The organism is Photobacterium jeanii (assembly GCF_001650345.1).
Taxonomy (GTDB): domain Bacteria; phylum Pseudomonadota; class Gammaproteobacteria; order Enterobacterales; family Vibrionaceae; genus Photobacterium; species Photobacterium jeanii.
In genome coordinates, this window is the sequence record NZ_LVHF01000029.1 from 115,344 (window position 1) to 173,014 (window position 57,671).

The window sequence follows — 57,671 nt, forward strand, 5'->3', positions numbered from 1 at the left end:
TAGTGAATTATCTACATTTCGTTAACTTTGGTGGACTATGCAAAAAACATCTTATCTCTTCGCCGGAGTGTGCTTATTAAGTGCATCTCTGACTGTTTCTGCACACGAATCTATGCCAAGCTCCTCGGATTTATCCTTGCCAAAGATAATGAATGGCGAAAAAGCGCTAAAAGATCTTCTCCCATGGCAGGTCATGGTTTATGGAAAAAAAGAAGGGACACTTTGTGGTGGCTCCGTCATTGCTGATAAGTGGATCGTCACAGCCGGGCACTGTGTCACTGATTTTACCGAAGCTGGTAATAAAGCCCCTCTTCTATCCCCCGGTGACTTAGTCTTCGCAGGTACAACTAACCCTCACACCGCATTAGGCTATTTAGACGAGCGAAAAGCGGTCAAAATTAAGCAGTTGATCGTTCATGATAAATACTTTGCTATAAGCTTTGAAAACGATATCGCGCTAATTGAAGTCGACAGCTCTCTCTACGCTAAAGGCAGTAAGCGCATTGTTTTAGCCAATACAAAAGAAATGCAAGCTGATATCGACCGCAGTTTTAAACAGCATTATGTCGCGAACCAAAATTCGAAAGCGACGGTCATTGCATCCGGTTGGGGATTATACGGTAGTAAAACGGGCATGCCGGATGATCTTCAAGTTGTAAAACTTGCAGGTATTCCTGATGATCAATGCAAAGCGAATAAATACCCTGCCGAGCATTTTGTATGTGCAGATTCAAACCGCATCGACGTAAAAAAAGATGTTTGTCGCGGTGATTCTGGTGGTCCGTTGATCTGGCAAGATCCGAGTCATACTGCAGATAGTGATAAAGGGCTACGCTTGATCGGTGCCACCAGCAATGGTCCACTTTGCAGTGAAAAGCACCACGACCGTGCGATAGGTAACGGGTTATATACTCAAATCAGCCACCATTACCAATGGATCAAAGATCAAACCCAATTAGATTTTGAGAAATTGCCACTGCCAGCGTACCAATACGATCCGTTTAAGGTGGTAAAAGACACTCCGTCAGTTAAGCCTGATCCGAAAAAGCCAGATCCAGAAGGAAATGGTGGCTCTATTGCTTTCTTTTCTTCACTGCTATTGGCCATCGCAGCATGGCGTCGTCGTAACTTCTAGCCAAGCAACATCACTAGAGCTGGCTAACCCTAGCTCTAGTGCTTACCTAGCGGTCAAAATTGATACAACTAACCTATCCCATCCCGTCACCTACTCATCATTCTTGATAAAGATCACATCTAGATGAGATAAATTATCAATAGCACAAATCTGCCTGTATAGTGTCTCGCTTATCATAAAAACACCGTGCATTTAGGTGATAACATAATGAAAAAGACTCTATTAGCGACACTTTGCTTATTCAGTTCTGGCTTAATCGCTTCAACAAGCGTCATGGCCGCGCAAGAACCTACAGTTTCACCACGAGTAATGAACGGTGAAACAGCTACAGCAGGACTATTACCTTGGCAGGTAATGGTTTTTGGCAACAGTGGCACCCTCTGTGGTGGTTCAATTATTTCTGACCATTGGATTGTAACGGCTGCACACTGTACCTTCAGAATTGATGAAGACACAGGTAAGAAAATTACCATGCTGCAAGCGGGTGATTACATTTTTGCTGGCACTACCAACCCACATACGAGTGGAGGTTACTTAGATGGTAGCAAAGCGACTAAAATTGCTCAGGTCATTACCCACCAAGGTTATGATCCTACTGTTCGAGCAACTCGCTTTGATAACGATATTGCGCTTATTCGCGTCGATGAATCTTTATTTGCTCGTGGCGGAAAAGCTATTCGCATCGCGACAATCGCTGAACAGCAAGCGGCTGATCGTCAATTTGAAAACTCTTACGTTGAAGGTCAAGACTCTCCAGCAACACTCATTGCTTCGGGCTGGGGTCACTTAGGTACTGAAGATAAAACATCGAATGATCTTCAAGTTGTAAAACTTGCCGGTATTCCAGATAGCAAATGTAAAGTATCGCAAAAATTCAACGGCAATTACTTCGTTTGTGCTGATTCTAACAGAGCATCTGTTGCCAAAGATGTCTGTCGTGGTGACTCAGGTGGTCCATTGGTATGGCAGAACCCAAGCAACGCGAAAGATAACGATAAAGGTCTTCGCTTAGTTGGCGCGACCAGTAATGGTCCATACTGTAGTTTCAAATCACAAGGCTATGCGAGCGGCAATGGTCTTTATACTCAAGTGCCCCACTACCGTGATTGGATTGAAACAAACTCAGGTCTAGCACTAGATACGCAGCCAAAAGCAAGCTATGCAAAAGACCCATTTGAAATCGTGAAAAATACACCACCAGCAAAACCTAAACAACCAAGTTCAAACTCAGACTCTGGTTCAGGTGGCGGCGGTTCAATGCCACTATTTGGTCTCGCGGCTCTAGGCTTAATTGGTCTACTACGTCGTAAAAAATAACCTTATTTATACTCATGTAGGTATATACCCGCATAAAAAAACCAGCCTCATTTGGCTGGTTTTTTATTAGCGACGAAGCCATTCAAACACTATTCGCGCATATAACTGCTATTGTAGTGTCGAACGTCCGGTACAATGTTGTGCTTATTCAATAAGCGGTACATTGTGGCACGAGAAACACCGAGGTCTTTCGCCGCCGATGCCACCTGCCCTCTATGGGTTTCTAGCACAGCGACTAACACATCTTTCTCCGCTTCATCTTTAATGTTACGCAAGCTCTGCTTGAGATTCGCTTTACTTGGTAAATCAAAGTGCTCAGCTCTTACCTCATTACCTTCCGCTAACAAGGCAGCACGTTTAACCTGATTGATCAGTTCGCGCACGTTACCCGGCCAACTATATCGGAGTAATAGCTGTTTCGAATCTTCCGAGAAAGACGATGCCATAGTGCTATATTCTTTCGCAAATTTAGCCAAGAATTTTTCAGCCAACATAAAAATGTCCGATCCACGCTCGCGTAGCGTTGGTACCTTAATGTGGAACACATTTAAGCGGTAAAAAAGCTCTTTGCTAAACTCCCCGTTCAACACTGCGTTTTCAAGATCTGAACTTGAAGAAGCTACTATCCTGACATCACAATGTGAATCGTCTTCTAACGAATCATTCGCTGGAGCTTGAAGATAATTAAGCAGCTCGTCTTGTAACTCTTTTGACAACTCCTCTACATTATCCAGCAAAATTGTTCCGGTTGAGATAGCGTCATCAGTTTCTTCTGCTCTCCCTTCGGAAGCACCATGCAAGAAAGCAACACGCTCATCGTTCTTAGACAACGACCCACAATTGACGGTAATGAAAGCATCGTTTTTACGCTTCGAGAGGTTATGAATTGATTTAGCAATCAATTCTTTACCTGTACCATTTTCACCGGTAAGAAAAACGTTAACCTCAGTGGACGCCACACGGCGTACCATGTCGCGTAACTGCTTGATCGACTTAGACTCACCAAACAGCCCCATATCGTGCTGAGAAGTAATTTCCACCCAAGAACTGGCTTCAATTTCAAGCATCCCTAATTGGTGCCCAACCGTTTCAAGTAAGTGATTAGTAGGGATTGGAACAGAGAAGTAATCAACACAGAAGTTATTGATAAATTGGCAGATGGCATCCGTTTGTAACTGCTCTTTTTTAATCACGGCAATCCATTTGACGTGTTTGGTTTTATTTGCCCTCAAAGCAATGCTATTTAAGCTAAAATCATTATTGCTTAAATCAACGATACAAATACATGGGCTGTACTCTTCCAAGATTGAGTCAGCGGTCCGTAGGTCGTAACAACAATGTGTTTTCCAACCCGATTGTTCTAACAGCGCAATCCAAGGTTCGTAGTTACATCCAATTGCAACTAAACGACCATTTGATTTATTTTGACATTGAGCCACCATCGAAGTCACCTTCTTATCAATGTGCATTTTTTATAATGTATACCTAGAACTTCATTCATTTAGGCATACAAAAAATATAGGCGACATTCGATAATTTTGCAGGGTATCAGATATAAGAATTGTCTTAAAGGGTTCAAAAATTACAATTCCAAATCCTTATATCAGATAAGTTCATTTCTTTTTCAAGAAGTTAGTAATATTTATATCACCAGCAAAACATTAAGATTAAAGTCTCAATATCATAACCAATGACAAAAAAACACAACAAAAAAGGCACAGTATGAACACTGTGCCTTTAAAGTTAACTGAAATGCTATTTATCTTACTTTAGCTATTCATTAATAGCTGTGACTCAAAATTGCGTTCTCAAGTCGATTAATATTGCCTTGCTGTTTTAAGAAACCTTCTACATCGGCTTCTATATTAAGCTCAGTTTGAATTTTGATATTGGCGCCATCAACCGTATTTTGAATAATATTAGCAATACTGCCCTCTTGGAAAGTCAATCCAGGATTTACTGTATTTTCACCCGTACCAGGGGCTTCATTCTGTACTATTTTTATCGGGTCTTCGACTTCCGCGCTCTCTACGGAAGTAAGTACACCATTGTCGATAGTTAAATTAGCAATTTGCGAGGTATAAACTTTACTACCATTTAACGCTGTTGATATCGTCAGACCTATATTAATTATGGTGTCGTTAATTGATATAAACCCGCCTCGTACCGATGACATTTCTTGTTCGCTCATAGCCACAAGGCTGTGCTTCTTATCATCTAACGACAAAAAGCCGATAGATGCACTGGCGACAAAGGTAATGCCTCCAATGGCAGATAATAAGGATAACCGTGATAGTTTTTTCATACTAGCCTCTAATAATCGTTTGCCCCTGGTAAGGTAATACTGAAGGTTGCAAGCGAATCACGCGATATTGCATCCGCTGTTGGCGATGCCGCATACACACTGTAATTTTCTTTTTTTATAAACCCATTTCTTGCGACATCTACATGACTTTTAACTAGCAAGACAAGGCCTTTGTAATACTCTTCAAATTCTTTAATATCCATCACGACTGTCCCACGTGATGGGTCACCCAAAATAACCTGTTTTGAGTTAATGCCTTTAATGACGACAAAATGCATATAGCCATCAAAATTAACAATTGTTATAGCTGGTATTCCGAGTTTTTTGATTTTATCTAATGGTAATTTATAACCATTAGCTTCTAAGCCAATTGATTGAATATATTTCTTCATATCGAGTAAAGAAAAGCCTTGTTTCTCAATCTTTTCTTTATCGCCATGCTCAAACATATAATCAAACACTTCATTTTCAGGGATTTCGATACCGTAATGAAAAGTCATTAATGATGCGACGGCTGCTGCACCACAACTAAAATCATATTGCTGCCTTAATACATCACCAAAAAGTTGTTCTTGATAACTTTTCACTTTAACACTGTACCCTCCTCGGCTAGGAAAATAGTCTAATGCTAAAGCCGAGAAGCAGGTTGTTAAACCAAATAACATCGCTATCGATTTATTCATAACAACGGCTTCCAACTATTATCAATCACAACTTCATCACGATAGTAGACAAGAAAAGATGGGCCTATTACTAGGCCCATTCTTAATCTTATTGCGAGCCAACCAACGCTGCATTGGTACTTGTAGTTTGTTGTACTAAAGAGTTATTACCAACGTTTTGACCAGCGATGCTAATACCCGATGCACCACCAAACGAATCATTCATAGCATTCATTTGCTCAACTTTCACAACTGAATCACTACCTTCGCTGCTGCCACCTCGGCCACGGTAACCGCGATCACCATGATCACTACAACATGCACCACCGTAAGTAACAGATGCCCCCATCACATCACCATTTAGCTTACTTTCCGCTAAGTAATGATCGATATCGATGTCAATATCAACATCTTTAGATGCATCCCACTGGCTGTTGTCATAGTATTTGTGTGCGTTATAGCTGTTATTAGTTTTCTTCACGCTCTCGTCGTTACCAATATCAGACATATAAAGTAAGTCGTTGTCTTGATTACCACTGTAATCAATGTCTTTTGATGCTGAATAATCTTCTGAGTAAGATTTATCTACATCAAGATTACCAGAACCTTCAACACCAATGTATTTAGATTTAGATTTTTCCACGTCGTAGTCTGCATCATGATTAAAAGAATCTTGAATTAGAACATCAACATTATCTGTATTTTGGTTATTTTCGTTTGCAAAGGCAAAAGGTGATGCCATTACAACTGCTACTACTACTGCGATATTAGTTTTACGCATGATATTACTCCAAATATGTTGTGTGCATTGTTGTTATTATTTACACCACATTAATTGCTGATTATCAGCTTTATTATCTTTAAGCCATTTAACAATGACTGAAGTAATGTTGTTAGTCCCTGCGAAAGGCGCCACTCAATAAGTATTGAGCAAACGGGCTGGCATAATTAAACACCAGCACATAGATAAACTAACAGTTACTTCAATGTCAGGTTTACTACGGTTGCATTTTGAATCAATACATTGTTACCCGTATTTTGCACTACACTAAATACCCCTGATGAATCGGCAAATGAGCCTGCATCTATCACATTATCACCCGTGGTATTATGGTAAGCACTATTACCTGCAACATCGCCGTTCATCTCTGAATGAGCCTGCATATTATCAATTTGGATCTCGTAATTGGTGCCACGAGATTGCCCCATCAAATCTTCAGATATCATTTCAGAGCTTGTTAGAATATCCAACTCATCTGCAACTGCCCCTGTGGAAATAAAAACAGCAGCTATCAGCGTTAAATATTTCATAACATCCTCCTGAGAGTTACAAGTGACAACAGGTAACTCTCAGCCTGTTGTGTCCGGCAAGGTCAACTAGTATAAAATGGCGTTAGTACTAGCACTTTGTTGAACCAAAGAGTTGTTACCCGCATTCTGACCCGCCATGTTGATACCTGACGCACCAGCAAATGAATTGTTCATTTCATTCGATTGAGTAACCATTACTTCACTCATGCCTGCACCACCGCCGCTACCGTAGCGACCACGGCTGTCACCGTAACCACTGTCACAACAACCGCCACCGTATTTCACTGAACTTTGCGCAACAGAGCCATCAAGTTCTGCTTTTGATACAAAGTGATTTGTATCCATATCGATATGCCAGTCTTGACTGTAATCATGGGTACTATTATCTTCCCAGTGCTTACTATTATCACTGTTATCAGTGTAACGATGACTACGGTCATTATTTAAGTTATGCATGAGTAATGCGTCATTGTCTTGGTTGTAACTGTCATTCACTGAATATGACTTATCCCAAGATTTGTCCACATCATAATTATAATCAGTGTTAAATGAGTCAGTAACTTTTAAGTCTTTATCGTAAGTAGAAGTGTAAGTAACATGTTTATGTTTATTACCACTATTATCTACGGTAAGAATTTTATTACCTACATCTGTGTTATTCGTTACATCGTCGCCAGCTACTGGGCCACCATCATAACCGCCGCCACCTTGGTAACCATCGTAACCGCCTTGGGTACCGTAATCATCAGCTAGAGCTAATGGCGAACTAACAAGTACTGCTACTAGAAGTGCGAGATTAGTTTTACGCATGGTATTACTCCAAATATGTTGTCTTGTTATTTTTCTATTACTCGCAAAACCGCTGCGAGATACATTAAATTTAGCTAGCACCAAGTTTTAGCTTGTATTAATTTTAATAAGATTGGTTTCAGCCAAATAAACAACAACTTAAGTTAAACATTATTTTTATTTAATTTCACCCGTAGCACTTCAGTTAAATAATATTAATTACAACGCAAATTATTAGTTTTGAGATGGTCTTATAAGCATCTCAGGAATAAGACAAGAATTGCGTTGTCTCAATAGATGTTATTGCCCTTTCTACTACGCTTTTTTTATGGTCAAAGACGTTTAACTCTCCGACCTTTTTGGGATTAATTTGCGTTAAAGTGAGGAAGTTGTGAAAACATTCAAATATAAAAGCTTGGTAGCACTCCTAACGCTCTGTTCTAGTGCTGTTTTTGCCGAGGAATCCTCTGCAGACCAAACCGAAGATTCAAATGAAAAACCTAAAAGAGTACAAACCGTCGCCGATATTTTTGAACAACCAGGTGTGCTAACGCCGCGTGGTTCTTTTGTGTTAGATACTTCATTTTCTTACACACAAAACTCTTCAAACTCAGTATCAGTTGTCGGTTACACCGTGCTCCCTTCTTTAATCGTGGGGTTAATTGAGGCCAGTGATGTTGACCGAACAACACTCACAGTTGGTTTTACTGGGCGCTACGGTATTACCAATCGTTTTGAAGTAGAGGCACGTGTCCCCTTGGTGTACCGTGCTGACTCAATTTCGAAACGAAAAGCACAAACAGGGGCTAATAATAATGAGCTTATTGATATTGATGGCAACGGCTTAGGCGATGTCGAAGCGGCGTTTAAGTACCAGTTTAATATGGAGACGGCACCTTACTGGATTGGTAGTTTGCGGTTTAAAAGTACTACGGGTAAATCCCCATACGATGTAAATATCGACTCGAAAACCAACGAGTTTGAGACCCTGCCAACGGGCTCTGGTTTCCCGAGCATCGAACCGGGGATCACCATGATCTTACCGATCGACCCAGCGGTAATTTACGCCAGCACCAGCTACATCTGGAATATCAAGGATGACGTTGACGTAGAAGGTGTATCACAAACCATCGATCTTGGTGACACTATCTCGTTCAGTGCCGGTATGGGTTTTGCGGTTAACCCTAAGTTTTCATTCAGTATGGGGCTTAGCCACAAAACCATATTGAAGTCGAAAATAAATGGGCAAACGCCAGATAACGCGAAGTTACTACAACTTGATTCACTCTCCTTTGGTGCTAACTACGCTATCAGTCGCGATACCACAATTAATATTGGTGCTACTGCGGGTTTAACCGCCGATGCACCTGACTTCCAGTTATCGGTGCGAGTTCCTATCACCTTAAAATAACCATCAATACTCTCATTGTGCCAGATGCTCATCTGGCGCAATTTTATTCTACCTAGCCTGATTTCCTTGTCTTTTACTTTCAATCCCTTGTCGAGATGCACTATCCTATAGCCAACTCCATCGCCCATAACAGGAATAGCTATGGCAACCCCATTAGATCAAGCGCAAATCGACACCATCAATCAATACGATACTGAGCAACGTTACAAATACCTACTTAAAGAAGTCGTCACTAATCGTGAAATCTGGATCCTTACCGATGAACACGGCTGCGTAATGCTAAACAGTGAAGATGAAGACTGCGTTCCAGTTTGGCCGAACCAAGAGTTTGCAGAAGCTTGGGCTACCGGTGATTGGGATAATTGTAAAGCAGAAGCGATTTCATTGAACAAATGGCATAGCCGCTGGACTTACGGCCTAGAAGACGACGAACTAGCCATTGCTATCTTCCCAAATCAGGACGAAGAAGGCCTAGTCGTATTCCCTGATGAGTTCGATTTTGAGCTAAAACAGCAAGCACGTAAAACCAAGTAAGAGTTTTGCAAGCAAACACTAAGTACATACAACAAAGGGGCGCAATGCCCCTTTGTTATATTTGGATTCAATTTGGTCTCAACCGACATCCCAAAACCAACAACTACTTTAATGGCTTCTTGCAGTGCCCACACGTAGTTGGTGGCTTCATAAAGAATGGCGCACGGCTCGCGCTACCACAGCTATCGCAGAATTTGGTTGAACGGATCGTTAAGACAGTTAGTGGCACCATAAACACCAATAACCCAATCATTAATGGCAATGGCGGCTGCATGTACACAATGAAACCTGCAAGTACCGTATTACTGAAAATGGTGTACTTTGGCCATAATTGACGCTTACGCTCTGCATCTTTTCCTCGTTGGAACAGCATCATGCTACCAACAGATAAACCCAGCCAAATCACGGCTAAAATAATCAATAAATTTTGCTGCACTATCTACCATCCAATTCTTGTACTGATACCAATCACTTATCGAAATTGGCTACCTCTAGTGTACCTTATTCCCCCTCATCTATTCACTTAACTTATTTAAAGCCATAGCCCAAATCGAGGTAAAAATTGCAAGCACTTGTATCCGTTAGCTTTACCAACCAAACCATTAATTGATTAAATACCAGCCACCTTTTGCTATTGAAACAAATGAAGATCAGCGTGAGATCACAAAAGGCAACACCAGTTAATCTTGTTATGTTTTCTGCCCTTGTATTCCCACCATTCACCCCATATATATGTGTTGTAGCAAGGTGAAAGCAGGCATGCATCGCTACTATTTTTTACGGGAAAAGTGAGCGAGTTCAAACCCTTAAAACGCTGACATAAACCTGACAGAGATATTCATTTTATGTTCAGCTAGGGTTGCTAACATTAGCCCCGTAAAGCAAAAGAAGGAACGCAGTACAACAAGGCGATTAACAAACAACCTACGACACACTTTATGTGCCGATGAAAATCAGGTCACACCGTTTTTAGTAAGTTGTTGATTGCTTATCTGACAGTTAGCTGCTGTCACATAAGCCATCACTGGAGTTGTTGAATGGATATTAAATCTGTTATTCGTGCTTGTTGTGTATTGCTGTGTGTTGTGGGTCGCGGCTCAGTTGCTGCTCCACTACCAAATTTCACCGATACAGAGCTAGAGCCATCTTCCAAGGAAACGGTACAAAGCAAGAAGTCGTTTCAACGCAGTTTGAGCGGACTTTACGGCATTGAAAGCTGGCAAGACAGTAACATTGCCCAGCCGTACTCAGACTTTGGTTCGCTATACACTGCTGCGACTCATGCACAAACAGAATTAGACACGCTGATCAAAGAAATTAGTTTGATCAGCCACACACAAGCCGTTATGCCTGGTGTCAAAAGCCAGCAACGCGCAGAGAAAAAAATTACAACTGAGCTACAAGGTGACGTTACCAAAATTACCGACCTCGCTCGTGGTTCCATTGTTGCTGATGATATCGGCAATCTTGTTCAAGCTTTCGAGCTGATGAACAAAGAAGTCACTGTTGTTGCGGTAAAAAACCGCTTTAAATCACCAACCCCATCAGGCTACCGTGATTTAAAAATGCTTGTACGTTTACCTAAAAGTAATGTGATTGCAGAAGTACAGCTTCACTTACAAGGTATCTCAGATATCAAAAACGGTGCTGAACATGAGATTTATGAGCAAATCCAAAAAATTGAACGTGTTGGTCTAGCTCAAAAACGCGAATTGTCAGAGTTTGAAACGGCGAAAATCAAACAACTACGTTCTGAATCTTTAGCCCTTTACCAGAACGCATGGCAACAATACCTACAGCCTGAGACTATCGCAGTCTAACAATGCTCTCTCGCGGTAAGGTTATACCGTTAATATAAAGCTCATACTAAAAGGTCGCTCAGCGACCTTTTTTGATCCCCGCGATTTTCTTCGTACTATCAAGCACTCCCCTATGAGTAGCGTAAGCGTGACCAGCTTACCGTTGAAACTTAGTCGCGAAAACGTAACGAAATGTAGCGAAAGTGCGACAAGTCACACCTTATTGACTACGCTATTAGTACTGTAGCCTAGGTGTCACGATTACCAAAAGAAACCTGAGTACCAATACATGCAATACAAATCGGGATAATACTGGGTTATTTATTTTCGCAGCGTTAGGAATGCCTTATGAGCCATGCTTATCAGCCTATCGACTGTGCATTACACGATTGCTTTGAGCTCGCTTGTCTCCACCACTATCAAGTCAAACTGGAGCTTCGTGATCAAAGCACCATAGAGGGTGAATGCATAACTACAGAAACCCACCCAGACAAATCAGAGTGGTTAGTATGTAAAACACAATATCAATATTTGAAAATTCGGCTAGATCAGATCCGAAAAATGGTCACAAAATCAGCTAACTCATTGTTTAGTGAAGTAAACCTATAAAGCATGCTTCGGCATGCTTTTTATTCCGCCTCTTTCCCATAAGTTGTAATCTACTTGAACTCACCCTAAAAGGCATGTAGCTTTACGTTGAATCAAAATTACAACCGAATTCACTATGCCTATTTTCTCCGAAAGATTCTTGATGCTATCACTCGTTTTAATCCAGTTTATTCACGTATTCAGCCCTGAACGACTGATCGGTTTTCCTTTTAATTTCATCTCGTACAGCAGCAAATTCGAAAGCTATTACTTTCAGCCTGAGCGTTTGCTGTTATCTGCTATATTTTGCATGGTATGTATCGCTTGTTGGTTCACTGCTGATCAATACCATCAGCGGCGTAGTAACAAAAACAGTGAGCACACAAACGAATAAAGCATTAAAAGTTAACCATATAAGGCAAACATAATGGCGGGGATCACTTCACTTACACAACTTCTCAAATCCATGTCTCCCGCGATTAATGATGGAGAGTTTGTCTTTTGTACTATGCAAGGCAAATTAGCTGACTACCTTCACCTCAATCCGCTAGCAAGCTTCAATGAAAGTGAAGGTTTAACACTCATATTAGAAAAAGAGATTGCAAGCCAAGAAGGCTTCTTTTTTGAAGGCAGTTATAAGCAAATCACACTCACTGTGCACTCTAGCTTAGAAGCCGTAGGACTTACCGCAGCTGTTGCTAATGCCTTAGCAGATCAGGGGATAAGTGCCAATGTGGTTGCCGCCTACTTCCATGATCATATCTTCGTTCAAGCCGACAAAGCACAAGCTGCATTAGAAGCCTTGAAAACATTGAGTCAAGATCAGCAATAAAGTACCTAGGCTTGCTCGCCATAATCACGCAATACACGGATCACTGCCGATAATTCAGGGTTATTGGCTTTACTTGCCGCGTATGTAAGACCAAGACGGCGGAACATACGTGGGCCGACAAGCGGTATGCTGACCAACTGCTTAGACTGCTCTAATACGCCAGTCGGTAAAAATGAAATCCCGACACCTGCCTGTACTAAGTGCATCACTTGCATTTTATGCTCAGCCCGCGCTACCAAATTCAAAGATAACCCATCACACGCTAATAAGCTGATCGTCTGCTGATGCGCTTCACAAGGTGGACATTCAATAAAATCAAACTGATGCAACTCACTTGGCTTAATTTCATCACGCTGCGCTAACGGGTGAGACTTTGGCATGCACAACACATAATCTTCTTCCCACAGTGGAAGGAAAATTTCGTCTTCTGCTTTTAAAATATCAAGCGTTAACGTGGCATCAATCGAAGGATCGCCAACATCCACCAACTCTAAACGCAACTCAGGGCAATGCTTACTTAAATGAGCAAGCACATTTGCTAGCTCGCTTTGACTTAAATCGGGAAAATTCGCAATTCTGATCGGTGTCGCTTGACGACGCTGACTGAACAACGAAGGTAAGGCATTAATTTCATTCAATAAATGCACAGCCTTCGGATAAAGATGATGCGACTCTTCTGTAAGCGTCACCCCTTTCTTATGACGTTCGAACAAAGTCACTGCCAATTCATCTTCAAGCTGACGGATCGCATTTGAAATCGACGGCTGAGAGACATAACAGCGATTCGCTGCTGCCGTAATATTCTGCTCTTCGTAAACCGCAACAAAAAAGCGGAGTAAGCGTAAATCCATAAAGATACCTAACGTTGGAATGACTTGTTGATTGCTCCCACTTATCTAGCCTATTGCCTAGACTAACAAATGGAACGACCATCACTATAAGTTAACGCTATCGTTCTTCGCAAGGAAACTAGCTAACCATAGCTTTTACTTATCATAACTCTTAGTAATTGATATTTCTCAAATTAGAACGAACCACTTATATTATGTCTTACCAAATGAGCAAACGCATTTTAAGCGGTTGTTATTTCAGTTATTTTTAAAGAGATTATCATTATGTCTAAGCCATTAGTTGTGATTACAGGTGCAAGTTCAGGTATTGGTGAAGCGACTGCGCGTCATCTTTCAGAGCAAGGTTATGCCCTTTTACTATTAGCGCGACGTATTGAACGTCTTGAAGCGCTACAACTTCCAAATACGCTTTGCCGTAAAGTTGACGTAACCGATGTAGTGAGCTTCAAAGCAGCGATTGAAGAAGCAGAAGCGCAGTTTGGTAAAGTAGACTGCCTGATTAACAACGCTGGTGTCATGCTACTAGGCTTGGCTCATGAGCAAGATCCTGCTGAATGGCAAAATATGGTTAACGTCAACGTGCTTGGCCTAATGAACGGTATTCACTGTGTACTTGCTGATATGAAGGCACGTAAAGGCGGTACTATCATCAACATCAGCTCGATTGCAGGTCGTAAAACTTTCCCTAACCACGCTGCATACTGTGGTACTAAGTTTGCGGTACACGCAATGAGCGAAAACATTCGTGAAGAAGTTGCTAACGACGATGTTCGTGTTATTACCATCGCACCAGGTGCTGTAGAAACCGAGCTACTAAGCCACACAACGAACGACGACATCAAAGCGGGTTACGAAGACTGGAAGCAAGATATGGGCGGCATTCTGTCTGCACAAGATATTGCTAACGCAATTAGCTACGCATACAACCAACCTCAAAATGTGTGTATTCGTGAAGTGGTTCTAGCTGCTACTCGTCAGCAACCTTAATCGCAAATCTACGCCAAATAAACAAAAACGCCCCTTCACATGAAGGGGCGTTTTTTTACAGCGCATAAATGTTAAAGAATGATATGGAACTATTAATTCACGATTTCAACTCGACTACTACGTCCAGAGTCAGAAACACTGCGAACTTTCACATTTGCCGCATGGCTGACATCAACTGGTTCATAATAAGGGAGCCAGCTAGCGCCATCGTTAAGCGAATACTGGTTAGTTAAGCCAGGGAAACGCGTATTGATTTTCAACTTACCTGCCTCAATAACCGCACCCGGTAATGGGATACGGTAGTTCACCCCATGTAATGGTGGCAATTGATCATATACATCCACAGGCTGAATATATTCCAACTTAGCGAGGGCATGCTGACCAAGCGCATTAGAGAAAACATCCCATGCGTGATCCATCGGTGTTTTACCTGTAGCATCTGCCGCTTGCTCGATCGGCATATCCTGCACCCAAGCACGTTCTGCGACACCTAAAACTTTAGGGAAAACAAGGTATTCCATAATTTTTGGTGATTTCGAGTTTTCAGCAAAAAGCTGCCCCTGCAAACCAACCACATTTTTCTTCCCTTCTTCGGTCAGGCTCACCCAGTTAGGGTTCCACTCAACAGGATTACCCAACTTATCTATGGTGCCATTAGCGTAGATATTAAATGGGCGATACTCGAAGGTTTTCTTGGTATCTGTATATCCAGCCCAATGGTAACCCACTTCATCAGGGTGCTTATTGTAGGCTAAGTCGAAATACATGTTCGTGGCATGTGAAAGCACCACCTGGTATCCCTTATTAGCAAACACATAAGATTGGTGCTCGTTACCCCAGCCCCAAACGTTATTCCAAAATATTGGGTACAAGTCACCATAATCCACATTACCCGTGCCATTATGGGTTAATACATCGCCCCAACTTGCCATTTGGAAGCCGTTGTTACGAATGATATCTGCCCAACGGGTAAAGAAATAATCAAATAGCTCTGCATCTGATTTACCTGCTGTCACAGGATTCTCTTTTACCGCTGGTGACTTCGCCCACCATTCATTTGGACCAAGGTGAGGAAGTTCATCACCACCACCATGTAAACGCGTCAGTTTTGCATTAGGCACCGCATCGTACATGGCTTTCGTTTCACTGATCACCTTGTTTAAGAATGCAAATGTGCCATCAAGTGCTGGGTTAACAATGTTATCAGTGTAAAACTGCGGCGTGTAATATTTAGATTCATCCAAAGGATCAATCAAGCGATAGCGGTTAGCTTCAACAAGATCGGTATCTTTGTACTTGTTGTAGCGGTATTCCATCGCTTTAATCGCTGCGCGCGCATGCGCTGGGAAATCGTACTCAAGGATCACATCAATATGACGATCGCCTGCATATTTCAAGATATCTTTAAAATCTTGAACCGTATAATAGCCCCACCCCTGACCTAGGAAGTTTTGCTGTGCAATTTCAAAACCTTGGTATATTGGCGCAACACCATTATTCGCATCAACTTCGTTTACAGGTTTCCCCTTGATACCATCCCCTTCTTTGAAACCATTGCTAGACCCCATAAAGGTGTGCAGCATATGACTCTCATCCAGATCATAACCACGCTTAGCGCCAAATTCAGTCAACTCTGGAATACCCGGAATTTCTAATCGCCACCCTTCATCATTTGCCACGTTCATTTCAAACTTGTTGATCTTGTAATATGCCAACAAATCAATCAGTTTGAAGATCGTTTCTTTACTTTGGAAATTACGCGCAACATCAAGCATCATGCCGCGATATTCAAAACGTGGTGCATCTGCCGCTGTCATTGCAGGTAATACCGCGTGTGACAATTTATTGGTGCTAACCGAAGCACGGTAAACATCATTTGGGATCAACTGACGCAGTGTTTGAATACCATAGAACACACCACTGGCATCTTTCCCTTCGATTGTAACCCCAGCAAAAGGATCAATCGCAATGGTGTAGCCTTCGTTATCGGGTTGACTATCGCCATCGACATCAAGGTTTGGATTTATTTTCAGCTCTATCAAACCCGATGGTACTGCATCGGCTTGGTTGATAGGAAAGCGACCTTGGATCAGATCTTGGAGCGCACTTTGCAAGTATTTCGCTTCTTTATCTAACGATGTTGGCGCTTTAATAGAGGCATTTGAGCCTAATAGCGTGAGAAATGCCCCTTGCTGAAGCTGCGCATCATGAAGCTGAGGCACTACCTGATTGGCAACATCAACGTTGGCTTTGAGCGTAGTATTTTCAGCAAAACGCAGCGCGGGTGTTTGAACAGGCATAATGTCATGAATGCTTTGGCGCGTTTGTTTTGGATCGTTTGGATCCATGCTCACATTCACTCTCACCGCATGAGGGTCACCGCCATTAAACGCAATATGGAAACCCGATGGTGAGTCATTTTTTAGCATCTGCCAATACTGAGCTGTAATTTTGATTTCCCGAGATTCACCCGGATGGATCGGCGCAAAACTCGCAGCTGGTTTTAATACAAAATAATCACCACTTTTTGCGTCATCAGCGTTAGTCAAAATTAAACCTTGCTCGGCAATTTGTTGACGAGCCTTAATGCCATCAGGGCTATCATCAGGCAATACAGAGGCTGGCGGCCTTACTGAGTTAAAATACAGTGCCCAATCTTGCGCACCCAAAGGCTCTGCGCCGTTATTTGTTATTGTTAGACTGCCAAGAAAAATGTTCTCGCCAATATCGTGGTCAATAACCTTCCACAATAAATCAAGCTCTTGGGCTTGAGGGTGGAAGCTTTCAGCCAACACAGGCGTAGAAAATGAAAGATGTGAAATCAGTGCAACAGTTAATAACTTCAGTGGAACTTTAAGCTTACTCATAGTGAAATCAACTCCATGATTAGGGTCTGATCAGCCAAAGTACAGGCGTAAAAAAGGCGCACTAAGACATGCGCCTTAAATGAGAATGTGTAATCTCAATTCATAAGTAGAAGCAAAAACTAACGGCGATTCGCCATACGTTTGTATTGATGGCGACGACCACGTAAGGTCACACCTAAACGCATGAGGTTTTCAGGTGGTGCGATACCTGCGTTGCCCCCATCACCGATATGAACAATGTCAGCTCCTGCTGCTTTACAGTCCATAGCGAGGCGCTCGATGTAGGTTTCACACGCACCTTCTTGTGATGTACCGATAGCCAGCATGCCAAGCATGTTTGTTTCATGAACAGCCGACATCATTTCACGCGCCAGCTCAGGATATACACCCGGTGTAGTGTATGGCGCAGGGAACATCATGATATCTGCACCTGCTTCAGCAAAGTGCGGCACGATACCTAAGTTGTAATCGTTACCCACACCACCAGCGTGCATCTTGCCAGCGATAACCATAATGTCTTTAGACACATTACGAACCAAAGAAATCGCATCCAAAATGGTTTCTTGTGACACACAGTTACCAGGGTTACCTGTGAGCATGACGTAATCTAAACCAAGCTCAATCGCTTGCTCGACAGTTTCTTTAGTAACAGTACGACCCACTTCAAGATGCTTAACGCCAGCAGGAATTGGCTCAAGATTGCAACCAATCAAACGTCCTGTTGCCGCTTTTACTTCGGCTACTGTCATGTTGTGTTCTGGATCATCCCCTAACACTCTGATTTTAGGGTTCATCACATCAAAGCAGTTTAAGGTGATCATATCTGCGCCAAACGCCGCTAAGATTTCAGCACCCGAGACTACATCAATCGGCGGATCTATAGAGACCACGTTTTCCGCCATGATAGTGCGACCTTCAGAGTTACGAATGCTAGTCACTAGCTGTTCGCGGTCGGCAAGGCGAAAATCTTCCGCTGTGTAATCAAATATTCGCTTCTGCATATTCTTCTTTCCTTAACACTTTATGATGAATTCCTACAATCTCTTCCGCTAACTCGCGGCATAGCATGGTGGTCATAATGTGATCCTGAATATGAGTCAGGATCAGAGTCATCTTGACCTTACCCGCCCCCTCATCGAAACCAATCAATGAGGTTTGCGTTTTATGAACCGTGATCAGTGCATTATCTGCTTCTTTTAATAGCGCCTGTGCCGCTTGAGCTCGACCTTCCCGCGCTTCTTTCATCGCCTGCATACACGCAGCTCGCGCTTCGCCAACCTGACACAACAGCGTCATCAAAAACTCTTCAGTGATATCTTCACTACAGTTAATTTCAAAGCTCATTTAGTTCGCCTCTGCTACACGTGGTTTTGCTTTTGATTCCGCTTCCGCTGTTGCTTCAGCCGTTGCTTGCTCTTCTTTAAGCAGTTGTTTCTCATGTACTTTCAAGAATGGGTAGAACACCAACATACTCACAACAACACTACTTATTACGACCAGAGCCGCGGTACCTGAATTGGTTGCGATGATGGCGCCAATTGGAGCAGGCATAGTCCAAGGTGGAATTGCGATAATTTTGGCAACAAATCCAGTTTTGAATGCTAACCAAACAATCGAAGTATTAATGGTTGGAGCAAGTAGCCAAGGAATGAAATAGATTGGGTTCATAACAATCGGCGTACCGAAAATTACAGGCTCATTAATGTTGAATGTGCCCGGTATGATCGACATCTTACCAATAGTTTTTAATTGCGTTGCTTTAGAGCGCATAAGTAAAACCACTAAGCCCCAAGTACCACCAGCACCACCAACAAAGATAAAGAAGTCCATTACTGGGTTGATAAAGATAGCCGGTAGCGGTTGACCTGCAGCCAATGCATCTTGGTTTAAACCTAAGTTAATTAACAGCATAGGACCGATAATACCGCCAACCACTGAGCCGCCATGAATACCACTGAACCACAATAGTTGAACCATCAACACAGCAATCAAACAGGCAATATAAGTATCAGACGCCATGACTAAAGGTTGGAACAGTTTCATAATGGCACTTGGAATTTGTAGTTCATAATTTCCAAGCGTGACGTTAATCGCCATCACAATAACTGAAATGAAAACAATTGGAATAAGTAGATCGAACGATGCCGAAATTTTAGGTGGCACTGCATCTGGCATTTTAATACGAATATTGTATTTAATTAGCAGACGCTGCATTTCAGGCACTAATAAACCACACAAAATAGCAGTAAAGGCACCCGTACCACCTAAAAATGAGCCCGGTAATACGCTACCAATATCAGTATCTACCATAGGGGCAACGGATAGCAAAAATGCAAATATTGCCAACATACCCGAGTTCATTGCGCGTAATTTGTAGGACTCCGCTAAACTAAACGCAATCCCAAATGTAGCATATAGCGCAAATATCCCCATACTTAGTTGGAAGGGTGCCATTATATTTTTCTTACCGATGATATTAATTAACCCATGCCAGCCATCGAAAAAGAAATTACCTTCAGATGGAGGGAAAGCTAATACCAATAATAATGAACCAACGATCAAAAAAGGCATGGTCGCCACAAAACCATCTTTAATAGCATTTACGTGTCGCTGAGCAGAGACTTTACCAGCGACGGGGGCGACGACATTTTCTACAAAATTTAAGACCTTATCAAAAAAAGACATATCTAACCCTCCATGGTTAGCTGTGACTCGTGCAGCGCTATAGCTTGTTCAAGGACGACATCACCTTTCATCATGCCGTAGTTCATCATATCGATTAGGCCACAAGCCTTTCCTTGGGCTTCTGCAGCTTGTTTAAATTCTTCAAATTTAAATTTAACTTGAGGGGCAACTAAACATACATCACTCCATTTTAAACAATCTTCAAATTCCGCAATGGAGTGCGCGGATATTTCACACTCAATTCCTTTATCTTTGGCTGCTTGTTCCATTTTATTAACGAGCATGCTGGTAGACATACCAGCTGCACAGCAAAGAAATATCTTCATACTTGCCTCTCCTAAGCTATTATTGATGAATTAACCAATACGATAAATGCATTAATTTATTAAAGTTAATCCACATGGCAGGAGTTATATTAATATTCGCAAACATTATAAATCTGTTATGCAAGTCTAATTTTTAATCAATGCGAATTAAGTTAAATTACTGACAAACCACATAAATTAATTTAGATGGTATTAATAAACCAAAACTATTCGCAAGTTATTATTTTAAATAATAAAACTCAAGAGATGATAAAAGAGTAAATATCAATCAGTGGTTATTATTAACAATTAAGTCAAATACTTCTATTTATGGCGTCATTCCTTAAATTCAAACATTTAATGTCAGAGTTAAACCTCTTTATTTTACGATAAAAAATAATTAGTCCGTAAATATAAATCTAATAATTAAGAAAACATTACCTTTTCAAATTAAGCAATTAGATGCTACTAACTTAACCATCAATTCTATAATAACATTACTAATAATTGCTTTTATTCTAAGTCACGATGCCTAGTTTGATGATGAACACAGACTCATCCTTTATGTTCGATAATTTTTAGTGAGGAATTTGTCCACTTTCTTATTCCGCTACGTAACAGTGATAGACGTCAAATAATGAGAAAATTGCATATGATTACTGGACTCTACTTATTTCAAAACGACCTTCGTCTTGATGATAATCCTGCACTTAAACTTGCTTGCGAAGAGGTTGACCAACTTATCTGTTTGTATTGCCTGCCCATTCAAGGTCCCAACAGGCTTCCGTATACCGTTAGTCAATTTGGTGAGCACAGAATGCGCTTTCTCCTGCAATCATTAGACGCGCTTAAGCAGTCTCTTGCGAACAAAGGACAAGAGTTGGTTATCACCTTGCTTCATCCACTAGATGCAATTCCGACTTTAATTTCACGTTACAACGTAACCGCTCTATATCGTAGTCAGCATGCTGGTTATAACGAGAATCGCATATGGTCGTACCTTGAAACGCACTACCCTTTCTTAACCTTTACCACGACCAGCAGCCATACCTTATTTGAAACTAGTGAACTCCCTTTTGCTCTGTCAGATCTTCCAACAACTTTTTCGCAGTTTCGTAAACATATAGAAAAGCACCCCATTCAATCTTGCTTACCAAGTATTACAGCATTACCACAGCCGCCAAAAGCCTTACCCGTATGTGCAGAACTGCCTACAGTGACAACTATCACTCCCCCCGTTTCCCCCAACTCCATACATCACAATTTCATGGGGGGGGAGTCAAAAGCGTTGCAACATTTAGAACATTACTTTGCCACTCAAGCCCCCAGCCACTATAAAGAAACCAGAAATGCATTAGATGACTGGCAAAGTTCAACCAAGTTCTCACCTTGGCTAGCCCTTGGTTGCCTTTCTCCACGTCGCATCATTGAAAGGCTGCAACGCTATCACCAAGAAGTCGAACAAAACTCATCGACCGAATGGATATTATTTGAGCTGTTATGGCGAGAATACTTCCAATGGTATGCCCACAGCCATCAAGGAAAGTTGTTTTTATTTCAAGGTATTAAATCATGTTCACCCAATACGAGCTTTTATGCTGAGCGCTATCAGCGTTGGTGCGCAGGCAACACCCCATTTCCGATTGTAAATGCCTGTATGAAACAGCTAAATCAAACTGGCTATATGTCAAATCGCGGACGCCAACTTGTTGCTAGTTGTTTTGTGCACGAATTAAATCTCGATTGGCGCTATGGTGCAGCGTACTTTGAACAACATTTGCTGGACTATGATGTCGCATCGAATTGGGGAAATTGGCAATATCTAGCAGGCGTAGGCGCAGACCCAAGAGGTCACAGAAAATTTGATTTAGCTAAACAAACAACCATTTATGATCCCGACCACCACTTTATTCGTAAATGGAAAGGCAATGAGCACGATGGAAAAATTGATACAGTCGATGCCGCTGATTGGCCCATTCGTGATTAAGCTATATCTTTCGGCATAACGCATTTAGTGAGGGAGACCGCCTTGGAAAATCAACCCAAAAAGTACACCAAGCTACGTTTGATCCTCGGAGATCAACTTAATGCCTCACACTCTTGGTATCACGACATTCATTCTCAAACTGATACCCTTTATGTAATTGCAGAGCTACATCAAGAAGCCGCTTACGTTAGCCATCACATTCAAAAGGTTTGCGCCTTTTTTGCGGCAATGGAGCAGTTTGCACACGCTCTGCAACAAGCCGGACTCCATGTACTTCATCTTACACTTGATGACACTGTCCACTACCCTGATCTGCCAAGCTTAATATCAGCGCTTATCGAAGAATACGGTATTCAACATTTCGAATTTCAACGACCTGACGAATATCGCCTCTATGAACAACTCCATACCCTTACTCTCCCGCAAGAGGTAAGTTGTCGCGAATACGATAGCGAGCACTTCTTGTTGCCATTTTCGGAAATAGCCGACGCTTTTCCTGCTAACAAACACCTGGTAATGGAGCACTTTTACCGCCGGATGCGTAAACGCTTCGATATTCTTATGGACGGTGAAAAGCCATTAGGCGGGAAATGGAATTACGACAAACAAAACCGCAATAAACTCAAAGCGAAGGACTTAGCTGAGATCCCACAACCTCTTATTTTTGCTAACCCAGTGACAGATATTGTTAAGCGCTTAGCAAGACACAAAGTAAACACCATTGGTCAGCTTGAAAATCAGTATTCGCAATCGCACGAACACATTCTATGGCCAGTGAATCGCCGACAAGCCATTGAGTTATTAGACCATTTTTGCCGTATTTGTTTGCCACTATTTGGTCGATTTCAAGATGCGATGACAGATAACAGTCCTCATCATTGGAGTCTTTATCATTCACGAATCTCATTCGCGCTCAACGCCAAATTGCTCAATCCCATGCAGGTTATCCACACTGCAATCGAACACTATCAAGCAAATCAGTCAGACATTGATTTAGCGCAGATCGAAGGCTTTGTTCGTCAAATCCTTGGCTGGCGTGAATTTATCCGTGGTATTTATTGGGGCAATATGCCTCACTACGCGAAAACCAATGGCCTTGGCGCCAACAGAAAACTCCCTGATTATTTTTGGACAGGGAATACAAATATGGCGTGTTTAAAATCCGCAATTGATCAGTCGTTAGAATATGCATACGCTCACCACATTCAACGCCTAATGGTGACTGGTAACTTCTGTTTACTCACAGAGATCGCTCCCGAGCAAGTTGATGAGTGGTACTTAGGGATTTATATCGATGCCATTGAATGGGTAGAAATGCCGAATACACGTGGAATGGCGCTGTATGCTGACAACGGAATTTTAGCAACTAAGCCTTATGCTGCCAGCGGTAACTATATTAACAAGATGAGCGATCACTGTACTGGTTGTCATTACGATGTAAAACAGAAGATTGGTGACAACGCTTGCCCTCTTAACAGCCTTTATTGGCGTTTTCTTGATAAACACCAAAGTCAACTTGCAAAAAATCCACGCACACGAATGATTTATCGTAGCTGGGATCAACTCTCAAATGAGCAACAACAGGAAGTGCTCGACCAAGCCAATATCTATTTAAACAACATTGAATCATTGTGATTCATAACGTTAACTGCGGCTGAATAAAATCGATAAAGGCGCTGATCCGCTTTGCGACATTCGATGATCGGTAATAAACCGCGTTCACTTGTTCACGCCCAGTATTCGTCAAACGATGATGTTCGAACACACTAACTAAATGACCAGCCGCTATATCTTGCTTCACCATGAAACCAGACAAACAAGCGATACCATTCCCCGCCAAAGCCAACTGTCGTACAGTTTCACCATTACTGGCGCTAAGACTTGGTTGAATAACGCCACTATTGGCGAGAGGCCATTGATTCAAAATTTTCGGCGCCGTAAAACCAATCAAACGATGTTGCGACAGCAAATGGGGAATATCCGCCTCTGCACTTTCAAATGCCACCCCGCATGTTTCAATATACGACGGCGCTGCCACCAAAAATAACTCGCTTCGTCCTAACGATCGTGCATGTAGCGTTGAATCTTCTAGCTTGCCGATCCGAATAGCGACATCGGTTCGTTTTTCCAGTAAATCAACAAAACCTTCATTGGATGTCAGCTCTAACTCGATATCTGGATAAGCCACTTGAAACGGCTTTACCAAAGGCACTAACTGATGAAAAATAAACGGGCTTGCAGCATCAACCCTTAACTTGCCTTGTGGCAGTTCACCTCGATTGATCAACTCTTCTTCTGCGCGCAGCACTTGGTTCAGACCCAAACGCACTGTTTCTACAAACGCTCGCCCTTCTTCCGTCAGCTCTACTCGTCGTGTCGTTCGATTTAAAATAGAAACACCAAGTTGTTGCTCAACTTTACTTACTGCACGAGATACACGTGCGACTTGCAAATCCAACACCTCGGCCGCAGCAGAAAAACCACCATGGTCGACCACAGCCAGTAAGATCATTAAATCATCAGAACGAGTCAGCATACTTTCATGCCCTTTATTACGAGTCGAGTTATTGACCAGTAGTATTATTGCACAAATAACAAATATCATTTGTTGTTATCACTGTTTTTAACAACAAAGATTCCTCTGATAATCCTCTCATCGAATAGGGCTCACCGCCCAATCACTATCTGTATTGAACAACAAAGATCTGAGGAATTATGCCTTTAGCCCTTCTCGCCCTAACCTTAAGTGCCTTTGCCATTGGCACGACTGAGTTCGTTATTGTCGGCTTACTACCCACAATGGCGACTGATTTAAACGTTACTATTCCATCAGCTGGCTTATTAGTGAGCTTATACGCACTTGGGGTTGCTGTAGGTGCACCTGTCCTAACAGCACTTACCGGAAATTGGCCTCGTAAACGTGTATTGCTCGCTGTAATGTCACTTTTTGTTTTAGGTAACCTCCTTGCCTGGCAAGCACCAAACTATGCAACACTAGTAACTGCACGCGTGCTTACAGGTTTAGCTCATGGGGTATTTTTCTCTATTGGCTCTACCATCGCTACGGGTTTAGTCGCCAAAGAAAAAGCCGCCAGTGCCATTGCCATTATGTTTACAGGCTTAACCGTCGCATTAGTAACAGGAGTTCCTCTAGGTACCTATTTAGGACAAACCTTTAGCTGGCAAACTACGTTTTTAGTTGTCGCGTTACTTGGCTTAATTGCGTTAATCGGTAGTGCGTTACTCGTGCCTGCAAATCTTAAACAATCACCAGCAACAAAGCTGACGACCCAACTCAAAGTATTGGCCCAGCCACGACTATTACTGGTATTTGCCATCACAGCTCTCGGCTATGGCGGCACCTTTACAGCATTCACCTTTTTAGCGCCGATCCTAGAGCAGATCTCAGGCTTCGATGCTCATGCTGTAGGTTTGATCATGCTGGTATACGGAGTATCCGTTGCGGTGGGTAATATCTGGGGAGGAAAAATGGCAGATCGTTTTGGTCCAGTAAAAGCGCTCACCATCATTTTCATCGGCTTAGCTGTAGTGCTATTCACCTTTAGTATGACGGCCTACAACCCAATCGCCGCAGTGGCCACCATTTTAGTATGGGGTGCATTCGCCTTTGGTAATGTACCGGGACTACAAGTTTATGTCGTTAAGTTAGCGGAGAAGTATACTCCTGATGCCGTCGATGTTGCCTCTGGCTTTAACATTGCAGCCTTCAATATTGGTATTGCCCTTGGCTCTTGGGGCGGCGGAATGATTGTCGCGAAAGCCGAACTAATGGATACCCCATGGGTTGGAGGTTTAGTGGTCTTAGCAGCACTAGCACTTACACGCTATAGCGGTGTACTGGATAAACGCTTGGAACTAAGCCCGGCAACCAAAACCAACGAAAATGTAGAAAACCAAATGATGGTTTGATCCACGTTGCTTTAATTCACATCGATTTACTCCTCTAACAAAAGCGCCCCTCTACACAGAAGGGGCGTTTTTATCACAACTTTTCAGTGGGTTCTCTGCTAACGTTTATGGCCAGCCTCAAGCACTTTTCACTCGCGCAACGATATCATCCAAGGTTTTCATCACACTGACGACCAAGGCATCATTAAGAGCATCTGGATGAGGTTCACCAAACTGACCGATATCATTATCAAAATACAAACCGTGCGCATTAGCAAACTCGTCCGACAATGCTGCACGATACAAGATATCAGCACCAACTTTCAAATCACCGCCAGCGACTCCAAACGCATCTTTCACCATTTTACTGCCAAGCATTGAAGCAGGATTCACCGATACCACCATAGGACCAATCCCCTTCAGAGCCGAGCCTTGGCTACGCGACAACATCGTTAGCGCCAATTTGCTCTGCGCATAAGCATCACCGTCACGCATTGGATTATTAATAATGCTTTCACCACCCGCTAACGCTGCAATATCGACACTGGCTTGTGCCGCTGAAGACAAATTCACAACTCGACTGTTAGCATCCAGTAACGGTAGTAACTCAAGCGTAAGTAAATATGGGGCAACCGTATTCACCGCAAAACGCACATCCAAGTGATCATCAGTGAACACCGCTGAGGTATTAAACACCCCTGCATTATTAATAACGGCATCCAAGTGTTGGTGAGTCACTTTAACCTGATCGGCAAGTGCAACAACATCAGCTAAATGAGAAAGATCAGCGATATAAGTTTCAATTATCGCCTCTGCATTAAGCTCAGCCAGTGTTTGCGCTACATCCGCTAACTTAGTCGGATTACGTCCATGCAACAGCACATGATGACCATCAGCCACCAACATTTTGGCAGTTTCTAACCCAATCCCATCCGTTGCACCGGTTAGTAAGATTGTCTTTTTCATCATTATTCCTTTTCTTTGCGAATACTTAACAAGTCACTACCCGCTACTGACAAACTTTTTGTTACTACATAAACACTAACGCAAAACTGAGGTATGGCAATCTTTGCCCATCACACCTCTCTTTACTTAATACACAAAAGCCCACTCGGGCGTGGGCTTTATTCAATAAATAAGAGTCTATGTTTCAAACTGTATTTACAGCTGCTTCAACGGTCGAACAACTGACTCTAAACCTTCGATGCGGAGTTCGAGTGCTAATGCCATAAGTGTGCCTAGCTCCCCTTTTGGGAAACCTTTCTTTTGGAACCACAGCAAGTATTCATCTGGTAAGTCAATAAGCGCTCGACCGCTGTACTTGCCAAATGGCATTGGCATATTCGCAAGCTTGATTAAATCTTCTTTTTGAAACATGTATTCATCCCAAGTTTTTCTAACGAAGATAGTAACTCAAGCTTTGGCGTTGTTAAATTATTTCTCGTTGGCAATCGCGACATCCGAATTATTAAAATACAGTTGCACGTTAACTGGTACGCTCTGCACTATAGTATCGAGCTTAGCAACTTTCCTAAGAGCCTCAACGCCTTCATTTAGTTTGAATTTAGCAGCATCGATCACCACAGGTTGTAAGGTGCTCGCTAAAATGTCACCACCTTCTAACTTAGTCACTTGAAGTTGAGTTTCTAATTGCTGCTCCTGACCGTGAAGTTCGAGCGTAAACTGAACGGGCACAGCCTTAGTTTGCCCTATCTCGAGCGTCTCAAGGGCTTCCAAATCCAAATCAGCGTTCAACAATGCCGATGGAAACAAGTCGGTGTTAAACAGCATTGAGCGCATGCGTTCATCACGAATATCGATGTTAGTCGCCACACTCGCTAGGCTTATCACAACATGCGCCTTGCCTTTATCCGACAAGGTTCCCTCTAACTGTTTAAAGTGATGAGTTTCAATAACGCTGGCATTTTTGATAGAAAGGAAGTTAATCAAAGATTGGTCGTTATCCAGCATCCAATCTGCTGATGCAAACGGTGCTTGCACAAAAGCCATTGCCACCAGCAAGGTTTTTAAGTTACGCATCTCATGATCCTTTGATGTTGATTAGATGGGTAAACTATAGAAGAAATCCTGATGCATGATGTTCAAGCACTAAGACAGCGCATTATTGGCAGGTGATAAATATAAAAAAGCCATCACACCTATTGATGCAATGGCTTTACTAAGGCTGGAGATAACGTCGTGGGTGACTGGCTTAACTCGCTTTTTGTAAAGGTGTTGGCAGTAGCTCTTCTACAATTTTCTTCAGAAGGAAAGTTTCGCGCTCAATCGACATGCCTTTCTTTTCGCTGTTAGCAATGGTGTCTTCGTTATGAGCAATCGCTTCGTGGATGTTCATCCATACTGGCTTCATACCATTCTTTACTTCGTAATCTTCAAACTTGGTTTCGCCTAGCTCAGCATCAATAGTACAGACATAACAGTACGACTCCATATGAACAATATCATGCTCTGGTTTGTACCAAGGGCGGTATTCTTCATACATGCCAAACTCGCGAATATCACGAATATTTTGCGCACCAGTTTCTTCTTCCAGCTCTCGGATCAAACCTTCAATCAGGTCTTCACCTTCATCAACACCACCACCCGGTAAGGTGTAATCATGGTAGCGGGCGGTGTAAAGCATAAGGATGTTTTCACCATCAAGAATGATCCCGCGAGCTGCGCGACGATGGAAGATCGACCCGTTTAAATCTGTGAGTTCAGGATGGGTGGATGATTTTAGTAGTCGCATGGTAAAGCACTCTTGGAAAAAACAAAGGCGACATTTTAATGATTTTTCACTTTGTTTCCAGAATTACCCCAAACCTCTTTACTCACCAGACCGCATAATACTACGTCGATCCACGTCAATTTAAGAGATATTCCACCGCTTATCAGGTGTTGTTTAAATTTAAATCTTGTTAAATCCATTAACAACTGTAATAGATGGTACGATATTCACCATTTGCATAAAAACATTAATCTTAACCATCAATATAATTTAAAATCAGCCCCTTATAGTTATAACTCAAAGGGGCAATTTTGCACCTTTATGCATCCTGTTCAATTTAAATCCCTAAACAGACTTCAAAATATATAAAAAAAACAACAATCTCTGTTTGTATTTATCAGTAAACCATATAAGATGTTAAACATATAGGAGAGCATTATGAAACCACATGAAACTCTTGCAGGTCTAACTGTAACTTTTTCTCACTTTCTACAAAACAAGGTTCAGGCTGAAGTTGTTCGTCGTCATCCTGAGCTTAATGTTGAGCGACTAGCACTACTTATTGAACTTGATCACGAAGACGGTCAACGTCCAAGTGTTCTTGCTCGCCGTATGGGTCGTTCAAAAGGTACTATCAGTAGTATCCTTCGCCACTCTGCGAAACACGGCCTAGTTGCTACTACACCAGATGAAGACAACAAAAACGCTAAGCGTATCTTCATCACTCAGAAAGGTAAGCTAATTCACGACGAGCTTTCTGTAGTACTAACTGAAATGCTTGAAGACAGCGTTCAAGATATCCCTGCTGAGCAGCAGGATGTAATGAAAAAAGCTTTCGCTACATGTATTAAGCGCCTTCACCCTATCTGGAGTGAAGATGAGTGGAAAGACTAAGCAAACGCACTTAGTTTACAAACTCAAAATTCAAACTGCGCAAACCAACATATATAGAAAAGGCTTCAATTATGAAGCCTTTTTTGTGTTTGCTATTTCGCCAATCTCCCCATGGGAGATCACCAACTAAAGAGATCATGCAAGAAGCTTTGCACCTTCTTAACGCAAGTCAATTTTAAGTTGCCCTGTGGGTCCCATGCTGGCAATTGATGCTGTCCTAAACAGGCTTGCTGATATGTTTGATTAGCGCTCTGCTGGTAGTCAAACATGCTAATTTGCGCAGGCTGTTTAAGTATTAATGGTTCAGGATCGCGCCTTAACACGTAGTCAGCATATAAGCGCAATGCGCCAGACGAGCCAGTCAAAGACGATGATGCGTTATCATCTCGCCCTACCCATACAGTAACGACTTCACGGCCATCAACGCCAACATACCAGCTATCTCGTCCTTTATCAGATGTACCTGTTTTACCCGCTAATCGCGAAGAAGGTAACTGTTGGTTCAAGTATCGTGCTGTGCCTTCCGTGACTGTCTTTTGTAAACCATACATAGTTAGCCACGCTGCTTGCACAGGCACCGCTTGCGACGATACAGGCAACTGCTGAAATATAACCTCACCTTCGCCATTAACTACCGCACTTAACGCTTTCAAAGGCGCTTTACGACCGCCACTAGCAATAGTCTGGTACATTTGCGTGACTTCAAATGGAGTCAAGGTAAACGCCCCTAGCAGCATTGAAGGCAAAGGTGGAATTTCTTGGCGGTCTACACCTAATTTCTCCATTGTCGCAATCACATCGTCCAGCCCTACAGCCATGCCAAGGTTAACCGTGGGAATGTTATAAGACTTCGCTAGAGCCTGATACAAAGGTACTGCCCCACGATATTGACGATCGTAATTGCGAGGTTTCCACTCTTCCCCTTTATCGCCTTTCAGCACTAACGGTTTATCTGCCAAGGTTGTTGCTAATGAAAAGCGCGTCGGTTGCGCTAACGCTGCAAGATAAATCGCCGGCTTTACCACAGAGCCAATTTGGCGTTTTGCATCGATTGCACGGTTAAATCCAGCAAAGCCAGGCTTGCTACCGCCAACCATAGCGCGAATTTCACCCGTCATACGGTCGGCAATCACCACTGCCGTTTCTAATGACTTACCTGCTTTTTTATCCAATTTCGGCATCATTTCACGAACGGCTTGTTCTGCTTTTTGCTGCGACAATGGATCTAGCGTCGTGAATAGGCGTAGCCCTTTACCCGATTCAAACTTCTCGCCAACTTCTTCGGTAAGCTCTCGGCGAAGTTGATCAAAATACGCGGGTTGACGCTGTGAAAGCTGTCCTTTGGCTTGCAAATCTAATGGGCGAGAAATCGCAATTTTGTAATCTTTCTCATCAATCAACTGATTCTCAACCATGAGTTGAAGCACCAAGTCACGGCGCCCTTTCGCGCGTTCAGGATAACGCCAAGGGTTATAATACGACGGCCCTTTTACTAAGCCCGCGAGTAACGCTAATTGATCGACACGCAATTCTGAAAGTGGTCGACCAAAGTAATACCGCGCCCCTAGCGCAAAACCGTGCACGGCCTGACGACCACTTTGCGCCAAGTAAACTTGATTAAGGTAAGCATCAAGGATCTGATCTTTATCGAACTGGTAGTCAATCAAGAGCGCCATATAGGCTTCTTTAATTTTCCGCCACAAGCTACGTTCGCTGCTGAGAAACATATTCTTAGCAAGTTGCTGTGTAAGCGTGCTGCCCCCTTGCACTGTACGACCTGCCTTTAAATTAGCAACGAATGCACGCGCAATCGCGACCACTGACACTCCATCGTGCTCGTAAAAATGGCGGTCTTCCGTTACTAACAGTGCATCAACCAACGCTTGAGGCATTTTATCTTTCGGAAGGTAAATACGTTGCTCAGTCGTTTTTGCCTCTAGCATACCAAGCATTTTAGGCTCAATACGTAAAATACCCAGCTCACGCTGTTGCGGTTTACCGTCTCGCGTTACCCATTCATGGATACTTTTCACTGAAGAATAATCGAACCTCACCACTACATGGCGTTCGGTTTCTTGTCCTTCTTTAAAGGTGAACGGGCGACGCACAAACTCTAGCTGCAAACGAGATGCTTTATACTCCCCTGAACGTGCAGGGGCTTTCACAGCTTGATAACCCAAGGTTTCTAGCTCTTTCAGCGCCTCGTCGTAACGAATTTTAGCGCCCGGCTGTAATACCAATTCACGGGCATAAACCACAGACGGTAGCTGCCAAAGCTGACCCGTAAACCTTTCTTCCACCTTTTGCTGTAAGTGAACGCCAAGCGCGACCATCGCCAATACTCCAACGACCACGACACCAGCAACAATCCGCCCGTAGCGACGGCAAGGCTTTGCTGATGAAGGATTTTGGGGGGATGGCGACTGAGGCGTAGAGGATGTTGGTTGATCAGACATGTGCGTTCACTGTAATCAAAAAACAGCGACTATAGGCAAACCGTGTTTGTTTGATGTCATCTGACTGTCAGAAACGCATAGAGGTGGAAATTAAGGAGAAAATCCCTCAAAATACGCGCCCTTTCGGTACCTAAACAGAGACGTATTATGGAACGTGACTACAAATTTGATTGCTTGGTAACTATGCCACGCCACGAGCTGGAAGAATTCAGCATGCGTGTACTTAGCCGTATGGTACCTGAAGATATGATGCAAGAGCTGTTCACGTTCGAACAAGAAGAAGTAGACAGCGAAGATCGTCTTAAATCAGCACAATTTGATGCCATGCTACGCATGACAGCGATTGCTCTCGGCGAAGTAAAAGGTGCATTTGAAGCTTCTGATAATGCTAAGCAAAACACCGAGCGTATGACTCGCCTATTGTTATGGCACTTCTATGCGATGTCTTTCAATCTTGAAGAAGCAGTAACACTAGAACAGCATTGTGAAGAAGTGGAAAAGATCCTAGCTAATGCGCCAGAAAATGCATTTGGTTGGATTTCAGTGCTAACAGAATTGCTGCACGCTTACGCAAACTTAAGTGAAAAGAAGTAATAGACGCCATTAGCTAACCGCTTTTCACTATCGAGCCCCATGATATTTCACCTTACTATCGTGAAAATCATGGGGATACCATCATCTTGAATAAGTAAACACTAAGTAAAGCGGATTAAAACAACTACTTAGCCCAACGTTCCTCACGCCACACTTGCTGTTGCTCATCATCAAGAAATGTCCACGCCACTACGCGCGTTAACTTCTGCCCTTGCGCCATCTCAATAGTGCGAACATCTTTCGCTTTAGCCTTTTTCAGCGCTTGGTAAATGCCTGCTAAGTTGTCTTTCTTTGAAACCAGAGTAGTAAACCAGAACACTTGTTCTGCATGAGCCACGCTCTGTTTAATCATTCGTTCGATAAACGCCGCTTCACCACCATCACACCATAGTTCCGCTTTCTGACCACCAAAGTTCAGCGCTGATTTATCTTCTTTTCCGATACTTCCAGCTTTGCTTTGAGCTTGTTTACTAAAGCTCGCTTTACCCGTTTTTTTCGCCGAGTTTGCGGCTAAATTGCGAACTTTACGCTCAGTGCCTGATTGCGCTTCTTCCAGTGAAGCATGAAACGGTGGATTACACATGGTGAAATCAAACACATCGTCAGGGTTGATCATACCTGTAAAGACATGAGCCTCATTTCGCTGTAATCGACACTTAATCGCTTGTTTCACTGCTTTATTGCTTTCAACAATAAATTTGGCTGATTTGATCGACAGCGGATCGACATCAGCACCAACAAAACGCCAGCCATAAGCACGGTGACCAACAATCGGGTACACACAGTTAGCGCCAACCCCAATATCTAGCCCTGTAACCGTTTTGCCTGTTGGGATCTCGCCTTCATTACTTTCCGCTAATAGATCTGCCAGATAGTGAATGTAATCAGCACGCCCCGGAATTGGCGGGCATAAGAAGCCAGCAGGAATATCCCAGTAATCAATTTGGTAAAAGTGGCGTAGCAACGCCTTATTTAACGCTTTCACCGCATTAGGATCAGAAAAGTTCACCGAAAGATCGCCATATCGATTTTCCGCCACAAACTCTTTTAGCTCTGGGCAAGAGGCTATTAAGGCTGGAAAGTCATAACGCTGACGATGCGGGTTTCTAGGGTGCAAACCTTTACTCTTGGGAGCGGTTTGTTTTTTCTTCTGTGCCATGATGATCTCGTTTATAAGACGCGATAGGTAAATTTCTGTATCTATATTGTACCTTGCGCCCCCCTTAAACGTTAGAAAGCAGCTGTAATTAATAAAAGAGTGAACAAAAACTCAGCAAATCATAACGTTAACTAAAACACAGAATCCTTAAATCGACCCATAGAAATTAACATTTTTATAGCAAAGTCATCATGTTGCGATTAGTATCATACATAGGGCGTATTAATGTCGGCTTTTTTTACGGTTCAAGTCATACAAAGGATTGTTGTTATGCGTTGGACACTCTTGCTGCTAATGAGCATGTCATTTAGCTTATTTGCTAAAACACCTCCTTCCATCGTGTTTTACTACAACGATGTCGATTCCGTTCGTGAGTTAATCAACTACGACCGCGTTGTTGTGAACGCCAATCTCATTACTGACAAGCAAATCAATACCTTACATCAAGCAGATTCACTCGTTTTCGCCTACATCAGTGTCGGCGAATATGACGGTGAAATGCTGCCTTCTGAATTAAAAAAAGCCTCTCCAATCAAGAATGAAAATTGGCAAAGCCATGCTATGCGATTGACCGCACCTGAATGGCAAAAATATCTGCTTCAAGAAGCTAAGAAAATGACAGAACGAGGCTTTGATGGTCTATTTCTAGATACTCTTGATAGCTACTATTTGTTTGCCAAAGAAGTTACCGAGCAGAAAAAGCAGCAACAAGCGCTCAGCCAAATCATTACGCAGTTTCACAATTTACCCAATCAGCCAAAGCTATTGCTTAACCGTGGTTTTGAAGTGATCCCACAATTAAAAGTGCCTGTTTACGCTGTGGCGGCTGAATCACTTTACGACAGCTACCATCCAAGCGATAACAGCTATCAAAAGGTCAGTGAGAACGACCGAACATGGTTGAAGGAAAAATTAGCTGAAGTTCAAGCGCTGGGTATTGAAACAATAGCCATAGATTACATTCCAGCATCCGACCGTGATGAACAACGTAAAGCAGCAAAACGATTAATGGATGAAGGTTACACCCCTTATGTGAGTGATGGTCTGCTCTACGAGTTTGGAACCAGCACAGTACAACCAATCGCAAAGCGCGTACTGGGCTTTTTTGATAGTCGCTATGGCGCGATGAACAGCTCTCAATGCCACCGTATGTTAGCAATGCCATTGGAATATGATGGCTACGTTCCTGAGTGCCAAGACGTCAACACTTTCGATTTTAGCACGGTCGATTTAAGCCGTTACGCAGCGGTTTATACTTGGTTGGAGCAATCTTCATTTCAGCGCGTCCCTGCGCTGTCTCAGTGGCTAAATAAAGTTATCTTTAAAACGCCAATTCTATTTATTAATCAGTTACCGACTGACACTGCATTGCTTTCACGCCTTGGGATTCAAAAACAAGGCGAGCTAATTGGAAAAATCAACATTACCTCAGGTAAAGACTGGCTAAAAGGACGCTACCCTCTGTCGTTCAGTCAATTTGAAACTCATGCCAAAGTCACTATCGACCGTCAATCAATCACCCCTATCATCACGCTAGAAGATGAAAATAAGCAGCAATCCGCGCTCTTTTTCAAAGCTGGTTGGGGTGGCGCAATTTTAAATCCTCTCCCTGTGGCAAGTTTGGCGAATGAAAGCGAAGTGTGGCAAATCGACCCTTTCCGCCTTGTTGAAGAGACGCTGTACTTACCAACGATTCCTGCCGCTGATGCCACCACAGAGTCGGGACGTCGAGTCTTAACAAGCCATGTTGATGGCGATGGTTTTCCATCTAAAGGTTGGTTCCCCGGTAAGCCTTATACCGCCGAAGTCTTACTCGAACATGTATTTAAGAAATACACCATTCCACAAACCGTTTCTGTCATAGAAGGCGAAATTGGCAAACGCGGCTTATACCCAAAACAAAGCCCGCAGTTAGAGTCAATTGCGCGTGATATTTTCCGCCTTCCGCACATTGAGTTGGCTTCCCACACCTTTAGTCATCCGTTCTTTTGGGACTTTGATAAAAAAATTGATGCTCGCCAATACGGCGAGCACTTGCCAATACCCGGTTATACCGTGGATTACGACAATGAGATCATCGGCTCAATCAACTATATCAACCAAAACCTTGCGCCTAAAAATAAAAAAGCCCGAGTGATTTTATGGTCAGGCAAAGCCGATCCTAAAGAAGATATCTTAGCTATTGCAGAGAAAGCCAACCTACTCAATGTCAATGGTGGCAATACCTATGTCGTTCGCGGCAACGACAACTTCACCCAAGTATCACCAACCATCACTTGGTATCCGTCTGCGGTTCATGTGTACGCGCCAGTCCTTAACGAAAACCTCTACACCAACCTTTGGACAGAGCATCACGACGGTTACGGGCGTGCAGTAGAAACCTTTAAGTTGCTTGGCTCACCGCGCCGTCTCAAAACTATCGCCATTTACTACCACATGTATTCAGGCGCTTACCCTGCCTCTCTCAAAGGCTTATTAAATGTGTACGACTGGGCAGTACAGCAAAAAGTAACACCGCTGTATTTAAGTGAATACGCTGAGCGCGCCCGCACTCTATATGAAACAGGCTTAGCGCGCACCTTAGACAACAAATGGCAAATTACCACCACGGGGATCAAAAGCCTCAGAGTACCTAACGCACTTGGCTACCCTGCCACTAGCACTGGCAAACTAGCCGGTTGGGAGCAAGGTCCTGATGGGCGTTACCTCATTTTGAATCAACCTCGTACGCAGATTGCATTTAGTCAAAATCAAACCAAAGCGCCACGATTACGCAGCGCCAATGCCCCACTCCTTAAGTGGCAACAAAATGGCAATACCATTCATTGGGCATTTAACAGCCATGTCCCATTCGATATGGAGTTAGCGAATACGGGGCAATGCCAGTTTAGAAGTGAAACACCACTAAAACGTACAACACAGAAAAACAATACAGTTCGCTATCAATCTACAAAACCCGGTGTATTCAAAGGTACCCTAACTTGTCGTCAATTATAAAAGGCCAGTAATAACAATAAGTAATGAGCTTAACGCATTCATTATAAAAACAAGAACAAGTTAGTTTTGCGCTTAACCGAAACAAAGGTTGCTTTACGACGTTATGAAAAAGCTTGGATCAGAAGACAACTACAAAAAACCGCCAAGAATCCGATTAGTCAATCGCCTATCTTTGGTCATACTGACGCTAACTTCATTGTGGGCGTTGTGGTTAGTTGCGCCGACAAAAGCCATGTTAGTGCAATTGATTTCTCGCTCAACATCACCAGAAGTCTCGTTAGCATTCCTTAACGAACTTGAAGTGCTTGAACCGACTAACCGCGATATTTTGTTCATGCAGGCGCAGAATCAGCTTGAGCTAGGTCAGTTTCGTGAGGCTTCCGGCTCACTCCTTCCAATCCTCTTTTTCAAAGACGGAAAACGTGATTGGCAGAGCCATGATCTCTACTTAGATCTCTTGCTACAACAAGCCTATGACCAAGATGAGTACCTTAAAGACCGATCTCGCTCCGCGATTGATGTCTTTTTCTCTGGCATTGATTACATCCCTGAAGCAGTTGCAGCACGAAAATTTGCTGATGCTGCAATATCACTTGGTATGCCCCAGTACGCCCTTAAATTTTTATCACCTCACCTTAAAAGTGGCGAAACCAGCTACCGCGAATTAATTGAACTTGCGCTGCAAACTTCCGATTTCCCGAATGCAGCCAAACTACAGCAAGAAGCTTTCTATGAATACGAGAGCTTGGAGTCGCTCAATGCGCTCATCAAATTAAACCTTCAAGCTAACAATACTGCAGCCAACTTGGCTTTCTTCCGTAGTTACCAAGGGGCTCTCACAGCTCAACCAGACTATCTTGCTTTAGTGATAAACCAAGCAAAAGCCGCGGGTGATTTACCCCTTGCCTTAGAAAAATCACAACAACTCCTAGCCATTCAACCTAGCCAAGCCCTGTTGTTAGATACCGCAGATATCGCTATTGCCAATAGCGATCTCACCTTAGCGGCAAAACTGCTAACACAAGCTAACCAGCAAGGTGAAAATGCCGATACGCTTACCCGCCTTCACAGCGTATATCGCTGGCAAAGTGATATTCCAAGTGCATTGAAAACCAGCATAGCCCTACTGAAATATCAACCAAACGAGCACCAGGTTCGTGCTGGTATCGAAGAGTCCAAAGCGTTGGGCGATATTTACCACGAGGGTATTTTCTTTAATGCTCTTGCCAACCGTAACGCATTAAAAGCCAGTGAATACACGGCATGGCTAAATGCTTATGAAAAAGCCAAAGGCACGCCAGATACTCTTAACAGCCTAATCTCGTTAAGTCATAAACGCCCTTATGATGCAGCCTTGATCAATCATAAAGCGCGACTGTACTCATACAAAAGTGATCATCAACAAGTCATCAAACAACGTGAACAATTACAGCGCCTTCGTAAACCCACGACCGAAGAAGCAATGCGTTTTGCTGACGCTTACCTTTATTTAAATGATCCTGAAGCCGCTCTGAAAGTACTAACTGAGCCAAAAGATTGGGCTCTGGCGGATACCCAATACCTGACTATGGTAGCTGCGTTAGCGTGGGATACCAGCAACCAAGCACTTGCCAAGCAGAGTCAAAACTACCTATTGCAACGTTCAGTAGCCAACGTCGATGTTTACCGTTATATCCAACTTCACGCGCCATTTGATGCAGAAGATATTGAGAAACTAACCCAGCTATATCGCGAATCGGGTAACAGTGAATTCCTTTTGTTAGCGATTCGTGTCAGCCATGAAGCCAAGCAATACCAGCAAATGCCTGCATTGCTGGCACTTGCAAGTAAGGACAAATATTTAGCCGACAGTGGCGAAGTGCACTATTACCATGCCTTGCTGGCAGTGAAAAACGGTGATATCGAGCTCGCTCACCAGTTGTACCAACAAGCCATTACGAGTTCGCAAAGTTACCAGCCTGCTGTGAACAGTTATTTATGGTGGTTAATTGCGAGTAACGATAAGCAAAGACTTGCGCATCTTTATGATAGCTACCGTTTGCCTCTCGCCAATGAACCTGATTACTGGTCAGCCTTTGCTGCAGCGGCACAAATGCTAGACCGAAATGATGAGGCCGATGTTTGGTATCAACGTTTGATCAAACATACCGATGAGCCAAGTGCCGCATTGCTCCTTAACTACGCTTCTTTACTTGAGCTTAGAGAACAACACGACCGCGCATATAAACTACGCAAGTATGTCGCAAAAAATATGGCCACCTCTTTGATGACGGAGGTTGATGGCGATATCTCACACCGCGCTTTAATCGCCCTTTTTGCTGGCGAACGTACTGCCTTGCAACTCGTCGAGAAAAACACGCTGGCTAAACCGACAACCAATAATGTCGCTGAACTATTTCGTTATTACCTCGCGCAAGGGCGCGCTGACACCGTACTTTACTGGCATGAAAAAACCGCATTAAGCCAATATGAATTGCCGGATTGGCAAAAGCTGTCGCTTGCGATTGAAAAGCATGATCGCCCAACAATGGAGAAACTGCTTACAGAGTCTCTGACTTTGCCAGTTGCAGATAAAAACTATGCGTTACAAGCGGTTGGACGTCACCAGCAAGCATGGCAGCAAGGTCAGCAGGAAATCGGCACCTTAGGCGATAAGATCGCGGAAAAGCAACTGCGCAAAAATCATGTGAATCAGCATCCAAACAAGGTGCATAGCGTTCGTGCAAAAAATACCGCCATTACTCAATGGGATATAAACCGAACCAGTCTCGATTATTTTGCGCCTTATTATCATGGTTACTACCGACTTGGCTTGGACTTCCAACAAGCGGATGCCCCTGAGATTATCAATCAAACACCTATTGATGACGAATTTCGTATCCGCGGCAGCGTCCATTGGCAACAAAACGAAAGCTTATGGACTTTAGCTACCGATATTGCCGATGGTGTTGGCGACCCACGCCTTGGCTTACAAGCAGCTTTCCAAACTCAGCTCGATAACTACTGGTCAGGTGGCATCAAATTTGGCATTAACAACCACCTTGAAGCCAGCCAACTAATGACCATTGCAGGTCAAGACAATCAGCTGGGCTTTAACCTTAATTACCAACCGACAGCACGTGAAAACCTTGCCATGCAGGTGACATTACACGATATGAGCACCCGTTTTGGCGATGATATCGGTACTGGATGGGACATGACCTTACGTGCTAGTGAGCAGTTGTTCTTTAACGATCCTGCATGGCAGCTTTATAGCGAGTACAGCTATCAAAAAGTGAATTATAGCGATGGCCCACTCACAGGTGCGAACGCATGGAATAAAGGACCAAACCAACTAGGACCGCAAGATTTTGTTTCCGAACGCTATCAGCGCTTCGCCATCGGTCAACGCTTATGGCACGGCAACCCTGGCGTACCAGGGGCAACGGTACCGTCACCACATTATTGGTTGGATAACTCCATTGGCTACAACTTTGAGGCCAAGCAAATCGACATGACAATAAGCGCAGGCTTAGGCTGGCGCATTATCGGTAACGATGAACTCTTTATGGGAGTTGACTGGCAAAGCCAAGATCGCAATGGCGATGAGTCGTTAAAACTAACCTTCGGTTACTACTACAACTTCTAACAGGGAGAAGTCAGATGAAACGCATCTTACTAGCAGCATCGATAATAGGGCTAAGTGCTTGTTCTAGCTATCAAGTACCCGATAGTCCACTGTTTGCCGCCAATTCAAATTGGGTGATTATGCCACTCGAAAATCACTCCAGTACACCGATGGCGTCTGAAAAAGTAGAGAAAATTCTCAATGCTCAGCTTTACGCCAAAGGAATCCGTGCCACGCTTTATCCTGAGCTAAATAGTAACAATCTTGCCGTTATCATTGATGATTCGGCGAAACGCAAGCAGGCGCAAGCATGGCTAGCTTCACAACCTGCGGATTACATTATTACTGGCTCAGTAGAAGAGTGGCACTATAAAAGTGGCCTTGATGGTGAACCTGCGGTAGGCATTACCCTCGAAGTGAAGTCGGCGAAAAGTAAAGCTACACTTTGGCGTGCAACAGGTTCTCGCGGTGGTTGGGGACGCGAAAGCGTCAGCGGCACAGGACATATCGTTATTGATGAGTTACTCGATGGCCTGAATATCGAACAGCAATAACCCAACTAAGAAGAACAGAATAAACGCGTGCGGGATAGCTTATGAATAAACTCTGGAACCGCTTAATAATTGGCTTTAAAGAGGATGGCTTCGCATGGCTGGAAACAGCCGTCATTGCGGTGTTATCTATCTATATCTGGATGAAATCAGATTCGCTAGCCCCGACCTCAACCGAGCATAACTTCTTCTGGCCTTTGTTTGGTCCTTTGCTCATTGCCCTTCGCTACGGTTTTGCTAAAGGCTTCATCTGCGCCTTACTGACCACTGCAGGGCTGGCAACAGCTATGCGGATTACGGGCGTATTGGAGTTCTACCCATTCTCCCTTGCGGTAGGCACCATACTAACGGCGATGATCGCTGGCGAATTTCGAGATTATTGGCACAACATCAATCAGCGCCACATTCTCGATCACCAATACATGAGTCAGAAACTTGAGAGTTTCACCAAAAACTACCATTTGCTCAAAGTCTCTCACGATCAGCTTGAGCAACGCACCGCAGGGCAAACCATCAGCTTACGCGCCAGTATCCAAACCCTGCAAAAAATCGCCTCATCACATGCTGACAAGCGATTGGAGTTTATTGGCCGCCCGCTGTTGAATTTGCTATCTGAAATTGGTGGTCTTCAAGTAGCAGGGATCTATAAAGTCGTCAATGGCAAAATTGATCCAAACGTCCATGCCGTCTTAGGGGATCAGCACCGATTAGTGCTCAATGACCCTATGTTGCAAGACATGATGGAAACGCGAAAACTCCTCTCACCAGCCAAAATTGGTGACAACGAAGTGCATAAATCTCGCTATCAACTGTGCATTCCTCTGCTCGATACCATGGGGAATTTACAAGCGGCTGCACTGGCTGAAAATGCGAAATTCTTTATGCTGACACCAGCCAACGTTGCCTTGTTATCACTGGTTTCTAACCATGCAGCCGACCTACTCAGCGACTCGCTACTGACGCCAGTATTGAAAGCCAATCAGCGCGATCTATTCCAGCAATATCTTGCGCGAGCCAAATACAACAAACGTCACTACGGTGCTGATAGTAACCTTGTCGCCTTTGTCGATACCACGGGCAAACATGGCAAAGTACTACATAACGTCGTTAACTACCGTCGTGGCGCTGATGTGTACTGGACATGTCAATCCACCAGCAATCAACCTGTATTAATGGTGTTACTGCCGCTGACGACAACCTTTGACAGCCAGCAGTACATCAACCGCGTCACCGAACTATTGAAGAATCATATCGGTGATGACATACGCAATATCGATATTCTTGGCCCTCTCTCGCTTGATACCGATAGCAAACAAATTACAACCATCATGGATGAACTAGGAGCCGTAGATGAAAGTCTGGTTATTTCTTCAGACAATCGCATTTGAATCTGCTGGCTTTTATATCCTACTCGACAAGGATATGACGCTGCAGCACTGGCTTGGGTTCGCCGCAACCCATGCCCTCGCCTGCGCCAGTTTTACCCTGCTATGTTGGATCTTATTGCCTAAGAAATACAAAACACCGGTTATCAGTTCGGTGAGCTTCCTATTTCTATTTAATTTCTTATTGCCGCTCTTTGGCATGATAGGTACTGCGGCTTCCTTACTGGTTGCCTTGTACATTCCTCGAAAACAAAACATGGTGACGTGGGAAGAGTGTGAAGAAGCACCGCTGCCACAAAGTCCAGGGGATGTTATTAATACTCAATTTGGCTCAGGTGCTTTACGCGAAATTTTGCTGCATAACACAGATCCTGAGCGCCGTTTACTTGCCGTAAGCGCCATTCGACATCTGCCAAAACCGCAAGCTGTGCCTTTGTTACAATTGGCATTAAAAGATCTTTCAGACGATGTGCGTCTACTGGCTTACGCCTCTCTCGAAACCATAGAAACCCAAATTAATGAAGCCATTGCCCTGTTTAAGAATCAATTCCAGTTTAAAGAACAAGCGAGCAAGGCCTATGAGATAGCCCAACAATACTGGGAGCTTTGTTATCTGGGCATTGCAGAAGGTGCGCTTCGCAAACACTACCTAGAACAAGCTGAGCACTACCTCAAACTGGCAATCAAAATCACCCCTGATGCGTCGAGTCATTTATTACTCGGACGTGTTTTATTAGAACAACAACGCCCGCACGATGCGATGCGCAGTTTAACCCAAGCAATGGAAGGCGGATTATTAGTAAAACAAGTCGCGCCATATTTGGCTGAAGCCGCTTATGAAGCGGGCGACTATGAAACCGCTAAGTATTACATCAACTATTTCCCTGAGCAGAAAGGTGAGAAGTTGAGTCAAATTAAGGAGTACTGGGCATGAGCAAGGACGTAGATATTTGCCTCTTACTCGAAGGAACTTACCCCTATGTACGAGGGGGCGTATCGAGTTGGGTCCATCAAATCATCAGTGGCTTACCTGAGTTTAACTTTCACCTAATTTTCCTAGGTGGTCATCCTGAGTTCTATAAAAAACCAGCGTATGAATTTCCGGAAAACGTAGTCGGTTTTGAGGTGCATTACCTACTGGCAAACAACAGCCATTTACCGCCTAAAGCGCGCCGTGGCAGCAATAAGCTTTTTAGAGCATGGGGAAAATTCTTATCTTTCTTCGAGCGAAATGATCAGCCGATCCCACCAGACCTACTACGTGATGTTTCTGACTTCTTGGGAAAAAACAACCAACTGACGTTAAGCGACTTCCTGTATAGCGAAGCCTCGTGGGATGTCCTTACCAACCGCTACCTTAACGCAGCAGAGCACCAATCCTTTGTGGATTATTTCTGGACCTACCGCAATATTTATCAGCCTTTATTTGTGTTATCTGAAATCGCGCAAAACTTACCAGATGCCAAGGTATATCACAGTGTGTCGACTGGTTACGCCGGTTTTCTCGGTGCTCTATGTCGCAAACGTACCGAGCGCCCTTACCTACTGACCGAGCATGGCATTTACACCAAAGAACGTAAGATCGATTTAGCCCAAGCCACGTGGATCAAAGATCGCCACAAACTGATCGATATCAGCATGCACAAAGATATGGATATAACCCGTAAAACATGGATCCGTTTCTTTGAACAACTAGGCTTAACCGCGTACCACCAAGCCAATAAAATCGTGGCTTTATTTGAAGGAAATCGCCAACGCCAGCACAAGGATGGAGCCCCCGATGCGCGTACTAAAGTCATAGTTAACGGCATTGATACTGAGCGCTTTGGCAAAGCTTATCAACTTCGTCCTGACACGCCTCCTATGGTTGTCGGTCTCGTTGGTCGGGTGGTTCCAATCAAAGATATCAAAACCTTCATTCGTACCATTCGTGGCGCGGTAGAAATGCTGCCTGGATTAGAGGGTTGGATTATTGGTCCAACAGAAGAAGACGAAGCTTATGTGCACGAATGCGAACTGCTAATCGAAAGCCTTGGCTTAGAGAGCAATGTCAAAATGCTGGGTAGCCAAAATGTCGCAGAAATGATGCCGCAACTGGGTGTGATGATGCTGACCTCTATTAGTGAAGCTCAGCCTTTGGTGCTGCTTGAGGCCATGGCAGCAGGCATTCCATGTATTGCGACTGAAGTTGGAGCATGTCGTGAAATTATTGAAGGCGCTGCAGGTGAAGATGCTGCGCTTGGTAGTTGTGGCGAAATCATCCCTATCGCCAGTCCAACTGATGGCGCTAACGCAATTGTGAAAATTCTAGGTGATGCCGAAAAATGGCGTCATGCAGGCGATGTTGGTAAGTCTCGTGTGATTCGTTATTACGATGAAGAGCTCATGTACGACTCATATCGCAATTTGTATCAGGAGGCCATTGATGGCTGGCATCGGGTTTGAATTAAGAAAAATACTAAAGAAAAATACCCTGCTATCCATGCTTGAAGCTTATGGCTTGGCAGGCTTGATAAGCTCTGGTCCTTGGGTGCTCTCAATTTTGGCATTGCTTGCCATCGGTATTTTCAGCATTGGCTGGGTGTTCCCCACTTATGTCATCGTCCAGTTTCTGGTCTTAGTCACCTATTTGATGGCAGGATCGCTGATCATTAGTGGCTTGTTCCAATTACTGCTGACCCGCTTTATTTCTGATCTCTTATTCTCCAAACAAGAACACAGGATCGTTCCTAACTTACTTGGTTCTATGCTAGTAACCAGTGTACTCGCAGGGCTTGTCGGCGGTGGCATTCTCGCGATGAGTCACAACATCGAACCAGCGGTGAAAGTCACCATTTTCACATCACTGGTTTTACTCTGTAACCAATGGCTGATTTTGATTTTTTTAAGCGGGATGAAAGAGTACTACCGCATATTCCTTACCATGATGTTTAGTTATGGGCTCATGGTTGCGCTCAGCTTCATCTTCACCTCCAAAGGCTTACTAGGGTTGATGCTAATTTTCACCTCCTGTCAGGCCGTGCTCACTTTTGCATTTCTCTACCACGTGATTCGAGATTTCCCCGCGAACCAATTAGTCTCGTTTGAGTTCCTTAATAAGAAAAAAACCTTTTTCTCTCTGATCTTCTGTGGCTTTTTCTACAACCTCGGCGTGTGGTTAGATAAATTCGTATTCTGGTTTCGCGATGAAACCTCACACCAAGTGATCGACCTATTCCGTGCATCGTACATTTACGATCTCCCGATCTTCATCGCCTACCTTGCGATTGTACCGGGTATGGCCGTATTCATGCTTAGGATGGAAACGGACTTTGCTGATGCCTGCCTTAATTTCTACGAGTCAGTGCGAGAAGGGGCTACGTTACAATCCATTTATCTATTAAAAGACAAAATGGTACTGGCGTGTCGTCAGAGTATTTACGAGATCTTTAAAGTCCAAGGTATGACACTCGCACTGCTTCTACTGTGGGCTGAAGATATCTTAGTCGCGCTAAACATCGATCTCTCCTATCTTCACTTACTGTACGTTGATTTAGTGGGGGTAAGCTTGCAGGTCTTGGTAATGTCGATCCTCAACGTAATGTATTACCTAGATAAACGCTATTCAGCGCTGATACTCACTATTTTTATGGCACTCAGTAACTATGTTCTCGCCCACCTCAGTATTGAAATGGGGCCTGTTTTCTATGGTTATGGTTTCGCAGTAACCATGCTGCTGACCACCATCATTGGCTTGGTGATGCTAGATCGCCAATTCAACGATTTGGAATACCGCACTTTCATGCTGCAACGCACTTAATCTCTAAAAAGCTCTCCGATCAAAAAGCGCCCTCAACTTGAGGGCGCTTTTATTTTAAATTGCCATTGCCTAAAGTTAGCTAATCATTCCCTTCATTAGGCTGTTCCGGCTTATTGGGTGAAGCGTTAGCTTTTACCGATGATTTCACTTGTGGCGACACAAACTCTGAGATCTTATCAACTAAATCAATCGGCATTGGGAAAACGATCGTCGATGTTCTGTCATTGGCGATTTCAGTTAGCGTCTGCATATAACGAAGCTGAACCGCGTTCGGTGATTGATTTAGCACTCGCGCCGCTTCAGTCAACTTAGTCGACGCTTCTAGCTCACCGGTTGCATGGATCACTTTTGCACGACGAGAACGTTCGGCTTCAGCTTGTCGTGCTAACGCTCGTACCATACTGTCATCTAAATCCACATGCTTAATTTCAACATTGGCGATTTTGATCCCCCAGTTATCTGTGTGCTGATCCAAAATGCCTTGCAAATCATTATTAAGATCATCGCGTGCCGATAAAAGCTCGTCTAATTCATGCTGACCAAGCACAGAACGCAATGTAGTTTGCGAAAGCTGGCTGGTGGCTTCATGGTAATTTTCTACGTTGTTAATCGCCATTTTAGGATCAACTACCCGATAATAGACCACCGCATTCACACGTACCGAGACGTTATCACGGGTGATCAAGTCTTGAGTTGGGACATCTAGTACAATAGTCCGTAAATCAACTCTCACCATTTGTTGCACGATAGGTACAATAATGATCAGACCCGGACCTTTCACCTCATAAAACCGACCAAGTAAAAACACCACCGCACGCTCATACTCACGTAGCACCTTGAACATACTGGCAATTAAAACAATTACCAGCACCACGATTGTCGCTAACGAGTAGGTAAACATAGGCTTACTCCTTCGAACCAGTATCTACATCTAGCCACAATCCCGCTACTTTGGTGATCACCACGCGATCTCCTTGTGCCAAGTTAGTCGGCGATCTTGCCTGCCAGATTTCCCCTTCAACCATGACTTTCCCTTCACCGGGAAAACCACTCACAACAGTCGCTACCTGCCCCTGCATACACTCAACGCCAGTCGTCACAGGGCGTCGACGCACTCTGAGCAGTAGAGCCACTATCACAAAACAGAACACCGCTGATACTGCGGTCAAACCAATAATTAATGGCATTGCGATTTGATAACCGGGCACTTCGGTATCCATCAACATTATCGAGCCCAACACAAACGCTACGATGCCACCAAAGCCGAAAATCCCGAAACTCGGGCTAAAGGCTTCAGCCACCATCAGGGCAATGCCTAACATCAGCAACCCAAGCCCGGCATAACTCACTGGCAATAGCTGTAACGAATACATCGCAAGGATCAAACAGATCCCACCCAGAACTCCAGGAACACCGACGCCGGGGTTGTAGAACTCAAGTAATAAACCGTAGATACCAATCAGCATCAAAATATAAGCGACATTAGGATTGGTTAGCACAGTCAGCAATTTAAAGCGCCAGTCTTGCTCTCGTTCAACATAAGCAACATCAGCAAAATCTAGGGTCGTTTCTACACCGTTGATTTTCACCGTGCGACCATTCGCTTGTTCAATCAAGTCATCAAGCGTTGGCGCAATGTAATCAATCACGTTTTCTTTCAGCGCACTTTCCGCATCCAAACTGGCAGCTTCACGCACAGCCCGCTCAGCCCACACTTCGTTTCGACCATGCAATTTCGCTAAGCTCTGAATGTACGCTGCCGCATCATTCATCACTTTCTTCTCCATTGCAGTCTTAGTCGCTATGCGTTCATCCTCTTGTGAAGCGCTAGCATCGTCACTGCCTTCTTGACTAGCTTCTGATTGCTCTTTGCTCGCGGTCGCACTGTCATCATTACTGGCTGGTTTGTCTTGCTGAGATTCTTGCGCAGGTTCTTTTTTTGGCGCAAAAGGATTTGAATCGGCAGGATCGCTATCTTTGGGTGGACCGCCCATGGAAACAGGCGTTGCAGCCCCTAAGTTTGTGCCGGGGGCCATCACAGCTAAATGACTCGCTAATAGAATATAAGTACCAGCACTTGCTGCTCGAGAACCCGCGGGCCCAACCCAAGTAGCTATAGGTACGGGAGAAACCGTAATGGCATGGATGATATCGCGCATAGAAGTATCGAGCCCGCCGGGGGTGTCCATACGCAGAACAATCAACTTCGCTTGTTCTTCGTGGGCTAAATCAATCTCACGTGACACATAGTCACTAATCGCTGGGCCAATGCCTCCTTTCACATCGATGACCCAAACATCATCCGCTAACGTACTCAGCGGCCACATCAATAACGTCAGTAATAACAACCACAACCGTTTCATTGATACGCTCCGAAGCAGCTTGCGCTTTACTGTTTGCGAGCAAATCGCCTTGCTGCGCTCAAATATCTTCCTCTAAGGATAGTTTACGCTGTATTTTTTAATGGCTTGGCGTCTCACTGTTTAACCATGCCTTGTTCTAAATCAGCTTTATACTGAATACTCAAACGTTATGTTCGATACCAGTTCATAAACTTTAGCAGCTTATTCACGCAAACTATGGCTACCAACTAATACCTTGTGCAATAAGTTATTGATCACCTTTAGTTTGGAAAGCTCGCAAAACGAAACAAACACAGGCATTGCAATAGGAGATGTAGATGAGTGCAGTAACTAAACCCACCTCCCCTCTCGTTTATGTCTTGATCTTGCTGTTCTGCGCGTTATTCGCTTCACCCAGCCATAGCAAAAGCATCAATGTGGGTAGCTATGAGTGTCCCCCCTTCGTGATGAAGAATGAAGATGGCACCTATACGGGTTTAAGCATTCAACTGTGGCAGAAAATCGCAGATTCCTTGGGATTAAGTTATGAAATCACCAGCCATGAGCTAAAACCACTGTTAGATGATGTTGCATCAGGGGCAGTTGATATCGGGGTATCTTGTATTTCGATTACCGAAGAGCGGGAACTAGTGCTCGATTTCTCACATTCATTTTATGAAACTTCACTCGCCATTGCGGTAAAAGAGAAAGGTCATCTGCATACGCTTTTCAACATCTTAACCAATAAAAAGTTACTCACGATTTTAGGCGTTGTGTTTGCTGTCGCGGCATTTGTTGGGGCAATTTATTACCTGCTGGAGCACAAGGTCAACGACAAACTCTATTCCATGTCATCGCGACCTGCGAGGTTGTTAGAAGGTTTCTTGCTCGGTCTACTTTTTATCACCAAAGGCCCATTTAACTACTACGAATTCAAAACCCTCACAGGGCGTTTTATTACTGTGTTACTCGCCGTATCGACCACTTTTTTTATTGCCAGTATCACTGCGATTCTCGCCAGTACCTTCACCCTAGGCTTACTGAGCAGCGATATAAAAAGTCCGAAAGATTTAGCCAATATCAAAGTTGGCGCGAAGCTCGCCTCTACCTCATCGGTTTATTTAACCAACCAAAGCATTGTCCATCGTACTTATGAGTCTACCGATGAGATGCTTGAAGCACTCAATAAACGTGAAGTTGATGCAATCGTTGCCGATGATGCGGTATTAAAGTATTTGATCAAGAAAGCAAAAGAAGCGGGCGAATACTCGGATATCTCTGTATTGCCTTATCAGTTTGAAAAACAAAACTACGGTTTTGCTATCAGTGATAACAGCCCGTACGAAGAAGATCTCAATCGAGCACTGCTGAAAATTCGTAAAAGCCCGGAATGGCGTCAAGCACTGAGCCAATACTTTGCAGAGTAATACCCAGTCAACACCCGTTGTGTTACTCATAAAAAAACGCCCTCGGGATCAGCGAGGGCGTTTTAGGTGATTACTATCGCTTAGTTTATAGCTAGCGCCATTTCATCAAACGGCTAAACTTGGAAGGATGATAAGACCAACAGTGATCAAAAATATCCATCAAAGCAGGGTTACCATATTTAGACAAGGTGACCGCATGAAAGCGATTACGGCTTGCTTTTAGCTTATCGATTCGACGCAGCATTTCTTCTGGCTGTGACGGTGCGATAAAGTCTGACAACACGACCAAATCAGCATTTTTGTATTTCTCACCGCACATCAAATCAATAGATTGATCTAACACAGGCGCTAAATCAGTACCACCATGGAAAGAATAAGATAAGAAGTTTAGCACTTCACTTAATCCATCTTGCTTGGTCAATTCATACGTAATTTGTTGCGTCGAGAACATGATCACGAAACAATCACGATCTTCCGCCAACGCGATTTGCATCAAGCCATACGCTAACGCTTTAGCACATTGTTCCGGAAAGCCAGACATAGAACCCGAAGCATCGATACAAACAATGAACGGCCCTTTATCTTGCTCTACTTGTTTCGTTTGACGCTTGTATGCTTTTACTTTGCGTAGCTTACGTTGTGTGCCTTGAACCCGGTAGTTCATCAAACGCTTATCAACCAAATGCTTGTAGAACACGACTTCAAGCTCTGGGTAGGCTAAGAACATCGCTTCATTCGGCAGTAATTTAGAAAGGTCGTCACTTTCATGAATGCCGACAATATCGTCAGAGACATTGTCGCTGCGCTCTTCCACCATGCGAAGATCTTCAGACTTTACCCGTTCTTTGTTTGGATCGTCGATCTCATTTGCCATTCGGCCCAGCTTTTCAGCGATATCTTTTAAGCCACCGTTACGCTTTAAGAAACGCGCAACCGACTTCATGGTATCGATATCCGTGCGAGTGAGTTTGGCTTTTGCCATGTCCCATAACCGACCAGCTTTGGTTTCATCACCGGCTTCGGTCACCTGCTCCATTTGCTGCATGGTCTCGATGCGCTGGTACAAATCCGCCAACAGATGCTCTTTATGTTGCTCTAATTCATCGAACTGAGCCTGTTTAAGGGTTTCTGTTAGGTGCAAATACCACTGGTTACAGAAGTAACTTTGGAACATAGGATTGTGTTTGGCGTGCTCTTTCGCTACCAAAGACTTGGCTTTAAAGTAGAAGGCGGAATGCCCTTCTAATTGCTTCACAATATGATCAGCTTGGCTAATAAAGTAAGCCTGATCCCATTGTATCGCTTGTTCATAAAGACCGATTTCCTGCTTGAAACGATCTTCAATGCTAACCTTGCTGATCCTTTGCTGAACCTGAGCTCGCCATTTGCTGAGCTGGTTCTTCATCGCGGTTTTAATCCCTGGATTGGTTTCCGCTGCCATGATGATTTGTGGCTGCATTAAGAGTTCATGGATCGCAGAATCAATCATGCCCGATTCAGTCATCATCAAGGCAAGATTAATGCTTTCAGACACTGGCATAAGTCAAACTCCTCGGAACAACATTTATAACAGTATAAGAGGAGAACTAAGCAAAGTAGTCAGAAAGGTGTGCTACACGGAACGCGCCCTTCTCTACTTTGTTTTTCAACTCAGTAACAGAATCTGCTGCTTCAGCAATACTCTGTTCAATCAAAGCAGGCAATTCTGCTTCAACAAAGTTATGAGGTAACGCGCCATGGAATGAGCTACGTGACTTCTTGATATTGTGCTCAGCATCTACAACTTTCGCCGATGCACGATCGAGATCTTGCTGCCAATTGGCTTTCTGAGTTTCCGTAATACCTTTATGGCCAGCAATACCGACAAACACAGAACGATTTGCAATGTCTTTGATCACCAAGCGCAAATTGGCATCCACTTCAAATTGTAAACGGCATAGGTTAGTGTTCTTATTCACAAAACCATAGATGTCACATTGTCCGGTTTTAATCTTCTTCTCGAACTCATCGCCATCAACATACACCCAGCGACCGTCCCCTTTTTCTTGTTCAGAAACCGAAGGGTTCGCTTGCAGCATCACCAACTTGATCATGCGTGGGTTATGGTTGACGTTGTAACGTTTCGCACCTGAAAAATCGTATTTAAACCACTCTTTACGCATCATGGTTTCACGGCTAAAACTCATGCATAGCTCGCCAACCACTTCTTGGTTGATGCTATCGAGGATCGCCTGTGCTTCATTCGCATCATGTTGAGCAGCTTCTTGATTGAAGGCTTTATTCACTGCAAATTCACGCACTAACTCACGTACTACATGGCGCGACTCTGGGCTGTGCCATAAACAATCTTGCAGTAAGAGCAAATCAAGCGGATTAATGGATTTACGACCATTAAAGAAGGCACTGGCTTTAAGCAAGCGAACCGACTTTTTCCAACGACGGTCAGAAATATAAAGCTCACTATCGTGCTCTGCTGAGCCACCCGCTTCAACTTGCGCTTCAATCATGGTTTTAAGCTGATAGATCTTCTCGAAGATCGTTTCATCCAACTCAACATTTTCCAGATGGGCTTGCCACTGCTGATATTCTTCATCGGTAATTGCCAAGCTAGGATCGACTTCCTGAATACTCGGCCCTTCCCCCATCAGCATGGCTTTAAAGTTTTGCTTCTCTTGAATACGGTTGACGAATACACGCACGAGCATACGGTCGTATAAGGCTTCTAAACCGCTATCTTCATCTGGGAGTTCGTTAGAGGCTGTGATCAACAAACGCATAGGCACAGGCAAAACATCCTGTCCGTTTTTGAACGTGCGCTCGTTCACCACGGTTAATAAGGTATTTAGAATTGCTGGACCCGCCTTCCAGATCTCATCCAGAAAGACAACATCTGCTGTTGGTAGGTAGCCATCAACAAGACGAACATATTTACCGTTATCTTTTAATTCCTGAATTGAAAGGGGGCCAAACACCTCTTCAGGTGTGGAAAAACGTGTCATCAGGTAATCAAAAAAGCGGCTGTTATCGAAAGCTTGAATTAAGCGCTTAGCAATCAAACTTTTTGCAATACCAGGAGGGCCTAATAAAAATGCACTTTCACCAGCTAGTGCCGCAAGCAAACATAATTTGATCGTTTCTTCTCGTTCATAAACCCCATTGGATAGTGCTTTGATGAGCTTCTGAATTCGCTCTGAAATCAAGGCACCATTGGGCTGAGTTGATCTAGCCATAGTTAGCATATTATTGACCTCTACTGCCATTCCTTGTGCCCATAAAGCATGTGTGATGCACAAGCCTTATGTCACTTCAAGAATAGACACAAACCCCTAAATGTTACAATTATGTAAACTGAAATATCTTGTTACATACCTATATACCAAAGGTGACTCAGTCGAGGTACTGCGGAATCTTTGTTTGCAAATTTGAGATGACCATCACAAGTTATAAGTACGATGTTAAAACCCCAAACAATATACATTTGAACTCATAACAATTTTTTGCTTTTCAATCTGTCACTATGCATGAAAGAAATATGAATATTTGGCGGTAATTCATTCAAAAAGAGTCAGATTTAACTCATGCTGTCGTTTTTGATTCGGGTCAAAAAAGACTCTTCCCTGTGTTTGTTTACTTTATTAAATCGCAGACTTGTCCCACTTTATTAACTTTGCGAAGATAAAGTCAGTTTTATAAACAAGTCATTTCAATGAAAAAAGTCTCGCAGTTACCAACACGTCTAACCGTGGTGGTATGTATTGGTGTCCTCATCTCTGCTTTTGTCCCTTCCAGCGGCACATTAGAAGCACTGACATCAGTCATGACATTAGTCCTCATTATCATGCTATTGCGTGAAGATTTTGGCCGTGAGATGAAAGGCTGGCTCATGCTTGCGCTTGGCACTTACGGTGTAGGAGTGATTGCTGACCTACTAGACGAAATTCCAGAACTCAATGATCACTGGCTGGTCGATAGATCCGACGATATATTCATGCACATTGGGGTTTTCTTAATGTGTTTATGTTTTATTAAGATGCTCAAACAACGCCACGGACTGATTGCCGACTTAAATAAACAAATCGCTAAAGCACAGCGATTAGAGCAAGCTTTACACCGTCAGGCGCTTCACGATGATCTCACCCAATTAGAGAATCGCCGTGCCCTATTCCACCGCTTCGATACCATTGCTTTAGAGCGCGATCACGGCGTATTAGCTTATATAGATATCGATAACTTTAAGAAAGTGAATGACCGCTTTGGCCACCAGCGCGGTGATGAATTGCTTGTCGAACTCGCTCGTTCAATACGCGAAATTAGCCCTCAAGGCTGTGATATTTATAGAATTGGTGGCGATGAATTTGCGGTGCTCATGCCAGCTAATAGCAATATTGCAAGCCAGCAATGGGCTGATCAACTCTGCCAAACAACACGTTATCTACGCCAACGCTTTGAGATAGATTTAAGTATTGGCTTGGTGCCTTACCACGCTGGTAACTTATCAGATCCTGATAGTATTCTGGCGCATGCCGATCGAGAAATGTACAAGAAAAAAGCGAGTAAACAACTCGCTTCCTAAGTAACTGAACAACTGTCATTGTACAGCTTACGTAAGAGCTTTAAAGAGCGTTTAATGATGCAACAACATCTCTAATTCTTCTTGAGTCACAATATCTTTTACTTCCACCTGTTGGTGCTGTTGATACGCTTGTTTAGACTGCAAGTAGAGTGTACGTAGCTGATTATTATCTAATGATTCTATCTTTGATAGTAATTCGACAAATTCGACTTCCTTCATAGTCTGTCCCTACCTTGGTTCTCAATACCTAACTGAGTTACAACATCCTGTTGCCATGTTTTTTGAACAATACTTCATCAAACAAGTATTGCGCTTCACCTCCTTTCCAGTATCGCCATTAGGCATAAACCAAGCATCAATCGTGAAAAACAGGTATAGCTAACACCTTATTGATGCCTATGGTTTCATATATATACGGTTAAAATTTAATTGCAACTGTTAGCATAATTAAATGTAGCAGACGTCAACTTTCGAGTAAGACCTCAAATCAAATTTATTTATTTTGTACTTTTCATTTTGAAATGAAGCGAGATCACTTTTTTGTGCACTTTTCATACTCCGCTCGCAACATGGTTTTAACACTGACATTCACGAGATCCTGCGCACCTTTTCACATAAATGTCATACACCCGTAATAAGATGACGCGAAATATTTCTATATGGAGAAAGAATAATGTTCCCTAAGGCAACTTTATGGTTGGCACTCTGCGCTGGCTTTGCATTCAATGCGCAAGCAGATTCCATCACTGTTTCTGGTTCTACGTCTGCTAGTCATATTGTTGAGGTGTTAGCTGAAACTTATTCAGCCACCCACAAAGACACGACAATTGCCGTACAAGGCATTGGGTCGTCAGGAGGGATCACGGCAGTACAGCAAAATGCGGCCGAACTAGGCATGAGCTCACGCGTGCTGAGCAAAGATGAAAAAGAAAGTCAGCTGAAAAGCGTGACGTTTGCGCACGATGGCATTGCGCTGGTTGTTAACCAAGACAACCCAGTAACAAACCTTACTAAAGAGCAAGTCTCAAAGATTTATCACGGTGAAATCACTAACTGGAAAGAAGTGGGTGGTCCTGATCGTGTAATGGCGGTAGTCACACGAGAGAATGCCTCAGGTTCTCGATTCTCTTTTGAAGATTTCATGGGCTTAACCAAAGACATTAAAGGCATGCGTGTTTCAGATATTAACCCGCAGTCGTTAGTCGTTAACACCAATGGGATGGTGAAGAGTTTAGTTTCACGTAACCTTCATGCAATTGGCTACATTTCTTTAGGCTCTATCGATAACTCCATCAAACCTTTATCGTTTGAGGGTGTAGAACCAACGCTTACTAACCTTGAAGCGGGTAAATACCAAATCTCCCGCCCATTTTTGATGCTATACAAAGAGAAAACATTGCAGACAGAAAAGAGTGCGAAGTCTTTCTTAGATTACGTGATTTCTCCACAAGGTCAGAAAATTATTGATGAGCGAGGGTACTTGGCATCGCAAATCAATCAATAGTGGGTGCTGTGTATAGTCAGAGAAAATCACAACACTCTCCCCTGCCTATTTAACTTTAGATCACTCCTCTTAAAGAGGAGTGCTCTATTTACATCTAGTTTATAAATAAGCCACACCCAATGGGTAAACTTACAAAACAAAGTCTTTTTTAATCTCAATACGACTATAATTGCATAAATTTACATGCAGCAAATGTGACATTAGACACCCCAAGCAAAAGTAATAACAACTAGCTACAGAAAATTAAAAGAAATAATTACTCTGCTAATCCTTATTTATAGTTAACTAATTAAATCTCTCTCAACCAAAGAACATTGAAGTCATAATAAAAACTTATAGTTAAATAATCATTTCCACCGCTCTATAGAAAAGATAATCTTACCTTTTTATTTTGCTCTTATTTTAAAAGCAGATTCTTATTCTAGTAGCAAGTAGAATTTCGATTTATCATCCTCACCTTACACGTTAAATTTATAAATAGAAAAGTTATTAATTAATATCAACTTATAGAGACCATTTAAAAATTAAGCTTATTAACTAGCAGTATTTTGTACTTCAACTCCATTTTTTAAGCACACTCTTTGCAAGCTTATTTTTTACAAATCATCACCAAGCCTGCTGTTTTATATCCGTGGAAATATAGAAACCTGTTGAATATGTGACTCTTACGCAACAATGGGAAACATCTTGTAATATTTATGAAATACCATTTGATATCAGCTAGGTGAATAACTAGCCTCAGTAGTATTCAATTGTGAGGAATTAACGTGAAGCATTCTGTATTGAAAGTCGCACTCACTCTACTTGTTACCGCACCAACATTATTTTCGATAAGTCATGCATCCTCTTCTACAGCAGCAGATGCAATGCCGGTGTCTGCAGGTTCTACAGCAATTGACAGTAAGCTAATGAATGCCGAATCAACAAAACAACAGCCCATGAAATCACCTTCTTCTCTTGATGATGAACGGCTGTTGCAATCTCTAATTAAAAGAGGCGTTATTTGTTCGGGGCTATCCCCTGAAGAGCAAGCAACGGCACTCAATATTTACATGCAACAAAAGTTGGCTAAACAACAAAATAAAAACAAACCTAAAGTTCAAAACTCTCAACAACAACCCAAAGAGACCCCGTCATGTATATCTCCCCTTAAAAGTAATAAAGCCTAATCAGACCAATATAAAATACTGTGACAATACCAATTATCTTCTTTATTTGATTGGTATAACTTCTGCCGCCTTAAAACTAGGTGTTAATCATCTAGCGCCTTCTTAACAGTAAATATATTCGATGGATTGAATGATATATGGCAAAGCAATTTGCCATTTCATCACAATTAACCTTGCTTTGATGTCATTGCAAAGCAAGCGTTGATGAG

The 57,671-nt window shown here is 43.3% G+C and carries 49 protein-coding genes; 24 read left to right on the top strand and 25 right to left on the bottom strand.

Annotation, left to right across the window (positions count from 1 at the left end; all coding sequences use genetic code 11):
* Window positions 1-136 precede the first annotated feature (136 nt).
* Window positions 137-1,135: a trypsin-like serine protease gene (locus A3K86_RS15350; RefSeq protein WP_162844317.1), complete on the top strand. Its 999-nt coding sequence runs from the start codon at window positions 137-139 to the stop codon at window positions 1,133-1,135.
* Between the two features lie 207 nt (window positions 1,136-1,342).
* Window positions 1,343-2,452 carry a S1 family peptidase gene (locus tag A3K86_RS15355; RefSeq protein WP_084406639.1) on the top strand — a complete coding sequence of 370 codons (1,110 nt, stop codon included), beginning with the start codon at window positions 1,343-1,345 and terminating at the stop codon, window positions 2,450-2,452.
* A gap of 89 nt (window positions 2,453-2,541) precedes the next feature.
* Here A3K86_RS15355 and A3K86_RS15360 read toward each other — a convergent pair whose 3' ends face one another.
* The 6 genes from A3K86_RS15360 to A3K86_RS15385 all read right to left on the bottom strand — a co-directional run bounded on the left by A3K86_RS15360 (window position 2,542) and on the right by A3K86_RS15385 (window position 7,540).
* Window positions 2,542-3,894, bottom strand: a complete 1,353-nt coding sequence (locus tag A3K86_RS15360) for a sigma-54-dependent transcriptional regulator (RefSeq protein WP_068332959.1) — start codon at window positions 3,892-3,894, stop codon at window positions 2,542-2,544.
* A gap of 338 nt (window positions 3,895-4,232) precedes the next feature.
* Window positions 4,233-4,757 carry a hypothetical protein gene (locus tag A3K86_RS15365; RefSeq protein WP_068332962.1) on the bottom strand — a complete coding sequence of 175 codons (525 nt, stop codon included), beginning with the start codon at window positions 4,755-4,757 and terminating at the stop codon, window positions 4,233-4,235.
* 8 nt (window positions 4,758-4,765) lie between these two features.
* On the bottom strand, window positions 4,766-5,440 hold the full coding sequence (locus A3K86_RS15370) for a C39 family peptidase (protein ID WP_068332966.1): 675 nt from the start codon (window positions 5,438-5,440) through the stop codon (window positions 4,766-4,768).
* An 88-nt stretch (window positions 5,441-5,528) separates the two neighbouring features.
* The gene (locus A3K86_RS15375; protein WP_068332968.1) at window positions 5,529-6,200 is read right to left on the bottom strand and encodes a hypothetical protein; all 672 of its coding nucleotides are present in this window, start codon (window positions 6,198-6,200) and stop codon (window positions 5,529-5,531) included.
* 197 nt (window positions 6,201-6,397) lie between these two features.
* Entirely contained in the window at window positions 6,398-6,730 is a 333-nt protein-coding gene (locus A3K86_RS15380; protein ID WP_068332971.1) for a carbon storage regulator, read from the bottom strand.
* Between the two features lie 66 nt (window positions 6,731-6,796).
* Window positions 6,797-7,540, bottom strand: a complete 744-nt coding sequence (locus A3K86_RS15385) for a hypothetical protein (protein ID WP_068332974.1) — start codon at window positions 7,538-7,540, stop codon at window positions 6,797-6,799.
* A gap of 370 nt (window positions 7,541-7,910) precedes the next feature.
* Between A3K86_RS15385 and A3K86_RS15390 the strand changes: the two genes are divergently transcribed.
* Both A3K86_RS15390 and A3K86_RS15395 read left to right on the top strand, forming a co-directional pair.
* Window positions 7,911-8,930 carry a transporter gene (locus A3K86_RS15390; protein WP_107270344.1) on the top strand — a complete coding sequence of 340 codons (1,020 nt, stop codon included), beginning with the start codon at window positions 7,911-7,913 and terminating at the stop codon, window positions 8,928-8,930.
* A gap of 141 nt (window positions 8,931-9,071) precedes the next feature.
* A complete protein-coding gene (locus tag A3K86_RS15395) occupies window positions 9,072-9,464 on the top strand; it encodes a DUF2750 domain-containing protein (RefSeq protein ID WP_068332977.1) in 393 nt (130 codons plus the stop codon).
* Between the two features lie 103 nt (window positions 9,465-9,567).
* Here A3K86_RS15395 and A3K86_RS15400 read toward each other — a convergent pair whose 3' ends face one another.
* The gene (locus A3K86_RS15400) at window positions 9,568-9,900 is read right to left on the bottom strand and encodes a hypothetical protein (protein ID WP_068332980.1); all 333 of its coding nucleotides are present in this window, start codon (window positions 9,898-9,900) and stop codon (window positions 9,568-9,570) included.
* Window positions 9,901-10,501: 601 nt separating this feature from the next.
* Between A3K86_RS15400 and A3K86_RS15405 the strand changes: the two genes are divergently transcribed.
* The 3 genes from A3K86_RS15405 to A3K86_RS15420 all read left to right on the top strand — a co-directional run bounded on the left by A3K86_RS15405 (window position 10,502) and on the right by A3K86_RS15420 (window position 12,683).
* Window positions 10,502-11,284: a nucleotidyltransferase family protein gene (locus A3K86_RS15405; protein ID WP_068332983.1), complete on the top strand. Its 783-nt coding sequence runs from the start codon at window positions 10,502-10,504 to the stop codon at window positions 11,282-11,284.
* A 327-nt stretch (window positions 11,285-11,611) separates the two neighbouring features.
* On the top strand, window positions 11,612-11,872 hold the full coding sequence (locus tag A3K86_RS23135; RefSeq protein ID WP_068332986.1) for a Rho-binding antiterminator: 261 nt from the start codon (window positions 11,612-11,614) through the stop codon (window positions 11,870-11,872).
* 406 nt (window positions 11,873-12,278) lie between these two features.
* A complete protein-coding gene (locus A3K86_RS15420; protein ID WP_068332992.1) occupies window positions 12,279-12,683 on the top strand; it encodes an ACT domain-containing protein in 405 nt (134 codons plus the stop codon).
* Window positions 12,684-12,688: 5 nt separating this feature from the next.
* Here the strand turns inward: A3K86_RS15420 and A3K86_RS15425 are convergent, their stop codons facing one another.
* On the bottom strand, window positions 12,689-13,534 hold the full coding sequence (locus A3K86_RS15425) for a LysR family transcriptional regulator (protein WP_068332995.1): 846 nt from the start codon (window positions 13,532-13,534) through the stop codon (window positions 12,689-12,691).
* A gap of 264 nt (window positions 13,535-13,798) precedes the next feature.
* Here A3K86_RS15425 and A3K86_RS15430 point away from each other — a divergent pair, with 264 nt between their 5' ends.
* A complete protein-coding gene (locus A3K86_RS15430) occupies window positions 13,799-14,521 on the top strand; it encodes an SDR family oxidoreductase (protein ID WP_068332998.1) in 723 nt (240 codons plus the stop codon).
* A 92-nt stretch (window positions 14,522-14,613) separates the two neighbouring features.
* On the opposite strand, the gene A3K86_RS15435 is transcribed toward A3K86_RS15430, so the two are convergent.
* The 5 genes from A3K86_RS15435 to A3K86_RS15455 all read right to left on the bottom strand — a co-directional run bounded on the left by A3K86_RS15435 (window position 14,614) and on the right by A3K86_RS15455 (window position 20,399).
* Entirely contained in the window at window positions 14,614-17,388 is a 2,775-nt protein-coding gene (locus tag A3K86_RS15435; RefSeq protein WP_068333001.1) for a family 20 glycosylhydrolase, read from the bottom strand.
* A 119-nt stretch (window positions 17,389-17,507) separates the two neighbouring features.
* The gene (locus A3K86_RS15440; RefSeq protein WP_068333004.1) at window positions 17,508-18,389 is read right to left on the bottom strand and encodes a DUF7916 family protein; all 882 of its coding nucleotides are present in this window, start codon (window positions 18,387-18,389) and stop codon (window positions 17,508-17,510) included.
* The gene (locus A3K86_RS15445) at window positions 18,370-18,732 is read right to left on the bottom strand and encodes a PTS lactose/cellobiose transporter subunit IIA (RefSeq protein WP_068333007.1); all 363 of its coding nucleotides are present in this window, start codon (window positions 18,730-18,732) and stop codon (window positions 18,370-18,372) included. The genes A3K86_RS15440 and A3K86_RS15445 overlap by 20 nt, the downstream gene beginning before the upstream one ends.
* Window positions 18,733-20,073: a PTS sugar transporter subunit IIC gene (locus A3K86_RS15450; RefSeq protein ID WP_068333010.1), complete on the bottom strand. Its 1,341-nt coding sequence runs from the start codon at window positions 20,071-20,073 to the stop codon at window positions 18,733-18,735.
* Window positions 20,074-20,075: 2 nt separating this feature from the next.
* Window positions 20,076-20,399 carry a PTS sugar transporter subunit IIB gene (locus tag A3K86_RS15455; protein WP_068333013.1) on the bottom strand — a complete coding sequence of 108 codons (324 nt, stop codon included), beginning with the start codon at window positions 20,397-20,399 and terminating at the stop codon, window positions 20,076-20,078.
* 616 nt (window positions 20,400-21,015) lie between these two features.
* Here A3K86_RS15455 and A3K86_RS15460 point away from each other — a divergent pair.
* Window positions 21,016-22,365 (top strand): DASH family cryptochrome, encoded by a 1,350-nt coding sequence (locus tag A3K86_RS15460; protein ID WP_232322011.1) that lies wholly within the window; start codon window positions 21,016-21,018, stop codon window positions 22,363-22,365.
* 42 nt (window positions 22,366-22,407) lie between these two features.
* On the top strand, window positions 22,408-24,000 hold the full coding sequence (locus tag A3K86_RS15465) for a cryptochrome/photolyase family protein (protein WP_068333020.1): 1,593 nt from the start codon (window positions 22,408-22,410) through the stop codon (window positions 23,998-24,000).
* A gap of 1 nt (window position 24,001) precedes the next feature.
* Here the strand turns inward: A3K86_RS15465 and A3K86_RS15470 are convergent, their stop codons facing one another.
* The gene (locus tag A3K86_RS15470) at window positions 24,002-24,901 is read right to left on the bottom strand and encodes a LysR family transcriptional regulator (protein WP_068333023.1); all 900 of its coding nucleotides are present in this window, start codon (window positions 24,899-24,901) and stop codon (window positions 24,002-24,004) included.
* A gap of 179 nt (window positions 24,902-25,080) precedes the next feature.
* Here A3K86_RS15470 and A3K86_RS15475 point away from each other — a divergent pair, with 179 nt between their 5' ends.
* Window positions 25,081-26,295 carry an MFS transporter gene (locus A3K86_RS15475; RefSeq protein WP_068333025.1) on the top strand — a complete coding sequence of 405 codons (1,215 nt, stop codon included), beginning with the start codon at window positions 25,081-25,083 and terminating at the stop codon, window positions 26,293-26,295.
* A 117-nt stretch (window positions 26,296-26,412) separates the two neighbouring features.
* Here the strand turns inward: A3K86_RS15475 and A3K86_RS15480 are convergent, their stop codons facing one another.
* The 4 genes from A3K86_RS15480 to A3K86_RS15495 form a co-directional block, all read right to left on the bottom strand.
* On the bottom strand, window positions 26,413-27,240 hold the full coding sequence (locus A3K86_RS15480) for an SDR family NAD(P)-dependent oxidoreductase (RefSeq protein ID WP_068333027.1): 828 nt from the start codon (window positions 27,238-27,240) through the stop codon (window positions 26,413-26,415).
* A gap of 195 nt (window positions 27,241-27,435) precedes the next feature.
* Window positions 27,436-27,651: a DUF3820 family protein gene (locus A3K86_RS15485; protein ID WP_068333030.1), complete on the bottom strand. Its 216-nt coding sequence runs from the start codon at window positions 27,649-27,651 to the stop codon at window positions 27,436-27,438.
* Between the two features lie 57 nt (window positions 27,652-27,708).
* Window positions 27,709-28,314, bottom strand: a complete 606-nt coding sequence (locus A3K86_RS15490; protein ID WP_068333033.1) for a YceI family protein — start codon at window positions 28,312-28,314, stop codon at window positions 27,709-27,711.
* Window positions 28,315-28,486: 172 nt separating this feature from the next.
* The gene (locus A3K86_RS15495) at window positions 28,487-29,026 is read right to left on the bottom strand and encodes an NUDIX hydrolase (protein ID WP_068333036.1); all 540 of its coding nucleotides are present in this window, start codon (window positions 29,024-29,026) and stop codon (window positions 28,487-28,489) included.
* Between the two features lie 417 nt (window positions 29,027-29,443).
* Here A3K86_RS15495 and A3K86_RS15500 point away from each other — a divergent pair, with 417 nt between their 5' ends.
* Window positions 29,444-29,899 (top strand): MarR family winged helix-turn-helix transcriptional regulator, encoded by a 456-nt coding sequence (locus A3K86_RS15500; RefSeq protein WP_068333039.1) that lies wholly within the window; start codon window positions 29,444-29,446, stop codon window positions 29,897-29,899.
* Window positions 29,900-30,018: 119 nt separating this feature from the next.
* Here A3K86_RS15500 and mrcB read toward each other — a convergent pair whose 3' ends face one another.
* Window positions 30,019-32,355 (bottom strand): penicillin-binding protein 1B, encoded by a 2,337-nt coding sequence (gene mrcB, locus A3K86_RS15505; RefSeq protein WP_084406640.1) that lies wholly within the window; start codon window positions 32,353-32,355, stop codon window positions 30,019-30,021.
* Window positions 32,356-32,502: 147 nt separating this feature from the next.
* Here mrcB and A3K86_RS15510 point away from each other — a divergent pair, with 147 nt between their 5' ends.
* Window positions 32,503-32,949, top strand: coding sequence for an exoribonuclease R (locus tag A3K86_RS15510; RefSeq protein ID WP_068333042.1), 447 nt, complete (start codon window positions 32,503-32,505; stop codon window positions 32,947-32,949).
* 124 nt (window positions 32,950-33,073) lie between these two features.
* Here A3K86_RS15510 and rlmF read toward each other — a convergent pair whose 3' ends face one another.
* Window positions 33,074-34,108: a 23S rRNA (adenine(1618)-N(6))-methyltransferase RlmF gene (gene rlmF, locus A3K86_RS15515; RefSeq protein WP_068333045.1), complete on the bottom strand. Its 1,035-nt coding sequence runs from the start codon at window positions 34,106-34,108 to the stop codon at window positions 33,074-33,076.
* Window positions 34,109-34,378: 270 nt separating this feature from the next.
* Between rlmF and A3K86_RS15520 the strand changes: the two genes are divergently transcribed.
* From A3K86_RS15520 to pelG, 7 genes are all read left to right on the top strand, one after another.
* Window positions 34,379-37,105: an endo alpha-1,4 polygalactosaminidase gene (locus A3K86_RS15520; protein ID WP_068333048.1), complete on the top strand. Its 2,727-nt coding sequence runs from the start codon at window positions 34,379-34,381 to the stop codon at window positions 37,103-37,105.
* A 103-nt stretch (window positions 37,106-37,208) separates the two neighbouring features.
* A complete protein-coding gene (locus A3K86_RS15525) occupies window positions 37,209-40,733 on the top strand; it encodes a tetratricopeptide repeat protein (RefSeq protein ID WP_068333051.1) in 3,525 nt (1,174 codons plus the stop codon).
* A gap of 14 nt (window positions 40,734-40,747) precedes the next feature.
* On the top strand, window positions 40,748-41,266 hold the full coding sequence (locus tag A3K86_RS15530; RefSeq protein WP_068333054.1) for a hypothetical protein: 519 nt from the start codon (window positions 40,748-40,750) through the stop codon (window positions 41,264-41,266).
* A 41-nt stretch (window positions 41,267-41,307) separates the two neighbouring features.
* Window positions 41,308-42,651 carry a PelD GGDEF domain-containing protein gene (locus A3K86_RS15535; protein WP_068333056.1) on the top strand — a complete coding sequence of 448 codons (1,344 nt, stop codon included), beginning with the start codon at window positions 41,308-41,310 and terminating at the stop codon, window positions 42,649-42,651.
* Complete coding sequence (locus A3K86_RS15540; protein ID WP_068333059.1) at window positions 42,614-43,582, top strand: tetratricopeptide repeat protein; 969 nt, start codon at window positions 42,614-42,616, stop codon at window positions 43,580-43,582. The genes A3K86_RS15535 and A3K86_RS15540 overlap by 38 nt, the downstream gene beginning before the upstream one ends.
* Window positions 43,579-45,093 carry a GT4 family glycosyltransferase PelF gene (pelF, locus tag A3K86_RS15545; protein ID WP_068333061.1) on the top strand — a complete coding sequence of 505 codons (1,515 nt, stop codon included), beginning with the start codon at window positions 43,579-43,581 and terminating at the stop codon, window positions 45,091-45,093. The genes A3K86_RS15540 and pelF overlap by 4 nt, the downstream gene beginning before the upstream one ends.
* Window positions 45,074-46,447: an exopolysaccharide Pel transporter PelG gene (gene pelG, locus A3K86_RS15550; RefSeq protein ID WP_068333064.1), complete on the top strand. Its 1,374-nt coding sequence runs from the start codon at window positions 45,074-45,076 to the stop codon at window positions 46,445-46,447. The genes pelF and pelG overlap by 20 nt, the downstream gene beginning before the upstream one ends.
* A 79-nt stretch (window positions 46,448-46,526) precedes the next feature.
* Here pelG and A3K86_RS15555 read toward each other — a convergent pair whose 3' ends face one another.
* Window positions 46,527-47,348 (bottom strand): slipin family protein, encoded by an 822-nt coding sequence (locus A3K86_RS15555; RefSeq protein WP_068333067.1) that lies wholly within the window; start codon window positions 47,346-47,348, stop codon window positions 46,527-46,529.
* A gap of 4 nt (window positions 47,349-47,352) precedes the next feature.
* Window positions 47,353-48,810 (bottom strand): NfeD family protein, encoded by a 1,458-nt coding sequence (locus tag A3K86_RS15560; RefSeq protein ID WP_068333070.1) that lies wholly within the window; start codon window positions 48,808-48,810, stop codon window positions 47,353-47,355.
* A 317-nt stretch (window positions 48,811-49,127) separates the two neighbouring features.
* Between A3K86_RS15560 and A3K86_RS15565 the strand changes: the two genes are divergently transcribed.
* A complete protein-coding gene (locus A3K86_RS15565; RefSeq protein ID WP_068333073.1) occupies window positions 49,128-50,216 on the top strand; it encodes a substrate-binding periplasmic protein in 1,089 nt (362 codons plus the stop codon).
* Window positions 50,217-50,307: 91 nt separating this feature from the next.
* On the opposite strand, the gene viaA is transcribed toward A3K86_RS15565, so the two are convergent.
* Window positions 50,308-51,756, bottom strand: coding sequence for an ATPase RavA stimulator ViaA (gene viaA / locus A3K86_RS15570; RefSeq protein WP_068333076.1), 1,449 nt, complete (start codon window positions 51,754-51,756; stop codon window positions 50,308-50,310).
* A 46-nt stretch (window positions 51,757-51,802) separates the two neighbouring features.
* Complete coding sequence (locus A3K86_RS15575) at window positions 51,803-53,455, bottom strand: ATPase RavA domain-containing protein (RefSeq protein ID WP_068333079.1); 1,653 nt, start codon at window positions 53,453-53,455, stop codon at window positions 51,803-51,805.
* Between the two features lie 467 nt (window positions 53,456-53,922).
* Between A3K86_RS15575 and A3K86_RS15580 the strand changes: the two genes are divergently transcribed.
* On the top strand, window positions 53,923-54,789 hold the full coding sequence (locus A3K86_RS15580; RefSeq protein ID WP_068333082.1) for a GGDEF domain-containing protein: 867 nt from the start codon (window positions 53,923-53,925) through the stop codon (window positions 54,787-54,789).
* A gap of 51 nt (window positions 54,790-54,840) precedes the next feature.
* Here A3K86_RS15580 and A3K86_RS22690 read toward each other — a convergent pair whose 3' ends face one another.
* Complete coding sequence (locus A3K86_RS22690) at window positions 54,841-55,008, bottom strand: hypothetical protein (RefSeq protein ID WP_157599468.1); 168 nt, start codon at window positions 55,006-55,008, stop codon at window positions 54,841-54,843.
* 454 nt (window positions 55,009-55,462) lie between these two features.
* Between A3K86_RS22690 and A3K86_RS15585 the strand changes: the two genes are divergently transcribed.
* Both A3K86_RS15585 and A3K86_RS22695 read left to right on the top strand, forming a co-directional pair.
* Window positions 55,463-56,293, top strand: coding sequence for a phosphate ABC transporter substrate-binding protein (locus tag A3K86_RS15585; protein ID WP_068333086.1), 831 nt, complete (start codon window positions 55,463-55,465; stop codon window positions 56,291-56,293).
* Window positions 56,294-57,060: 767 nt separating this feature from the next.
* Window positions 57,061-57,462 (top strand): hypothetical protein, encoded by a 402-nt coding sequence (locus A3K86_RS22695; RefSeq protein WP_146145602.1) that lies wholly within the window; start codon window positions 57,061-57,063, stop codon window positions 57,460-57,462.
* Window positions 57,463-57,671: the final 209 nt, after the last annotated feature.

Excerpts from the sequence above, each read along its gene's own strand:
- A3K86_RS15355 (WP_084406639.1), top strand. The coding sequence starts at position 1,343 with ATGAAAAAGACTCTATTAGCGACACTTTGCTTATTCAGTTCTGGCTTA.
- A3K86_RS15360 (WP_068332959.1), bottom strand. The coding sequence starts at position 3,894 with ATGGTGGCTCAATGTCAAAATAAATCAAATGGTCGTTTAGTTGCAATT.
- A3K86_RS15365 (WP_068332962.1), bottom strand. The coding sequence starts at position 4,757 with ATGAAAAAACTATCACGGTTATCCTTATTATCTGCCATTGGAGGCATT.
- A3K86_RS15370 (WP_068332966.1), bottom strand. The coding sequence starts at position 5,440 with ATGAATAAATCGATAGCGATGTTATTTGGTTTAACAACCTGCTTCTCG.
- A3K86_RS15375 (WP_068332968.1), bottom strand. The coding sequence starts at position 6,200 with ATGCGTAAAACTAATATCGCAGTAGTAGTAGCAGTTGTAATGGCATCA.
- A3K86_RS15380 (WP_068332971.1), bottom strand. The coding sequence starts at position 6,730 with ATGAAATATTTAACGCTGATAGCTGCTGTTTTTATTTCCACAGGGGCA.
- A3K86_RS15385 (WP_068332974.1), bottom strand. The coding sequence starts at position 7,540 with ATGCGTAAAACTAATCTCGCACTTCTAGTAGCAGTACTTGTTAGTTCG.
- A3K86_RS15395 (WP_068332977.1), top strand. The coding sequence starts at position 9,072 with ATGGCAACCCCATTAGATCAAGCGCAAATCGACACCATCAATCAATAC.
- A3K86_RS15405 (WP_068332983.1), top strand. The coding sequence starts at position 10,502 with ATGGATATTAAATCTGTTATTCGTGCTTGTTGTGTATTGCTGTGTGTT.
- A3K86_RS23135 (WP_068332986.1), top strand. The coding sequence starts at position 11,612 with ATGAGCCATGCTTATCAGCCTATCGACTGTGCATTACACGATTGCTTT.
- A3K86_RS15420 (WP_068332992.1), top strand. The coding sequence starts at position 12,279 with ATGGCGGGGATCACTTCACTTACACAACTTCTCAAATCCATGTCTCCC.
- A3K86_RS15425 (WP_068332995.1), bottom strand. The coding sequence starts at position 13,534 with ATGGATTTACGCTTACTCCGCTTTTTTGTTGCGGTTTACGAAGAGCAG.
- A3K86_RS15430 (WP_068332998.1), top strand. The coding sequence starts at position 13,799 with ATGTCTAAGCCATTAGTTGTGATTACAGGTGCAAGTTCAGGTATTGGT.
- A3K86_RS15435 (WP_068333001.1), bottom strand. The coding sequence starts at position 17,388 with ATGAGTAAGCTTAAAGTTCCACTGAAGTTATTAACTGTTGCACTGATT.
- A3K86_RS15440 (WP_068333004.1), bottom strand. The coding sequence starts at position 18,389 with ATGCAGAAGCGAATATTTGATTACACAGCGGAAGATTTTCGCCTTGCC.
- A3K86_RS15445 (WP_068333007.1), bottom strand. The coding sequence starts at position 18,732 with ATGAGCTTTGAAATTAACTGTAGTGAAGATATCACTGAAGAGTTTTTG.
- A3K86_RS15450 (WP_068333010.1), bottom strand. The coding sequence starts at position 20,073 with ATGTCTTTTTTTGATAAGGTCTTAAATTTTGTAGAAAATGTCGTCGCC.
- A3K86_RS15455 (WP_068333013.1), bottom strand. The coding sequence starts at position 20,399 with ATGAAGATATTTCTTTGCTGTGCAGCTGGTATGTCTACCAGCATGCTC.
- A3K86_RS15460 (WP_232322011.1), top strand. The coding sequence starts at position 21,016 with ATGAGAAAATTGCATATGATTACTGGACTCTACTTATTTCAAAACGAC.
- A3K86_RS15470 (WP_068333023.1), bottom strand. The coding sequence starts at position 24,901 with ATGCTGACTCGTTCTGATGATTTAATGATCTTACTGGCTGTGGTCGAC.
- A3K86_RS15475 (WP_068333025.1), top strand. The coding sequence starts at position 25,081 with ATGCCTTTAGCCCTTCTCGCCCTAACCTTAAGTGCCTTTGCCATTGGC.
- A3K86_RS15480 (WP_068333027.1), bottom strand. The coding sequence starts at position 27,240 with ATGAAAAAGACAATCTTACTAACCGGTGCAACGGATGGGATTGGGTTA.
- A3K86_RS15485 (WP_068333030.1), bottom strand. The coding sequence starts at position 27,651 with ATGTTTCAAAAAGAAGATTTAATCAAGCTTGCGAATATGCCAATGCCA.
- A3K86_RS15490 (WP_068333033.1), bottom strand. The coding sequence starts at position 28,314 with ATGCGTAACTTAAAAACCTTGCTGGTGGCAATGGCTTTTGTGCAAGCA.
- A3K86_RS15495 (WP_068333036.1), bottom strand. The coding sequence starts at position 29,026 with ATGCGACTACTAAAATCATCCACCCATCCTGAACTCACAGATTTAAAC.
- A3K86_RS15500 (WP_068333039.1), top strand. The coding sequence starts at position 29,444 with ATGAAACCACATGAAACTCTTGCAGGTCTAACTGTAACTTTTTCTCAC.
- mrcB (WP_084406640.1), bottom strand. The coding sequence starts at position 32,355 with ATGTCTGATCAACCAACATCCTCTACGCCTCAGTCGCCATCCCCCCAA.
- A3K86_RS15510 (WP_068333042.1), top strand. The coding sequence starts at position 32,503 with ATGGAACGTGACTACAAATTTGATTGCTTGGTAACTATGCCACGCCAC.
- rlmF (WP_068333045.1), bottom strand. The coding sequence starts at position 34,108 with ATGGCACAGAAGAAAAAACAAACCGCTCCCAAGAGTAAAGGTTTGCAC.
- A3K86_RS15520 (WP_068333048.1), top strand. The coding sequence starts at position 34,379 with ATGCGTTGGACACTCTTGCTGCTAATGAGCATGTCATTTAGCTTATTT.
- A3K86_RS15525 (WP_068333051.1), top strand. The coding sequence starts at position 37,209 with ATGAAAAAGCTTGGATCAGAAGACAACTACAAAAAACCGCCAAGAATC.
- A3K86_RS15530 (WP_068333054.1), top strand. The coding sequence starts at position 40,748 with ATGAAACGCATCTTACTAGCAGCATCGATAATAGGGCTAAGTGCTTGT.
- A3K86_RS15535 (WP_068333056.1), top strand. The coding sequence starts at position 41,308 with ATGAATAAACTCTGGAACCGCTTAATAATTGGCTTTAAAGAGGATGGC.
- A3K86_RS15540 (WP_068333059.1), top strand. The coding sequence starts at position 42,614 with ATGAAAGTCTGGTTATTTCTTCAGACAATCGCATTTGAATCTGCTGGC.
- pelF (WP_068333061.1), top strand. The coding sequence starts at position 43,579 with ATGAGCAAGGACGTAGATATTTGCCTCTTACTCGAAGGAACTTACCCC.
- pelG (WP_068333064.1), top strand. The coding sequence starts at position 45,074 with ATGGCTGGCATCGGGTTTGAATTAAGAAAAATACTAAAGAAAAATACC.
- A3K86_RS15555 (WP_068333067.1), bottom strand. The coding sequence starts at position 47,348 with ATGTTTACCTACTCGTTAGCGACAATCGTGGTGCTGGTAATTGTTTTA.
- A3K86_RS15560 (WP_068333070.1), bottom strand. The coding sequence starts at position 48,810 with ATGAAACGGTTGTGGTTGTTATTACTGACGTTATTGATGTGGCCGCTG.
- A3K86_RS15565 (WP_068333073.1), top strand. The coding sequence starts at position 49,128 with ATGAGTGCAGTAACTAAACCCACCTCCCCTCTCGTTTATGTCTTGATC.
- viaA (WP_068333076.1), bottom strand. The coding sequence starts at position 51,756 with ATGCCAGTGTCTGAAAGCATTAATCTTGCCTTGATGATGACTGAATCG.
- A3K86_RS15575 (WP_068333079.1), bottom strand. The coding sequence starts at position 53,455 with ATGCTAACTATGGCTAGATCAACTCAGCCCAATGGTGCCTTGATTTCA.
- A3K86_RS15580 (WP_068333082.1), top strand. The coding sequence starts at position 53,923 with ATGAAAAAAGTCTCGCAGTTACCAACACGTCTAACCGTGGTGGTATGT.
- A3K86_RS22690 (WP_157599468.1), bottom strand. The coding sequence starts at position 55,008 with ATGAAGGAAGTCGAATTTGTCGAATTACTATCAAAGATAGAATCATTA.
- A3K86_RS15585 (WP_068333086.1), top strand. The coding sequence starts at position 55,463 with ATGTTCCCTAAGGCAACTTTATGGTTGGCACTCTGCGCTGGCTTTGCA.